Source organism: Thiomonas islandica, assembly GCF_055383445.1.
In genome coordinates, this window is record NZ_AP042391.1 from 1079717 (window position 1) to 1134544 (window position 54828).

Consider the following 54828-nt stretch of genomic DNA (forward strand, 5'->3'; position numbering starts at 1 on the left):
ATGGCCATCACGACCAGCACCACCGCGGCGATAAGCGATTTGGACAGGGATTTCATGGGCGTGTCTTGATTGCACTATCCAGCCAATGACATCGCGATTTTAGGTCGCTCGCCCGCGCCACGGCGCTCACCCTGCGCACGATGCGGCGATTCGAGGCTGCCGCGCGGCGTTCAGGCAAGGCGGAATCAGTTCTTGTGATACGACGCGCGGGGACTTGTTCAGTATTGCCTTCAGTACGGCAGCTGCACCGGCCGGCCCAGCGCCCAGTTGTGCTCGAAGTCCGCCAGGTAGCGCGCGGCCAGTGCGGGCGCGTTCCACACCACCAGCACGTTTTCCGCGTTGCGATACGCAGCAGAGTAGGTGTAGTTGAAACTGCCGGTCTGCACGGTTTGGCGGTCGATGACCAGATATTTGTCGTGGAAGATGGGGTAGGCATCGACCGTGCGCACCGCGATGCCCGCATTGCACAGGATGCCGATGGCATGCCGGGCGACGCGCGCGTCCTCGCCGAGGTTGGCTTTCCAGTCCAGCAGCACCTGCACCGTGACCCCGCGTTTTTTCGCCCGCACCAGAGCCCGCGCCACGTCGGCGGAGGTCAGCACGTAGGCCGCCATATGGATGCTGCGATGCGCCTGGTCGATTGCCGCGATCACTAGCGCCAGTGCATCGCCCGACGGGGCAAACGCGCTCGATACCGCTGCGCCCTGCGGCAGCGCGGTGGGTTGTGGCGGCCGCGCCTGCGCGGGCAGGGTGCAGGCCGCGGTCAGCAGCACGCCAGCCAGCACGCCAGCCAGCAGACGGGTGCGAGAGATGTCGATCGACATGGGCAGGGGGCACGAAAAAGCCCGGCGGATGCCGGGCCGGGGCCGCGGGCCTGCAGTCGTATCAGGCTGCGCGCCGGGTCACTTCAGATGTTGGCTGACCAGTTTGGTCATCTCGAACATGCTGACCTGATCCTTGCCGAAAACCGGCTTGAGCTTGGCGTCGGCGTTGATCATGCGCTTGTTCGCCGCGTCCTGCAACTTGTGCTGCTTGATGTAGTCCCAGAGCTTTTTCACCACTTCGGTGCGCGGCAGCGGGGTAGAGCCGACCACGGCGGCGAGTTGTGCCGACGGGGTCAGCGGTTTCATGAACGCCGCGCTGGGTTGACGGGTGGTTTTGGCGGCTGTGGCTTTTTTTGCCGCGGGTTTTGCAGTGGCCATATCGAGTGCACTCCGAGAAGTTGAGCGTTTGGTCTGCGCGGCGCGCCGCGCAGGTTCACGGTGGTCATGAAGCGGGCTTGGGCGTGCCGTGCCCGCTGAGCGATTGGGCCGACCCGAGCGGCACAGATCAGAAGCGCCGCGCCCCGATCGGCGCGGCATCGCCGCAGGATCGAACCCAAACGCGCGCATCTTAAGCCGTACGCGCCACAGACAAACGGATTTGCGGCATTTTTTTGCATTCGGCCGGCCGGTTTGTGGGCGTGTCTATCGCAATGCGGCGCGGGCTGGGCTTGTCGTGCGCTCGTGCGCCAATGCACATTTCTCCTTACACTGGGCCGGGCACGTGACCCGTGTGTGTTCCATTCCAACCCGCAAGGAGTCTGTCGATGAATCCATCCACGCTTGACCCGAAGAAGCTCATTGCCGCCGCGCTCGCCTGCGGCCTGCTGGCCGCATGGCCTGCGCATGCGCAGTTCGCCAAGCCCGAAAAGGCAGTCCAATACCGCCAGTCCGCCTTCGTCATCATGGGCACCAGCTTTGCGCGCATCGGCGCGATGGTGCAGGGCAAGGCGCCGTTCGATCCCAAGGCTGCGCTGGAAAACGCCGAGATCGTCGCCATGATGTCGCATCTGCCTTGGCAAGCCTTCGGGCCGGGCACCGACCTGCCGGATTCGCACGCCAAGCCGACGATCTGGAAAGAGATGGACAAGTTCAAGGCCGACGCCAACAAGCTGCAGGAGATGACGCCCAAGCTGGTCGCCGCGGCCAAGACCGGCAAGCTCGACGAGATCAAGGTGGCCTTTGGCGAAACCGCCAAGACCTGCAAGTCCTGCCACGACAGCTTCCGCGAAGAGCTTTGACCGCCAGAGCCCCGTTGACGACAAACCCGCCGCTGGCGGGTTTGTCGTTTCAGCGGGCCGCAGCCGGGGCGCTGCGCACGCTTGCGTCCTGCTCAGCGGCAAACAGTTCACCCAGCCGCGCAATGGCGGTATCGATTTGTTGCGGCATGGAGGTGGCGTACGACAACCGCAAGGTGTTGCGCGGCGCGGGCTTTGCAGCGCCCGTAGCCCGTTCGGTGCGCACTTTTTCAACGGCCTGTTAGAGCGCCAGACGCTGGGTCAGGCTGGGGTGGGGGACTGCAGGTCGGCGGCCTGGCGCGCCAGGGTCATTCTGGTGATGACGTGCCGCGGCGCGTGCGCATAACTCAGTCCTGGCGACAGCACCTTGGAAAAGGTGCACAGCAGGATGCGCCTGCCCGGCAGTTGCGCGGTCAAGTGGTGCGGCTCAAGCCGCTGCGGCGCGCCGCTTGCGCACCGCCTCGGCCAGCCCGCGCAGCAGCGGCACGGTGTCGTCCCAGCCCAGGCAGGCATCGGTGATCGACACGCCAGGCGTCAGCGGCTTGCCTGGTTGGAGGTCCTGTCGGCCTTCGCACAGATGGCTCTCCACCATCACGCCGACGATACGCCGCTCGCCGGCGGCGATGCGCGCGGCGATGTCGGCGGCCACATCGATCTGCCGCCGCGGCTGTTTGGCCGAATTGGCATGCGAGCAGTCGATCATCACCTGCGCGCGCAGCCCGGCCTTGGCGAGCACGGCGCAGGCGGCGTCGACCGAGGCAGCGTCGAAGTTTGGTGCCTTGCCGCCGCGCAGGATGACGTGACAATCGCGGTTGCCGCGGGTTTCGAAAATCGCGGCAACTCCCATCTTGGTCATGCCCATGAACGCATGCGGATGCGCGGCGGCGACGATGGCGTCGGCAGCGATCTGCACGCCGCCGTCGGTCCCGTTCTTGAACCCGACCGGGCACGACAGCCCCGAAGCAAGCTGACGGTGGCTTTGGCTCTCGGTCGTGCGCGCGCCGATCGCGCCCCAGGCGATCAGGTCGCTGAAATATTGCGGCGACAGCAGGTCGAGAAACTCGGTGCCCGCAGGTAGCCCGAGCGCGTTGATCTCGAGCAGCAACTGCCGCGCGCGGCGTAGCCCTTCGTTGATGCGAAAGCTGCCATCGAGCCGCGGGTCGTTGATGTAGCCTTTCCAGCCAACGGTGGTGCGCGGCTTTTCGAAATACACGCGCATGACGACGACCAGCGCGTCACCCAGCTCGGCGGCGAGCGCGCGCAGCCGCCGCGCGTAGTCGATCGCCTGCGCATGGTCGTGAATCGAGCAGGGGCCGACGACCGCGACCAGCCGCTCGTCCTCGCCGCGCAGCGCCGCGGCGATCGCGGCTCGGCTGCGCGCGACCAGCGCCTCGACCTCGGCGTCGATCGGCAACTCCTCGAGCAGCAGCGCAGGTGAGACCAGCGCGCGCACGGCGCGGATCCGCGTGTCGTCGATGCGCGTGGTGTCGAGCGTGGCGTCGACCGAGCCGGCTTCGTGGTCGTGGGTGGGGTCGTCGATGCGGATCATGCGCAGCGGGTCGGCTGATGATGAGGACACCCGGGCATACCCTAGCCCTCAAGCCGCAGGCTGTGGATTGCGCAGGCGAATGTGCAGCTCGCGCAGCTGCCGTTCGTCGACCGGGCTTGGCGCGTTGGTCAGCAGGCATTGCGCACGCTGCGTCTTGGGGAAGGCGATGACGTCGCGGATGCTCGGCGCGCCGGCCATCATGGTGACGATGCGGTCCAGACCGAAGGCGATGCCACCGTGCGGTGGTGCGCCGTACTGCAGCGCATCGAGCAGGAAGCCGAACTTGGCGCGAGCTTCGTCCGGGCCGATCTTCAGCGCGGCGAAAACTTTGCTTTGCACCTCGGCGCGGTGGATGCGCACCGAGCCGCCGCCGATCTCCCAGCCGTTGAGCACCATGTCGTATGCCTTGGCCAGGCATCGCTCGGGCGTGCTGTCCATCAACTCTTCGTGGCCGTCTTTGGGCGCGGTGAACGGGTGATGCACCGCGACCCAGCGCTGCTCGTCCTCGTCGAACTCGAACATCGGGAAGTCGACCACCCACAGCGGCTTCCAGCCATCCTCGAACAGGCCGTGGGCCTTGCCGAAGGCGCTGTGGCCGATCTTGACGCGCAGCGCGCCGATCGCATCGTTGACGATCTTCGCCTTGTCGGCGCCGAAGAACAGCAGATCGCCGCTTTGCGCGCCGCTGCGCTGCAAAATCGCAGCGATCGCCGCATCGTGCAGGTTCTTGACGATCGGTGACTGCAATCCCTCGCGTCCCTTGCTCGCGTCGTTGACCTTGATCCAGGCCAGGCCTTTGGCGCCGTAGATCTTGACGAACTCGGTGTAGGCGTCGATCTCGCTGCGGCTCATCTCGCCGCCGCCGGGCACGCGCAGCGCCACCACGCGGCCACCGGGGGTAGTGGCCGGGCCGGAGAATACCTTGAAGTCCACGTCGCACATCACGTCGGTGAGCTCGGTGAACTCCATCTTCACCCGCAGGTCTGGCTTGTCGGAGCCGAAGCGGGTCATGGCCTCGGCGTAGCTCATGACCGGATAGGGGTTGGCCAGTTCCACGCCGAGCACGTCCTTGAACACCCCGCGGATCATGGTCTCGAACAGATCGCGGATGTCCTGCTCGTCGAGAAACGAGGTCTCGCAGTCGATCTGGGTAAACTCGGGCTGCCGATCGGCGCGCAGGTCTTCGTCGCGGAAGCACTTGGTGATCTGGTAATAGCGGTCGAAGCCCGAGACCATCAGCATCTGCTTGAACAGCTGCGGCGACTGCGGCAGGGCGTAGAACTCGCCTGAGTGTACGCGGCTAGGCACCAGGTAGTCGCGCGCGCCTTCGGGGGTGCTGCGCGTGAGCATCGGAGTTTCGATGTCGATGAAGCCCTGCGCGTCGAGAAAGCGGCGCACCGCCATCGCCACGCGGTAGCGCAGCATCAGGTTGTGCTGCATCTGCGGCCGGCGCAGGTCGAGCACGCGGTGCGTCAACCGCGTGGTCTCGGACAGATTGTCGTCGTCGAGCTGGAAGGGCGGCGTGACCGAAGGATTGAGCACGGCGATGTCATGGCACAGCACTTCGATCTTGCCCGAGGCCATATCTGGGTTTTCGGTGCCTGCCGGGCGTGGCCGCACCAGACCCTGCACTTGGATGCAGAACTCGTTGCGCAGCCCTTCGGCGGTGGCAAAGGTCGCGGCGCGGTCCGGGTCGCACACCACCTGCACCAGCCCTTCGCGGTCACGCAGGTCGATGAAAATCACCCCGCCGTGGTCGCGGCGGCGATGCACCCAGCCGCACAGCGAAACGGTTTGGCCGAGTTGGGCTTCGGTCACCTGACCGCAATAATGGCTACGCAGACTCATGTTGGAGGGGTACTTTCAAGGAGGGAGCCCGCGGCACGGGCGCGCGGGGCGAGACGGAGGAAAAGGGCCGGGGATTCAGTGCACATGCGGGTTGTGCGGCCCGCCCGGCACGACCACGCCCATGGAAATGATGTACTTGAGCGCAGTGTCCACGCTCATCTGCAGCTCGATCACCTCGCTGCGCGGCAGCATGAGGAAAAAGCCGGAGGTAGGGTTGGGCGTGGTCGGCACATAGACGCTGACATGATCGCTTTGCAGATGTGCGGCCACTTCGCCGCCGGGCAGCCCGGTCATGAAGGCGATGGTCCAGGCGCCTTGCCGCGGATATTGCACCAGCAGCGCCTTGCGAAACGCGTTGCCGCTGCTGGAAAACAACGTGTCCGAGACCTGCTTGACACTGCTGTAGATGGTCTTGACCAGCGGAATGCGGGTCATCAGCGCATCCCAGCGCGCCAGCCACCACTGCCCGACCATGTTCGCCACCGCCAGCCCGGTGAGAAAAATGGCCGACAGCACCAGCAGCACCCCCACGCCGGGAATGTTGACCAGCCTGTCCAGCGCCGGTGCCAGACCGGGCGCCACCGTGCTCAGCGCAGCGGCCAGCGCTCGGAAAATGCCGTCGAACACGGCCAGCAGCTGCCACAGCACCCAGATGGTGATGGTCAGCGGCAGCCACACCAGCATGCCGGCGATGAAAATGCTTTTCACGCTCATGAGCAGAGGTCGCCGCGCGCAGCGCGCGTGGCGTGGAGGTCAGGGAAGGGGTGTGGACGGGGTGGTGTCCCACCCCGCCGAGAAGGAGCGCGGCTCACTGGCAGGCGCACGACGCACCGCAGGCCGCCGGCGCAGACTCTTGCGTCGGCGCGGCTGCTGCGGCCGAACTGCCGGCTGCGCCGCCGCCCTTGAAGTCGGTGACATACCAGCCCGAACCCTTGAGCTGGAATCCGGCTGCGGTCACTTGCTTGCGCAGCGCGGGCTTGCCGCAGTGCGGGCAGTTGGTCAGCGGGGCGTCGGAGAGTTTTTGCAGCGCGTCCAGCGTGTGGCCGCAGGCATCGCATTTGTAGGCGTAGATCGGCATGATGAAATCCTTGTTGAAAGACAGAGATCGCCGAGCAGTGGCGCATTTGCAGGCAAATGCGGGCGAATTGGCGCAAAACAATGGTCGAATTATAAAAACGCGCCTGTGCGGCGCATGCCAAGCCAGATTTTGGCGGGAATCTGACCCCTAACAGACCGTTGAAAAACTACTGCGGTGGGCCATCTGCGACGTTGCGCGGTGCGCGCTGCCTCGCCTATCTATTTGATATGTCTCGGCCGCTGCGCGCCGTGCGCCTTGCATCTGGCCATCCTCGCGACGTTTTTCAACGGGCTGCTAACCTTCCCCTGCGGGCTGTGGGGAGGCGATGCCGGGCGGCGCGAGCTGCGGCGGGTTGAACTGCGGCAACCGTGGGGTGAAAGCAGGCGGGCTGCCGTCCGGCTGTGCGGGTGGCGGGTCCATCTTGAGTTCCAGCCGGGCGCCGTCGCGTTCGAGCCAGACCTTCCGGTACCCCGTGGTGCGCAGGATGACCCCGGGCGCGACCGCTTCGCCCACCGCCACCGCACGCGGGGGCTTGCCATCGACGCCGATCAGCGCCGATCCGGCATCGCCTCCGGCGATCACGCCGTACAGCCGAAACCGGCCAGGCGCGCGCGCGGCGCTGGCTGCGGCAACCGGCTCGGCGCCGAACAGGCGGGCAGCCTGCTGCGCCGCCTGCTCGGGAGGTAGCGCGCCGATGATCTGTGCATCGACCGGCACCGGCCTGGGCGCCGACAGCAGCTGCAGCGTCCAACCCACCGCCAGAGCCGACGCCGCAAACGCCAGTGCCACCGCCAGGCCGAAGGCCAGCCAGCGGCCGTTGCGCGAAGAAACGCCGTGCAGCGCAGGGGATTGGGGGAGGGCGCGCAACATCATCCTCTTATTATCCGCGCAGAAAGGTGGTGTCGATGAAATCTGCTTCCTGTGTTGTAAACCCCGCGGCGGCGCCGGGTTCCGGCAGCCGCTGCGCGCGCGGCTTCACCCTGATCGAGCTGATGGTGGTGCTGGTCATCATGGGTGTGCTCGCCGCGCTGATCGTGCCGAGCATCATGGGCCGTACCGACGAGGCGCGGCAAACCGCGGCCCGAACCGACATCGCCACCATCATGCAGGCGCTCAAGCTTTACAAACTGGACAACGGCATGTACCCCACACAGCAGCAGGGCTTGCAGGCGCTGGTGACCAAGCCGACCACGCCGCCCATTCCGAGCAACTGGAAACCCTACCTCGAAAAGCTGCCGACCGATCCCTGGGGTCATCCGTACCAGTACCTCAATCCGGGCGTCAAGGGCCCGGTGGACGTGTTCAGTTATGGCGCAGACGGCAAACCGGGCGGCGAAGGCGCCAATGCCGACATCGGCAGCTGGCAGTAAGCCCGACCAGGTCGTCCACGACCCGGGCTGGCACAGTGCGCGGGTGGTGCGCGCGGCCCCGTGGGGCTTTACTCTGCTGGAAATGTTGGTGGCGCTGGTCATCGTCGGCATGGTGACCGCGATGGCAGCTTTCGCCCTGCCGCCGTCGCAGAATGCGCAGATGCAGCGCGAGGCGCAGCGCCTGGCCGCCCTGTTCGATGCCGCCAGACAGCACGCGGCCGAAACCGGGGTGCCGCTGGCCTGGGCCGGCGGGCCGGGCGGCTACGCCTTCTTGCAGATCGGACCGCAAGGCTGGGAGCCGGTGGACTCCGATCTGCTGCGCCCGCGCGCCTGGCCCTGGTTGGGCCGGCGGGGCGAGATTGCGCCGCGCAACTGGCGCAGCGTCCTGGGCGAGCAGCCGCGCGCGGCGAGCTACTCTGCCGGCCCGGTCACGGTCAGCCTGCGTGCGGGCGGCTTGCGTGGCCTGGGCACGCCGCCGAGTTGGCTGTTGTTCGGCACCGAGCCGGTGGGCGGCGCGGTGCTGGTCGAACTGAGCGACGGCGACGCGCGCGACAGCATTGCATCGGACGGTTTTGCGCCGTTCGCCGTCAGCGGCAGCAGGTCGTGACCAGGCAAACCCAACGCGCTTTGGTGCGTTCGAGCCGGCAGGTGGGCATGCCCTCCTCCCAATTTCTCTCGCGGCGGGGGAGGGGCGGGATGGGGTGGGCTCGTGCCGCAACCGTGCAGGCGCTGTCGCGTGGGTTCACCCTGCTCGAAGTGTTGGTCGCGCTGGCCGTCGTGGCGATCGCGCTGCTGGCGGCAATGCGCGCCGCTGGCAATGTCAGCGACGACGCACATCGCTACCGGCTCGCGGTGCTGGCCGAGCAGTGCGCGCAGAATGTCTTGGTCGATCAGCGCCTGAGCAAGACCTTTTTGCCGATCGGGCAGAGCACCAGCAGCTGCACGCAGGCGAACGAGCGGTTCACGGTCGCGGTCGATGTGATGCCCACGCCGAACCCCAACTTTCGCCGCATGCAGGTCAATGTGCGCGATGCCAGCGGCTGGAGCGCCTGGCAGGTGGTCACCATCATCGGAAATCTCTGAATGGCGCGTCGTGCGGTTGCGGTTGGTTTCACCCTGATCGAGCTGCTGGTGGCGGTCACCATCCTGGCGGTGGTCGCGGTGCTGGGCTGGCGCGGGCTGGACGCCGTGGCGCGCAGCCGCGACGACGCCAGCAGCGCCTTTGCCGCCAGCTCACGCCTGGCCGATGGCATGCAGCAACTCGGCGACGACCTGCGCCATGCCACCGCAGCGGGCGCTGGCTTACCCGCGGTGAGCGTGATCGGCGGCAATCTGTTCATCGTGCGCCGGCCGGCGCAGCCGCTGGGCGGCGACGTCCGCGCCGACGCCAGCGCCGATGTCGGGCTGCCGCCGCAGGCCGGCGCGCTGCAGGTGGTGCGCTGGACCGTGCGCGACGGCGCGCTGCAGCGTAGTGCCAGCACGCCCTCCGATAGCCGCGCCGTGCTGCAGACCGCGCTGCAGAATCCGGCCGCGCCGCTGCTGACCATCCTGCCCGGCGTAGTGCGCATGCAGATCCAGTTCTACCGCTACGCCGGCATCGGGCTGCTGCAGCAGTCGGGCGCCTGGGTCAATCCGGGCACTGCGGCCAATGCCCCGGCCACGCCCGCGGCCTCTGCGTCGGCCCTCGCCCTGGCGGCCAATGCGGTCACCCCGGCGGCGGTGCGGGTGCAGTTGCAGTTTGCCGGCAAGCCGCTGGCGGGCGAACTGCAGCGCGATTTCCTGCTGGACGACCACGAATGAGGCGCAACCCAAGCCTGCAGCGCGGCGCGGCGCTGATCACCGCGATGCTCATCGCCGCGCTGGCTGCGGTGATGGTCTCGGGTATGTTCTGGAACCAGTGGAGCGCCATCGCGCGGGAGCAGACCGCACGCGAGCAGACGCAGGCGCGTTGGATCCTGCGCGGCGCGATCGACTGGGCGCGACTGATCCTGCGCGAGGATGCGCGCAATTCCAGCGCGGACTATCTGGGCGAGCCGTGGTCGGTGCCGCTGGCCGAATCCCGACTGTCGACTTTCCTGGCTGCGCGCGGCCAGGACAGCGCCAGTCTGCCCGACGCCTGGCTCGAAGGCCGCATCACCGATGCGCAAAGCCGCTTCAACCTGCGCGATCTGGCGCCGGCCGGTACGGTCGATCCGCAGGCGCTGCTGGTGCTCGAGCGGCTGTGTGAGGCGCTGCGGCTGCCCCCGACCGTGGCCACGGACATTGCCGACGGTATGGCGGCGAGCAGCCCGTTTCGCACCGCGACGCAGGGCAGCGGCGCAAGCGCGCCGCTGCCGCTGCAACAGTTGCAGGATCTGGCACGGTTGGGGCCGGGCGTGGCGCAGGCGCTGCCGCGGCTTGCCGCCGAGGTCACGCTGCTGCCGCAGGCCACCCCGGTCAATGCTAACACTGCCGGCCCGCTGGTGCTGGCCGCGGTGCTCGGGGTCGATCGCGCCACCGCACAACGTCTGGTCGAGGCGCGCAAGCGAGCGTATTTCCGCAATCTCGCAGACATCTCCCTGCTGCTGCCGCCGGGCACGACAGTCAACCCGCAGCTGGTGAGTGTGGCCACCGGCTATTTCGACGCCATCGCCCGCGTGCGCATTGACCGGCTGGAGTATGCAGAACGCGCACTCATCCAGCGCGCCGGCCTGTTTTCACAGGTGGTGCGCATCGAGCGCGTGCCGCCCTGGTTGGCGGCCGCCCCGCAGGGCGCAGACTGAACCGCCCCCTGCACAGCCGCGTTCGACATGGCGTGGCCGTCCCGCGGAGTGTTGGGCTGTTGACCGCAACACAGCCTGCCTACAATCGGCGCCGTCATGCAAACCTTGGTTCTCCGCCTGCCGCCGCTGGCTGCCGCGCATCCGCTGCCGCCGCTGGATCATGTGCTGCTGGGCGCGGACGGCCAGCTGCAGTCCGCCGGGCGCGAGCAGGCGGCGCTGCTGCCGCGCGGACGCCGGGTGGTGGCCGTGGTCGACGCAATGGACGCCTCGGTCTTGTCGGTGGCGCTGCCGCCCATGCCGCCGGGCCGTCTGCAGGCCGCGCTGGGTGGGGCGCTGGAAGACCGCTTGCTGCTCGACCCAGGGCAGCTGCATCTGGCCGCCGGGCCGCAGGCCGAGGACGGCAGCATCTCGCTGGCCTGCGCGGTGCAAAAAGGTGCGCTGCAGCAGGCACTTGCCGACCTTGCCCAGGCCGGACAGGAGCCGCAGCAGATCGTGCCCGAAGCCGCCTTGCTGGCGCCGGGCGACGCGCTGCTGCAGGTCGGCGCGCAGGGGCCGCGTCTGCTGTGGCGGGATCTGCACGGCGAGGCGGCCTGGTTGCCGCTGACCCTCGCGACCGACGCCGCATCGCCGCAGACCCTGCCGCTGCCGGAGATGCCCGCGCATCTGTGGGTGCAGGATCTGGCGCAGCCGCTGCTGGATCGGCTCGACCTGCCGCCGTCACTCTCCCCCACGACCCTCACCGATGCCCACTGGCTGGCGCGCGCCGCGCAATCGCCGTGGAATCTGCGGCAGTTCGACCTGGCACCCAGGCACGCGCTGTCGCGCGGTGTCAGCGGGCTGATCGAGCAACTGGTCACGCCGGCCTGGCGGCGTGTGGGCAAGCTGCTGGCGCTGGTGGCGGTGGTGCAGCTGGTCGGCATGAATGTCGCGGCCGTGCAGCTCAAGCGCCAGGAAAGCCGCCTGCAGCAGCAGATCGATGCCGCCGCGGCGCAGGCGCTGCCCGGCGTGCCCGCGATTGTCGATGCCCGGCTGCAGGTGCAGCGCGCGCTGGACCAGGCGCGGCTGCGGGCCGGGCGACCGGGCGATGGCGATCTCGACGTGCTGATGGGCCGCGCCAGCCTGGTGGTGCCCGCGGGTGTGGTGCCGACGGCGCTGAAATTCAGCACCGGGCAATTGCAGCTCACCCTGCCGGGCGACGGCGCGGTGCAGGCCGCGGCACGCTGCGCGCCTGCCGGGCTGTCGTGCGAGACACAGGGCGATGTGCTGCGCATCGCTGCGGGGTCGCCATGAGGACGTCCCGATGAGCGCCAGCGGACGGGCCGTGTCGCTTTCCGCGCTGTGGTATCGGGGCCTGCCGCAGGCCGTGGCCGTAGGCCGGCGCCGCTGGGCTGCGCTGTCGCGGCGCGAGCAGTGGCTCACGAGCACGGCTGCGGCGGTGGTGGCTGCGGCGTTGCTGTGGGCGGTGGCGTTTCGTCCGGCCTGGCACACCCTGCAGACCACGCCGCAGCACATCAACGGCCTGCAGCAGCAGTTACAGGTCCTGCAGCAACAAGGGCAGCAGCTCGCCGCACTGCGCAACGCACCTGCCGTTCCCGCGTTCGACGGTGATCTACAGACGGCGGTGCTCGCCTGGTTTCAGCGGGTGGATCCCAACGCAAAGATTCAGGTGCAAGTGCTACCCGGCGAGGCCACGCTGCAGTTTGCCGGGCTGCGTCCGGCCACTCTGGTGGCGCTGGCGCAGGCCGCGCGGCGCGACTGGTCGGCGCAGGTCGATGGTGCCGATCTGACCCGGGACGCGGACGGGCTGCTCAGCGGCACGGTGCACCTGTCGCGCCAGAGTTCGGGTGGCGGATGAATGGGCAGCGCACCAGCTCCAGCCCCGCCCAGGGACGGCGCGCACGCCAGACGGCCCGCGGCCCGGGCCGCGGGCAGACCGCCTGCACAGCCCCGGCGCTGGCTGTGGCTGGCCGCGCTGGCCGGCGCGATGTGGGCCTTGCTGTGGCAGGCGCCGGCCAGTTGGCTGAGCGATGCGGTGTGGACCGCAAGCGGCCGGCATGTGCTGCTGGCGCAGGCGCAGGGCACCTGGCGCGACGGTTCGGCGCTGCTGGTGCTCGAAGGCGGCGCGGGCAGCCGCGGCGCCACTTTGCTGCCGGGTACGCTGCGCTGGAAGGTCAATCTGGGCGAACTTTGGCGCGGACGGCTGCGTGCACGCATCGACTGGCCTGCCGTGTCGGCACAGCCTCTGCAGATTCTGGCGCAGCTCGGTCTGTCGCAGCTGCGCCTGGCGATGCAGCCCGCGGGCGAAGCGCCCGACGCCCCCTGGCAGGGCAGTGTGCCGCTGGCCGTGCTCGATGGCCTGGGCACGCCGTGGAACACCATCGCGCTGCAGGGGAACGCACGGCTTACCTTGCGCGGCCTGCACCTAGAATCGGTCGCCGGTCGCATGCGCATCGGCGGGCAGGTGCAGATCGTCTTGCCGGACGCGGCGTCGAGGTTGAGTGTGGTCGCGCCGATCGGCAGCTACACCGTCACCATCACCGGGCAGGGCGCAGATGCGCAGATCGATCTGCGCAGCGACAAGGGGCCGCTGTTGCTGCAGGGCAAGGGGGTCTGGAACGGGCAGGCGCTGCAGTTTGCCGGCACCGGTCGAGCCGCGCCGGGCAGCGAGGCGGCGATGGCCAATCTGCTGTCGCTGCTCGGCCGCCCCGAGGGCGACCATGTCCGTCTGTCGTTCTGAAGCTGGCTCGGATCGTGGAACAGCCACCTTTCCCACACCAAGGAATGCCGCGATGCATCGTCACATGAAACCCCGTCAGCGCACAGCGGCACAGGCCGGGCGGTGCGCCGCGCCGTACCGCGTGCGCGGCCTGTTGTCCCGGCTGCTGGCACTGCCGCTGGCTGCGCTGCTGGTCGTGCAGCCGGTGCTGGCGCAGGCGCCGTCGCGCGCGGGCAGCGCAGGCGCGGCGACGCGCAATGCCAATGGCGATCTCACCATCAACCTGGTCAACGCCGACATCGCCAGCGCGGTGCAAGCCGTGGCGGCGGCGACTGGGCGCAATTTCATCGTCGATCCGCGGGTCAAGGGGCAGATCACCCTCCAGTTCGAAAAGCCGGTCAGCCCGCAAAAGGTGTTCCAGGCCCTGCTCACCCAGCTGCGGCTGGCCGGCTTTGCCGTGGTCGAGCACGACGGCGTGTATCAGGTCGTGCCCGAGGCCGATGCCAAGCTGCAGAGCGGCCCGGTCGGCGTGGGACTTGAGCCGTCGCGTGTTCCTGGGCGAGGCGATCAGGTGGTGACGCAGATCTTCCAGTTGCGTAATGCCTCGGCGAGCAGCCTGCTGCCGGTACTGCGGCCGTTGATTTCGCCGAACAACACCATCAATGTCAGTCCTTCCGGCAATGCGCTGGTGGTCACCGACTATGCCGACAACCTCAAGCGCATCGCCCGCATCATCGCTGCGCTCGATGTGTCTACCGGCACCGAGGTCACCGTGGTGCCGCTGACCTACGCGGTAGCCAGCGATCTGGCGCCCACATTGCAGAAGCTCATCGACATGCAAAGCGGCAACGCTGCCACACCGGGCACACTGGCGGCGCAGCAGGCTGCGGTTACTGGCGGCGGCGCGATGCGCGCAGTCATCCTGCCCGAGAACGCGAGCAACTCGCTGATCGTGCGCGCCACCAACGGCGCGCAGCTGGCCGAGATCGAGCAGATGATCCGTCGTCTGGACCGTCCGCAAAGCGATCAGGACAACATCCACGTGGTCTATTTGCGCAATGCCAACGCCGCGGATCTGGCACGCACCCTGCGCGGCGTGTTGGCGGCGCCGGGCGGCGCAGGCAGCGCCGGCGCCGCGCCGCAGACCAACCGGCTGCCGGCCGGCGTGCAGGCAATGAGCGGTGGCAACAATCCGTCGGCGGCGATCGGCGGCGGCGCCTCCGGCGCGGCTAGCCCGGGGCTGGGGCAGGCGCCCGAGTTCGCCACCCGCGGCGGCGACACCGCGGTGGACCTGCCGCAGGGCGGCACGGTCTATGCCGACACTGCGCTCAACGCCCTGATCATCAACGCGCCGCAACCGGTGTACACGCAGTTGCGCCGCGTGATCGAGCGGCTCGACGTGCGTCGCGCACAGGTCTATGTCGAGGCGCTGATCGCCGAGGTCGACGCCAACAAGGCCGCACAACTGGGCATCCAGTGGCAGGCCATTGCCGGCAGCGCCGGCAACAACAACGCCATCTACGGCGGCAGCAACTTCGGCACCGGCGGCTCCAACATCATCAACTTGCAGGCGGCCATTTCCGCTGGTGGCACGGCAACAGGCACCGCAATCGCCAACGGCAGCCTGGCCATCCCCAATGGCCTGAACATCGGCATTCTGCACAACGTCGCGGGTCTGGCCACGCTGGGTCTGCTGGCCAACTTCCTGCAGACGCAGGATGGCGCCAATATCCTCTCGGCTCCCAATCTGATGACTCTCGACAACGAGGAGGCCAAGATTGTGGTCGGGCAGAATGTGCCGTTCATCACCGGCCAGTATGCGCAGACCGGATCGAGCGCCACGGTCACGCCGTTCCAGACCATCGAGCGCAAGGACGTGGGCCTGACCCTCAAGGTGCGGCCGCAGATCACCTCGGGCGGGGCGATCAAGATGGATGTCTATCAGGAAGTCTCAAGCATCTCCAGCGCCAGCAACGCTGCGGGCATCATCACCAACAAACGCTCGATCCAGACCACGGTACTGGTCAACGACGGCCAGACTATCGTACTGGGCGGACTGATGCAGGACAACGTCAGCTCCAACGACAGCAAGATTCCGGGCCTGGGCGACATTCCCGGGCTGGGCGCGCTGTTCCGTTCTAACTCGCGCACTGCAACCAAGACCGATCTGATGGTGTTCTTGCGACCCCTCGTGGTGCGCACGCAGGAGCAGGGCACCGCGCTGAGTCAGCAGCGCTACGACGCCATGCGTGGTCTACAGGACGAGGCGCAGCTGCCGTCGCGCTGGGGCATGCCGATGATGCCGGGGCCGGTGCTGCCGGATATCGGTGCGGCGCCGCAGCTGCCGGTCGTGCCGGCCTCTGCAGCGCGCTAGCCCGGCGGCGAGGGACCATGATGGGCGCGCGTTATCCGCTCCCCTACACCTTCTGCCGCGACCAGGCGGTGCTCGCCGAGGACGGCGGCGACGGCGTCGAGCTGTGGATCTGCGAAGCCACGCGCCCGGCGGCGCTGGTCGAGGTGCAGCGCCAATACCTGCTGCGCGCGGTGCACCGCACCAGCGCGGACGATCTGCAGACGCGCATCGGCGCGGCCTATGCAGCGCGCGACGGCAGCGCTGCGGCGGTGATCAGCGAGGTCGAGGGCGATGTCGACCTCGGTCGGCTGATGCAGGATATCCCGGCGGTCGAAGACCTGCTCGAAGCCGCCGACGACGCGCCGATCATCCGCATGCTCAACGCGCTGTTCACACAGGCGGCGCGCGAAGGCGCATCCGACATCCACATCGAGCCGTACGAGACGATCTCGGTCGTGCGCTTTCGCGTCGATGGCACCCTGCGCGAGGTGGTGCGGCCGAACAAGGCGCTGCACGGCGCGCTGATCTCGCGTATCAAAATCCTCTCGCAGCTCGACATTGCCGAAAAGCGTCTGCCGCAGGACGGACGCATCGCGCTGCGCATCGGCGGGCGCACCATCGACGTGCGTGTGTCCACGCTGCCGTGCGCGCACGGCGAGCGTGCGGTGCTGCGTTTGCTCGACAAATCCTCGGCCAAGCTCAACCTGCGCGCCGTCGGAATGGCGCCCGACACGCTCGCGCGCTTTGACGCGCTGATCCGCGCCCCGCACGGCATCCTGCTCGTCACCGGCCCGACCGGCAGCGGCAAGACGACGACGTTGTACTCGGCGCTGACCCGGCTCGACGCCAGCACGACCAGCATCATGACGGTCGAAGACCCGATCGAGTACGACCTGCCTGGCATCGGCCAGACGCAGGTCAACCCGCGCATCGACCTCACCTTCGCCCGCGCGCTGCGCGCTATCCTGCGGCAAGACCCGGACGTGGTGATGATTGGCGAGATTCGCGACTTCGAGACCGCGCAGATCGCGATCCAGGCCTCGCTCACCGGCCACCTCGTGCTCGCCACCCTGCACACCAACGACTCGATTTCCGCAGTCACCCGCCTGACCGACATGGGTGTCGAGCCGTTTCTGCTCGCCTCCTCGCTGCTTGGCGTGCTGGCGCAGCGGCTGGTGCGCCAGCTCTGCCCAGCGTGCAAGGCCGCCGCACCGGACGGCCAGGGCTTCGTGCCGGTGGGCTGCCCGGCCTGCAACCACACCGGCTACACCGGCCGCACCGGCGTGTTCGAACTGTTCGAAGTGGACGATACCCTGCGCGCGGCGATCCACGAGCGCGCCGCCGAGGCCGAACTGCGGCGGCTGGCGCAGGCCGCGGGCATGCGCACCATGCGCCAGGACGGCCAGCGCTACCTTGACCGCGGTATCACCAGTCTGGCCGAGCTGCTGCGCGTGACCCGCGACTGAACCCGTCCTGCGACATCCCATGCCCGCCTACCGCTTCACCGCCCTGGACAACGCCGGCACCGAGCAGTCCGGCGTGCTCGAAGCCGACAGCGCCCGCGGCGCGCGCACCCTGCTGCGCAGCCGCGGCCTGATCCCGCTGCAGGTCGATGGCATATTCGAGGAGGCGACGCAGACCGGGCCGCGGCGGTTCGCACGTCGGGTGTTCAACAGCCAGGAGCTCACCCTGTTCACCCGCCAAATGGCCGGGCTGCTCGTGTCCGGCCTGCCGGTGGAAAAGGCGCTGGCCGCGCTGGCCGACGATGCCGACCGTGCCGAAGTCGGCAACCTGCTGTCCAACCTCAAGAGCGAGGTCTGCGCCGGACACGGCTTCGGCGCCGCGCTGGGGCAGTATCCGCGCGAGTTCTCCGCGATCTACCGTGCGCTGGTCAACGCCGGCGAGGACAGCGGCGATCTCGGCCTGGTGATGGAACGGCTGGCCGATTACCTCGAAGACCGCCAGGCGCTGCGCGGCAAACTGGTGCAGGCTTTTGCCTATCCGGCCATCGTGGTGCTGGTGGCCATCACCGTGGTCATCATGCTGCTGACCTATGTAGTGCCGCAGGTGGTCGGGGTGTTCCAGGGGGCGCATCAGACCCTGCCGCTGCTGACCGTCGGGCTGATCAAGGTGTCCGACTTCGTGCGCGCCTGGGGCTGGCTGCTGCTGGCGCTGACGGTGATCGGCGCGATCGGCTTTGCGCAGGCGATGAAACTGCCCGGGCCCCGGCTGGCGTTCGACGGCGCTCTATTGCGCAGCCCGTTGTTCGGGCGGCTGGTGCGCGGGCTGAACACCGCGCGCTTTGCCAGCACGCTGGCCATCCTCGGCGCCGCAGGCGTGCCCATCCTGCGCGCGCTGCAGGCCGCAACCGACACCCTGAGCAACGGCGTGCTCAAGGCCGACGCCCAGGAGGCCATCGCACTGGTGCGCGAGGGCGCCTCGCTGGCGCAGGCCCTGGCGTTGCACAAGCGCTTTCCGCCTGTGCTCATCACCTTCATCCGCCTGGGCGAGCAGACCGGCACCTTGCCACAGATGCTCGAGCGCGCCGCCGCCCAGCACGCGCAGGAAGTGCAGCGCCGCGCCGTGACGCTGACCACCATCCTCGAGCCGCTGCTCATTCTGGTGATGGGCGGCATGGTGTTGCTGATCGTGCTGGCGGTGATGATGCCCATCATTCAGATGAACAACCTGGTCAAATAGCCCCGCGTCATGCCTGCAGACCTCAGCGACCGTCTCATCGTGGCGATTTCCTCGCGCGCGTTGTTCGATTTTGAGGAAGAAAACCGCGTGTTCGAGCAGGCCGATGACGCGGCCTATATGCGTCTGCAGCTCGAGCGTCTGGAGCAGCCCGCGGCCCCCGGTGTAGCCTTCCAGCTGGTGCGCAAGCTGCTGGCGTTCAACACCAGCGATGCACAGCGCGACCGGGTAGAGGTGGTGCTGCTGTCGCGCAACGACCCGGTGTCCGGTCTGCGCGTGTTTCATTCCGCCAAGCATCACGGCACGCCCATCGAGCGCGGGGTGTTCACCCGCGGCCGAGCGCCGTTTCACTACCTGCCGCCGCTGCGGGCCAATCTATTTTTGTCGGCCAATCCGGACGATGTGCGCGCCGCGCTGCACGCCGGCTACTCGGCAGCGCAGGTCTATCCCGACTCGGCCCGGGCGTCCGAGGCACATCCCGACGAAGTACGCATCGCCTTCGACGGCGACGCCGTGTTGTTTTCCGACGAGGCCGAGCGCGTGTTCCAGGCCGAAGGACTGCCCGCGTTTCAGCAACACGAAGCCAGCAAGGCCGCGCTGCCGCTGCCGCCTGGGCCGTTCAAGCCGCTGCTCGAGGCGCTGCACCGCCTGCAGCGGGCCAGCGCCGACGGCTCCACCCGTATGCGGCTGCGCACCGCACTGGTCACCGCGCGCAGCGCCCCGGCGCACGAACGCGCCATCCGCACGTTGATGCACTGGAACATCACGGTCGACGAGGCCATGTTCCTCGGTGGTCTGGACAAGGGCCCGTTCCTGCGTGCTTTCCAGCCCGACTTCTTCTTCGACGATCAGGCCGGCCATGTGCAGTCCGCTGCGCGTCACGTGCCCGCAGGGCAGGTCCATGCCGAGGTTACGCACAAGCGCTGAGCGCGGCTGGGCAGACCACCCAAGCGCCTGAAAAAAAGCGGCACCGCGTCTACCATGACTTTACGCATTCGTTGACCCCTAACCAAGGAGACTCGCATGGCCACCACCCACCTGCACGGCAACCCGGTACCCACTAGCGGCGAACTGCCCGCCAAGGGCAGCAAAGCGCCCGATTTCCGTCTGACCGACAAGGACCTCGTCGACCGCACCCTGGCCGACTATGCTGGCAAGCGCAAGGTACTCAACATCTTCCCGTCGATCGACACCCCCACCTGCGCGCAATCGGTACGCACCTTCAATGCCCGCGCCTCTGAAAAGCCCGATACCGTGGTGCTGTGCATCTCCGCCGACCTACCGTTCGCGCAGGCGCGCTTCTGCGGCGCCGAGGGTCTGGACAAGGTGATCAACCTCTCCGAAATGCGCGACCGCAGCTTCGCCCGCGATTATGGTGTGGGCATTGCCGCCGGGCCGCTGGCTGGGCTGTGCGCCCGCGCCGTGGTGGTGCTCGATCGCGACAACACCGTGCTGCACACCGAGCTGGTGAACGAAATCGCGCACGAGCCCAACTACGACGCCGCACTTGCCGTCCTGTGAGCGGCGGCTCGCGCGGCGGGGCGCCGCCGCGGAGTTCCTAAAATGACGCCTTTACCTCCCGGAGACAACCCATCATGGTCATGCCCACTTCCATGTCCGATCGCGACGGCAAAATCTGGATGGACGGCCAGCTCGTCGAGTGGCGCGATGCCAAGGTCCACGTGCTGACCCACACCCTGCATTACGGCTGCGGCGCGTTCGAGGGCGTGCGCGCCTACAAGACCGAGCAGGGCACGGCCATCTTCCGTCTGCGCGAGCACACCGAGCGGCTGTTCAACAGCGCCAAAATCCTGCGCATGCAGATTCCTTTCACCCTTGAGCAGGCGATGCAGGCGCAGATCGACGTGGTCAAGGCCAACGGCTTCGACTCCTGCTACATCCGGCCGCTGACCTGGATCGGCGACAAAAAGCTGGGAGTTTCGCCGCGCGGCAACACCATCCATCTGATGGTCGCCGCCTGGCCTTGGGGTGCGTATCTCGGCGAAGAGGGCATGAAGCGCGGCATCCGCGTCAAGACCAGCAGCTACACCCGGCACCACGTGAACATCACCATGGTCAACGCCAAGGCGGTGAGCAACTACACCAACTCCATCCTCGCCAACCTCGAGGTCACCGCCGATGGCTACGACGAGGCGCTGCTGCTCGACCCGCAGGGCTTTGTCAGTGAAGGCGCCGGCGAGAACATCTTCATCGTCCGCGACGGCGTGCTCCATACCCCCGACCTGTCTTCCGGCGCGCTCAACGGCATCACCCGCAAGACGGTGTTTGCCGTCTGCGAGGATCTGGGTCTGACCATCAAGGAAAAGCGCATCACTCGCGACGAGGTCTACATCGCCGACGAGGCGTTTTTCACCGGCACCGCCGCCGAGGTCACGCCGATCCGCGAGCTCGACGGCGTTAGCATCGGCGCCGGGCAGCGCGGGCCGATCACCGAGCGCATCCAGAAGGCCTTTTTCGACATCGTCGGCGGGCGCAATCCCAAGTATGCCGACTGGCTGACCGTGGTCTGAACCGGCCGCTATCCTGACCGCACCCTCTGCACATGAGCGCCATTCTCAAACCTGACATGCCCGTGGTCGAACTCAAGGCCAAGGATCTGCCCGCCTATTGCCCCAACCCGAACATGCCGATCTGGAGCAGCCACCCGCGCGTGTTCCTCGACGTCACGCACGGCGAGGTGGCTTGTCCCTACTGCGGCACGCGCTACCGCCTGGCGCCGGGCGAAGTGGTGCGCGGCCACTGAAGGCGCTCGCCTGCTCGCAGCCGCCGCGCATGCCCCGCGTCTTGCTGATCGCGCCGCAGTGGGTCGGCGACGCGGTCATGGCGCAACCCCTGGTCGCCCTGCTCGCCGCGCGGGGCGAGCAGATCACCGCACTGGGCATGCCGTCCGTGGCGCCGGTGCTGCGGGCCATGCCCGGCGTAATCGAGGCGATCGAAGCCCCCTTCACGCACGGCAAGCTCGACCTCGCACTGCGCTGGCGTCTTGCCACGCAGCTGCGCCAACGGCGGTTCGAACGGGCCTATGTCCTGGGCAACAATCTCAAGGCGCGGCTGGTGCCGTGGCTGGCGGGCATCGCGCGGCGCATCGGCCACGCGGGCGAGGCCCGCGGCCTGCTGCTGACCGATGTCATCCGCACAGATGCCTTGGGCAGCACACTGCGGCAGGCCGAGCCGATGGCGCTGTCGCCGCTGTCCTGCCGCATCCCGTCAGCGCCGTTGGCTGCGCGCCCCGACATGCGGCTGCACTACGCCGCGCTGGCAACTGCCGACTTTGGCGGCCTCGTGGGAGCGGTGCCCGAGCCGACTCTGACGATCGCGGACGACGCAGCGCACGCAACGCGCCAGCGCTTGGGCCTGCCAAGGCGCTGGATCGCGCTGTGCCCCGGCGCCGAGTATGGCCCTGCCAAGCAGTGGCCGGTCGGTCACTATGCCGCGTTGGCTGCGCTCGCACAGCGCGCCGGATATGCGGTTGCCGTGCTCGGCACCGCGCGTGATGCCGCCGCGGGGCAGGCCATTGCCGCGCAGGCCGCCGGAGCGATCGACCTATGCGGCGCCACCACGCTGGACGAGGCCATCGCCCTGCTCGCCAGTAGCAGCGGTGTGGTCAGCAACGACTCCGGGCTGATGCATGTCGCGGCCGCGCTCGGCCGCCCGACCCTAGGCATTTACGGCTCGACCGACCCGCGCCACACCCCGCCTGCAGTCCACCGCAGCACCACGCTGTGGCTGCAGCTGGACTGCAGCCCCTGTTTCGCCCGCACCTGCCCACTGGGGCATCTGAATTGCCTGCAGCAGATCACGCCTGAGGCCGCGTGGGATACGTTGGCGCCGTTGCTCAGTGCAGAAACACCACCGCCGCAATCGCGATCCAGCCCAGGGTGAAATTCAGCACCACCAGCGGATGGATGCTGTCGAGCGCGCTGCCCACCGCAGGCCAGTCCTGCGCCGCAGCCGCGCGCCGGGCGCGCCGGAACGGAGCGAAAAAAAGATGCGCAAACACCGCCATCATCAGCAGCCCGATACCGAACATGACATGCCAGCCGATGGGCGCGCGGGCCAGGCCGACCTGCAGCAGCAGGATCAGCCCGGTGATCAGGATGGTGGCGATACTGGCCCACACCAGCACGAAGAACCGCTGCAGACTCAGCAGCACCAGCTGTGGCCGCGCCGGCGCTTGCAGCGTCGCCCGCGCGGCAGGGCGCATGGCGAGCAGGACGAACCCCATGCCGCCCATCCAGAGCATGGCTGCGACTAGATGTAGAAACACCAGTAAAGCATTCATCGATCGTTCCCGAAAGTCGTGCACTGCGTCCGCCAGATGGATGCAAACCCTGGCAAGCAACTTGACCCGGCACAATCTTAAGCGTGCGCGCAACAAAAACGCTGGCGCCGCATCGACTTTCCCTTATACTTTTGCCGTTTGACCTGCGGGTGAATTGTTACCCAGCGCAACAAGCCCTGCGGCTTGCGCGGTATAGCCCTCCGCGGGCCTGCAAGCCGACTTCCTTTTTTCTTCAGGCCCAGCCTGGCCAACCAGACGACCTGCCTTGAGCTCCGCCGTGTCATCCACCGATCCCTGGGAAGACCAGCAAGACACCCCGGCTGCGCCGCCGCTGACCCGCGCCGAGGTGCAAAGCCTGCTGCTGCGCAAACCACAGATTTCGGTGTGGCGCGTGGTGGGGCTGCAACTGATCGTGGGCCTGATCGTTGCGCTGGTCAGTGGGCTCTTTGCCGCTGGCCAGTGGTCGGTGGTGTTTTCCGCGCTGTACGGTTCTGGTGCCATCGCCCTGCCGTCGGCGCTGTTCGCGCTGTCGATCCAGCGCTGGCTGTCCAGATTGAAGCCCGGCGTGGCCGTGTACGGCTTTGCGTTGGGTGAGTTGCTCAAGATCGGTTTGACCATCGTGCTGCTGTTCTTTGCGCCGCGCATCGTGCAGCCGCTGAACTGGGCGGTGATGCTGATCGCGATCGTTGCGACCCTGCAGGTGTACTGGGTCGCGCTGATCTTGCGGGGCAAAAAGGCCAGTTGCGCAACCTGATCCGTTCGTCTCGTGTCGCGCAGGCGGCACTCCAAATTCATCGTCGACCATGTCCGTAGAACAACACACTGTCACTGCAGGCGAGTACATCGTCCACCACCTGACCCACTGGACTAGCGGTCCACGTGCCGGTGTGGTCGATTTCGGCATCATCGATATCGACTCGATGATCTTTTCCGTGCTGCTGGGTGTGATTGCATGCTATGTGCTGTGGCGTGTGGCCAAGAACATGACCAGCGGTAAGCCGGGGCGCATGCAGGCCGCGGTCGAATTCCTGGTCGAATTCGTCGACGAACAGGCCCGCGGCATCGTGCGCAATGCCAAATCGCGCGAATTCGTTGCGCCGCTGGCCTTCATCTCGTTCGTCTGGATCGTGCTGATGAACGCGATGGACCTGCTGCCGGTCGATCTGCTACCGCGCCTGTGGCAGATGATGCACGGCGGCGAGAATCCGGAGCATGTCTATCTGCGTGTGGTGCCCACTGCCGATCTGTCGATCGCGCTGGGCATGTCCATCACCATTCTGCTGCTCAGCCTGTATTACGGCATCAAGATCAAAGGCATCGGCGGCTGGGTGCATGAGCTGTTTACCGCGCCGTTCGGCAATCACTTTCTGTTGTGGCCGCTGAACTTCGCGATGCAGATTCTGGAGTATCTGGCCAAGACGCTCTCGCACGGCATGCGGCTGTTCGGTAACCTGTATGCCGAAGAGATCCTGTTCATGATCATCGCGCTGATGGGTGCGGCCGGGCTAAGCAGTCTCACCGGCTGGGCGCTGTTCTTCGGCAACATCGCCGCAGGGCTGGCCTGGTCGATCTTCAGCATGCTGGTCATTGTGCTGCAGGGGTTCATCTTCATGATGCTGACCCTGGTGTATATCGGCCAGGCGCATGACCATCACTGAGTTTCAGCACCCCCTTTCTTTTTCCTTTCATCCCTTTAACTCACTAGGAGCAAGCATGGAACACGTTCTCGGATATGTCGCACTGGCCGCTGGTCTGATCATTGGTCTGGGCGCCAATGGTGCCTGTATCGGCATTGGCATCATGGGCAGCAAGTACCTCGAATCCGCGGCGCGTCAGCCCGAGCTGATGAACGAACTGCAGACCAAGATGTTCCTGCTGGCCGGCCTGATCGATGCTGCGTTCCTGATCGGTGTGGGTCTAGCCATGATGTTCACCTTCGCCAACCCGTTCGTGTTGAAGTAAGCATCACCTGATGTTTTCGACGAACCGTTCATTCATCTGAAGCAAAGGTTAGCGCCATGCATCTGGACGCAACACTCATTGCGCAGATCATCGTGTTCTTGTTGCTGGCGTGGTTCACGAAAAAATTCGTGTGGCCACCCATCACCAAGGCGCTCGATGAGCGCGCAACAAAAATCGCCGACGGCCTGGCCGCCGCCGATCGTGCCAAGGCCGAGCTCGCCTCGGCCAACCGCAAGGTCGAGGAAGAGCTGGCCCGTTCGCACCAGGAAAGCGCATCGCGTCTGGCGGATGCCGAGCGTCGCGCGCAGGCCCTGATCGAAGAGGCGCGCAAGAAGGCCGAGGAAATCGGCGCCAACATCGTGGCGCAGGCCAAGACCGAGGCCGAACAACAGGCGGCCAAGGCACGCGATCAACTGCGTGACCAGGTTGCGGCGCTGGCGGTCAAGGGGGCCGAGGCCATCCTGCGCCGGGAGATCAACCCGCAGGTGCATGCCGATCTGCTCAACCGGCTCAAGGCCGAGCTGTGATCGGAGCGTCCCATGGCTGAACTCGCCACCATCGCCCGTCCGTATGCCGAAGCCGCCTTTGCCGCTGTGCGCGACACCGGCGTGTCCACCGGGCAGGCGGCCGATCTGCTCGATCAGATTGCCCAGATCGCCACATCCCCTGCGCTGCGCGAGGTGATCGGCAGCCCCAAGGTCAGCGCGCACCAACTGGCTGAGCTGATTCTGGCTACCTTGCCCGGCACCGTCCCGTCGGTGCTGAGCAACCTGGTTCACACGCTGGCCGAGAACCATCGCCTTGCCGCCGTGCCGCAAATCGCCGGCCAGTTCCGCGCGCTGAAGGATGAGGCCGAAGGCAAGGTCGAGGCCGTGGTGTCGAGCGCGTTTCCCCTTGAGGGCGAGGCGCTTGCCGATCTGATGCAGGCACTCGAGCGCAAGTACGGCCGCAAGCTGCATGCCACCGTGCAGGTCGATCCCTCGCTGATCGGGGGGGTGCGCGTCGCCGTTGGCGACGAAGTGCTCGACACCTCGGTTCGCGCCCGGCTGGAGCAGATGAAAGTCGCTCTCACCGCTTAAGTCTTTAGAGGCTCCCATGCAACTCAATCCCGCAGAAATTTCCGAACTCATCAAGAGCCGCATCGAAGGTCTGGGCGCCAGCGCCAACATTCGCAACGAAGGCACGGTGGTGTCGCTGACCGACGGCATCGCCCGTGTACACGGGTTGTCCGACGTGATGCAGGGCGAAATGCTCGAATTCCCCAACAACACCTATGGCTTGGCGCTCAACCTAGAGCGCGATTCGGTCGGTGTGGTGATTCTGGGGGCTTACGAGCACATTTCCGAAGGCGATACCGTCAAGTGCACCGGTGAAATCCTGTCGGTGCCAGTCGGGCCCGAGCTGATCGGGCGTGTGGTCAACACCCTGGGTGTACCGATCGACGGTAAAGGACCGGTAAACACCAAGCAGCACGATCCGATCGAAAAGATCGCCCCGGGCGTGATCTGGCGCCAATCGGTGTCGCAGCCGGTGCAAACCGGGATCAAGGCCATCGACGCGATGGTGCCGGTCGGCCGCGGCCAGCGCGAACTGATCATCGGCGACCGCCAGACCGGTAAGACCGCCGTAGCAGTCGACACCATCATCAGCCAGAAGGGCAAGGACCTGATCTGCATCTATGTCGCCATCGGGCAGAAGGCATCGACCATTGCGAACGTGGTGCGCAAGCTGCAGGAGTTTGGCGCGATGGAATACACCATCGTCGTCGCCGCCTCGGCGTCCGATTCTGCGGCCATGCAGTATCTGGCTCCATATGCCGGCTGCACCATGGGCGAATACTTCCGTGATCGCGGCCAGGATGCCCTTGTCATCTACGACGACCTGACCAAGCAGGCCTGGGCATATCGTCAGATCTCGCTGCTGCTGCGCCGTCCGCCGGGCCGTGAAGCCTATCCCGGCGATGTGTTCTACCTGCATAGCCGCCTGCTCGAGCGCGCCGCCAGGGTCAGCGCCGACTATGTCGAGAAATTCACCAATGGGCAGGTCAAGGGCAAGACCGGTTCGCTGACCGCACTGCCGATCATCGAAACGCAGGCCGGCGACGTTTCCGCGTTCGTGCCGACCAACGTCATTTCGATCACCGACGGTCAGATCTTCCTCGAGACCGACCTGTTCAACGCCGGCGTGCGTCCTGCGATCAACGCAGGCGTCTCGGTGTCCCGCGTCGGTGGCGCGGCACAGACCAAGATCATCAAAAAGCTCTCCGGCGGTATCCGTACCGACCTGGCGCAGTACCGCGAGCTTGCGGCCTTTGCGCAGTTCGCCTCCGACCTCGACGAAGCAACCCGCAAGCAGCTCGAGCGTGGCCGCCGCGTGGTCGAGCTGCTCAAGCAGCCGCAATACCACCCGTTCCAGGTCTGGCAGATGGCTGCGTCGCTGTATGCGGTGAACAACGGCTATCTGGACGATCTGGATGTCAAGCAGGTGCTGCCGTTTGAGAGGGGTCTGCACGATCACCTGCAGACCAAGCACGCCGACCTGGTGCAAAGCATCGAGTCGACCAAGGATCTGTCCAAGGACGACGAGGCCAAGCTCAAGGAAGCGATCGCCGAGTTCAAGAAGACCGGTGCGTACTGATTCATTCCATGACGGGCAGGACAGCAAGTCCCGCGGACTGCTGGCCTGACCGAGGAGCAAACCAATGGCTGGAATGAAAGAAATTCGCGTCAAGATCAAGAGCGTGCAGAACACGCGCAAGATCACCAAGGCGATGGAAATGGTGGCCGCGTCCAAGATGCGCAAGGCGCAGGAACGCATGCGCGCAGCGCGCCCCTACGGCGATACCGTGCGGATCATCGCCGGGCATCTGCGGCAGGCCAACCCCGAGTACTCCCATCCCTTTCTGGTCGCCCGCGCGCCGATCAAGCGCGTTGGCCTCATCCTTGTGACCACAGACAAAGGTCTGTGCGGCGGGCTCAACACCAACATCACCCGCCTGGCCCTGGGCAAGATCAAGGAATGGCAGGCCGCCGGTGTTGAGGTCGACTGCTGCGCCATCGGCAACAAGGGCCTGCAGTTCCTGCAACGATTGGGCATGCACATCGTGTCCCACGCGGTCCAGCTTGGCGACAAGCCGCACCTCGACAAGCTGATCGGGCCGGTCAAGGTCATGCTTGACGCGTATCAGGACGGCAAGATCGACGCGGTATACCTGGCGTTCAGCCGCTTCATCAACACCATGAAGCAGGCGCCGGAAGTCGAACTGCTGGTGCCGCTACCGGCGCACGCACTGGAGGCTAGGGCCGGCGAGGAAAAGTCCCATAGCTGGGATTACATCTATGAGCCGGAGGCCAAGCCGGTGATCGACGCGCTGCTGGTGCGCTACATCGAGGCGCTGATCTACCAGGCCGTGGCCGAGAACATGGCGTGCGAACAATCGGCGCGGATGGTGGCGATGAAATCGGCCTCGGACAACGCCAAGAGCGTGATCGGCGAGTTGCAGCTCATCTACAACAAGAGCCGGCAGGCCGCCATCACCAAGGAACTTTCGGAAATCGTGAGCGGAGCCGCCGCGGTTTGATGAGGTCGATCCCCGACCTGCAACCCGGCCAACCGAATACAAATCATTGGAGAGCAATATGACGACGGCTCAAGCGCAAGGCAAGATCGTGCAGTGCATCGGCGCTGTGATCGACATCGAATTTCCCCGCGACGCCATTCCCAAGGTGTATGACGCCCTGGTTCTGGCAGACGACAACGAGCACAGCCTGGCGGAAAAAGGGCTGACCTTCGAAGTGCAGCAGCAGATCGGCGACGGCGTGGTGCGCACGATCGCCATGGGTGCCAGCGACGGCCTGCGTCGCGGCATGCGGGTCAACAACACGGGTCGCCCGATCGAGGTGCCGGTGGGGCCCGCGGTACTCGGCCGCATCATGGACGTACTGGGTCGCCCGATCGATGAGGCAGGCCCGATCGCCACCGACGAGCGCCGCTCGATCCACCAGACCGCGCCCAAGTTCGACGACCTGTCGCCCTCTGTCGATCTGCTCGAAACCGGCATCAAGGTGATCGACCTGGTCTGCCCATTTGCAAAGGGGGGCAAGGTTGGCTTGTTCGGCGGTGCTGGCGTGGGGAAGACCGTCAACATGATGGAGCTGATCAACAACATCGCCAAGCAGCACTCGGGTTTGTCGGTGTTCGCCGGCGTGGGCGAGCGCACCCGCGAGGGCAACGACTTCTATCACGAAATGAAGGAGTCGAACGTGCTCGACAAGGTCGGCATGGTGTTCGGCCAAATGAACGAGCCGCCGGGCAACCGCCTGCGCGTGGCGCTGACCGGCCTGACCATGGCCGAGCGTTTCCGCGACGAGGGGCGTGACATCCTATTTTTCGTCGACAACATCTACCGCTACACCCTGGCCGGGACCGAAGTCTCGGCGCTGCTCGGCCGCATGCCTTCCGCGGTGGGCTACCAGCCCACGCTGGCCGAGGAAATGGGCAAGCTCCAGGAACGCATCACCTCGACCAAGACCGGCTCGATCACTTCGATCCAGGCGGTGTACGTGCCTGCGGACGATCTGACCGACCCGTCGCCTGCGACCACGTTCAACCACCTCGACGCCACCGTGGTGCTCAGCCGCGACATCGCCTCGCTGGGCATTTATCCCGCGGTTGACCCGCTGGACTCGACCAGCCGGCAGATCGACCCCAACATCATCGGCGAGGAGCACTACAACACCACTCGCGCGGTGCAGGGCATCCTGCAGCGGTACAAGGAACTGCGCGACATCATCGCGATTCTCGGCATGGACGAGCTCTCGCCAGAGGACAAGCTGGCCGTGGCCCGTGCACGCAAGATCCAACGCTTCCTGTCGCAGCCCTTCCACGTCGCCGAGGTGTTCACCGGTTCGCCTGGCAAGTATGTACCGCTGAAGGAGACCATTCGCGGCTTCAAGATGATCGTCAACGGCGAGTGCGACGCACTGCCCGAGCAGGCGTTTTACATGGTCGGCACCATCGACGAAGCGTTCGAGAAGGCCAAGAAACTCAACTGAGACCGGAAACCTGAGAAGTTGTGAAGATTTCGTCGCGCGCGGCCTGCTGCCCATGCGCATGGCGCGCAGGGCTGAGACAGATCCATCGGATCGGCCAGACCCGAGCACCGCGCTTTACGGCTAGCGGACCGCGCAGCAGAAAAATTCACAACTTCTGAGGTGAGCCCGCGCGGCGGCTGCACCACCTGGCAGCAGCCGCTTACAGCAACCGCATCACGTTCCGGATAGAAGCCATGAATACCATCCACGTCGACGTCGTCAGTGCAGAAGAGTCCATCTTTTCCGGTGAGGCCCGCTTCGTCGCCTTGCCTGGCGAGTCGGGAGAACTGGGTATTCTTCCCGGTCATACGCCGCTGATCACGCGCATCAAGCCTGGCTCGGTGCGCATCGAACTGGCCGACGTCAACGCGTCTGGCGGCAAGGAAGAATTCATTTTCGTCGCCGGTGGCATTCTCGAAGTCCAGCCCAAGCGTGTGACCGTGCTGGCTGACACCGCAATCCGCGGCAAGGATCTCGACGAGGCCAAGGCCAGTGAAGCACTCAAGGCTGCGCAAGAGGCACGCGCGCATGCCAAGGAAAAGCAGGACATTGCGGTGGTCGAAGGCGAACTGGCCATGCTCGCCGCCCAGCTTGCCGCGATTCGCCGCCTGCGCGGTCGCGGACATTGATTCGGCGTCGTAACGCACGCCAGCCGTCATTCACCGAAAGGCGCGTGGCAGCGTCTGCACAGCCGAGCCGGACGGCTGTGCAGGAATCCGTTCCTCCTCTTGTTCAACGGTGCGCCGGGCATGTGTTTCGCCACCCGGTGCGACCTGCGACAGTCATCGCGCAGTGCCGACAACTCGCTACGATCTATTCGGCAAGAGGAACGGGTAGGGACTTGCGATGCACGAGATGTCCGCTGCGCAACAGATCGGTGGCCGACCACCGAATCTGCGCGCCAGCCTGCTTTGCGCCGGCGCTGCACTGAGCCTGGCGCTGGCCGGTTGCGCCAGTGCGCCGCCGCGCTCCGTCGACAGCGCTTCGGTGATCAATGCGCAATCGGGCTGCCACGCGCCGCCACCCAATCCACGCGCGGCGTACAACCGTAGCTACACCGTCAACGGCCGCACCTACACGCCGCTGCGCAGCGCGCAGGGCTATGACGAAGTCGGTATCGCTTCCTGGTATGGATGGGAGTCCGGATCGACCACATCGATGGGCACACGGTTCAACCCGCGCGATTTTTCTGCTGCCAGCCGCGTGCTGCCCCTGCCGACCTGTGTGCAGGTGACCAATCTGGACAATGGCCTGAGCGCCCTGGTCCTGGTCAACGACCGCGGCCCGTTCGTCAGCGGCCGCCTGCTCGACCTGTCGATGGGGGCGGCGGCTGCACTGGGCATCACCCGCACAGGCACCGCGCGGGTTCGCGTAGTCGCCTTGCCGGACGGCGCCAACGCGCCGTTGCAGCTGGCTGCGCTGGATGCGCCGCAAATGGCAAACCGCGTGCGCGCCTCCCAGCAGGACCAGATCGCACTGGCAGCAGAGCAGGATTCGGCTGCTGCAACGCAGCAGTTCGCTGCCCAGCCCGTGGCGCAGGCAAGCGTACCGAGTGCGCCTGCGCAGCCGCCGATCGAGGTCGCGGTGTTGCCGCCATTACCGTCCACGCCGCCAGCTGCCGCGACCGCACCTGACCCTTCTGCACGACAGTCCAGCCTGGCGCTGGCCACATGGCCCCAACTTGCGCCCGGCCTGCCCGGCAACACGGCTCCAGTGCCAGCTGCGATGCCGGCAGAATCCGACCTGTCCGCCGCGCCCCAGACCTTTGTACAGACCGGCGCGTTCACGCTAGAGGCCAATGCCCAGGCGGAGCGGGCACGCTTGCAGGCTGCGGGCATTGCCAATGTGCTGGTCGTGCCGGGCTACATCCGCGGTCAGATGTTTTACCGGGTGCAGATCGGACCGTTGACGGGCGGTCCCGACAGGGCGCTGCTACAAAAGCTCCAGACCTTGGGCCTGACGCAGTATTCGGTGGTGCAGCAGTAGTACGCCGTTGCCGGCGGTCGAGCAAAAAAAGCGCACCCCAAGGGGTGCGCTTGCGGGCATGGCCTGGCGCGTGGAGACGCACTGGGCGGTGCGCAGGATCACTTCTTGCGCAGACACTCGCTCATGAACTTCTTGCGCTCTTCGCCTTTCAGGCCCTTGGCTTTGGCGTCCTTGCTGCAGAACGACATCTTTTCCTGTTGCGGGGTGAGTTGCTTGCCGGTGGCAGCAGACTTGGCCGGTTCCTTGGCCGCGGGCTTGGTCGGTTCCTTGGCAGCTGCGGGTTTGGCGGCTTCGGCCGCTGGCTTGGCGGCCAGGCATTCCTTCATGAATGCCTTGCGCGCCTCACCGGTCTTACCGGTGGCTTCCTTGTTGCACTGGGCCATGCGACTTTGCTGCGCGGTAGCCTGTGCCTGCGCCAGCAGCGGCATGGTGAGGACGGCGACAGCCAGACCGAGGGTTGCGATCAGTTTTTTCATCTTCACTCCAAGTGTTGTGGTGGTTGAACAACGATTGAGTTCATGCTTCATCGGCAAGACCGACAAGTCATTACACCATACAGTCGTGTGTGCAGGATGTCTGGGTTTGGGCCCATAAAATGCGCTGTTTGCACAATCACGACACCACCATAATGATCGAATTCACCGCGCGGTTGACCGCCGCGCTGCAAAAAATTGCCGCCGCGCTGCAGCCGCACTTCAGCGGCACTACCGAGCTCAGCCGGCCGCGCAGTGCGGCGCATGGCGATCTAGCGAGCAATCTGGCCATGCAGCTGGCCAAGCCGCTCGGGCGCCCCCCGCGCGAACTGGCGCAGCAGATCGTTGAAACCTTGCTGTCTGATTCCACCCTGGCCGCCGGGATTGTTCGAACCGACATCGCCGGGCCGGGGTTCATCAATATCCACCTCCAACCCCAGGTGCTGCAGCAGGTGGTGACTGAAATCGAACGCGCCGGCGCGGACTTCGGGCGATCCGCCGCGGGTGCGGGCCAGCGCATTCTGGTCGAGTTTGTCTCGGCCAATCCGACCGGACCGCTGCATGTCGGCCACGGACGTCAGGGCGCGCTGGGCGATGCGATCGCCGCAGTGCTGGCCACGCAGGGCTGGGCGGTGCAGCGCGAGTTTTATTACAACGACGCCGGGGCGCAGATCCAGAATCTGGCGCTGTCGGTGCAGGCTCGGGCGCGCGGGCTGCAGCCCGGCGATGCGCTTTGGCCCGAATCGGCCTACAACGGCGACTACATCGCCGACATCGCCCGGGATTTTTTGGCGCGCAAGGCGGTGCCCGATGATCAGGGCCGGGAAGTGGTTGCCAGCGGCAATGCCGACGATCTGGACAATGTGCGGCGCTTCGCCGTGGCCTATCTGCGCCGCGAGCAGGATCTCGACCTCAAGACTTTCGGAATCCGCTTCGACTGCTATTACCTCGAATCCAGCCTGTATACCGAGGGCCGGGTCGAGGCCACGGTGCAGCGTCTGTGCGAGTCTGGCCATACCTACGAGCAGGACGGCGCGCTGTGGCTGCGCACCACCGACTTCGGCGACGACAAGGACCGTGTGATGCGCAAGTCCGACGGCACCTACACCTACTTCGTGCCGGACGTGGCCTATCACCTGACCAAGTGGGAGCGCGGTTTCCGCCGCGCGGTGAACATCCAGGGCTCCGACCATCACGGCACCATCGCGCGGGTGCGTGCCGGCCTGCAGGCCGTGGGGCTGGGTATCCCCAAGGACTATCCCGACTATGTGCTGCACAAGATGGTCACCGTGATGCGCGGCGGGCAGGAGGTCAAGATTTCCAAGCGCGCCGGCAGCTATGTCACGGTGCGCGATCTGATCGAATGGTCGGGCGGTGTCGTCGATGACATGACCGAAGAAGCGCGCGCTGCTGCGCTGCAGCGGGGCCGTGATGCGGTGCGGTTTTTTCTGGTGTCGCGCAAGGCCGATACCGAATTCGTGTTCGATGTCGATCTGGCGCTGGCGCAGACCGACGAAAACCCGGTGTACTACGTGCAGTATGCGCATGCGCGGGTGAACTCCGTGTTCGAGCAATGGGCCGCGCGCGCCCCGCACGATGCGGCGCAGCCCGCGCTGCTGGACACCGCCGACCTAAGCCTGCTCAGCGCGCCGCGCGAGCGTGCGCTGCTGTTGAATCTGGCGCAGTACCCGCAGGTGCTCGCTGCGGCGGCGAAGGAACTCGCGCCGCACCATGTGGCGTTCTACCTGCGCGACCTCGCGGCCGATTTCCATGCGTTCTACAACGCGGAGCGCGTGCTGGTCGAAGATTTGCCGCTGCGCCACGCGCGGCTGCGGCTGCTGCGCGCGGTGCGGCAGGTGATGCACAATGCGCTGACCGTCCTGGGGGTAAGCGCGCCGCTGCGCATGTGATCGCCGCATCCTCACCCAGTTCACCGACCTGCTCCTGTCGCACGCCATGTCCACACCGCGTTTTCTGCGCCGCCAGTCCGGCGGTACTCTCATCGGCCTGATTGCCGGATTGGTGATCGGCCTGGCCATCGCCCTGGGCGTGGCGCTCTACATCAGCAAGGCGCCGCTGCCGTTCATGAACCGCTTTCAAGAACGCCCATCGGGTGCCGCCTCCGGCGCGGCCAACTGGAATCCGAACCAAGGCCTGAGCGGCGTCACAGCCACACCGCCCGCCGGCAGTGGTTCTATGCCGCTGACCGCAGCCAGCCGGCCGCTGTCGCCTTCTGCCCTAGCCGAACTGCGGCAGCCCAGCCCGGCCGCCGCGTCGCAGGACGCGGCCACGACCGCGACCCAGGCGCCCGCCACGACGTCGCCCGAGCCCACTGCGGCGACCCCCGCCGTGGTGAGCTATGTGTTGCAGGTGGGGGCATACAGCACACAGGAGGATGCCGAGCGCCAGCGCGCCAAGGTAGCGCTGACCGGGCAGGAAGCACACATCGACCAGCGCGTTGTCAACGGCCGCACGCTCTACCGCGTTCGGGTGGGGCCCTTCTCGTCGGCGCAGCAGGCCGAGAAGACGCAGAAACTTCTGAGCGACAACGGCATTCAAACGGCGCTGGTGCGCGTCACCAAGTAAAACCGACCCCTGATCTTCCAACCAAAGGACCACTCATGTTTCGACGCTGGCTTTCCGTGGTGTGCATGGTGTTTTCGCTGGGCTTTGTCGCGGCTGCCGCGCAGGCGCAGACACCTGCCAAACCCAATCCCTTCAACGAAGGCTTTGCCTACAACCGGCTTGCAGTGCCACAGCCGGTGAGCCCGTCGGACAAGATCGTGGTGATGGAGTTTTTCTGGTACGACTGCCCGCACTGTGCTCAGTTCGAGCCGCTGCTGGACGCCTGGGCCAAGAAACTGCCGCCCGATGTGGTGCTCGAACGTGTGCCGGTGGCATTTTCCCCGCAATTTGTGCCGCAGCAGCATCTGTATTACGCGCTCAAGGCGCTGGGCAAGCTCACCGATACGATGCAGGCCAAGATTTTCAACGCCATCCACGTGCAACACATTCCGCTGGGCACCCCTGAGCAGATGGCCAACTGGCTGGCGCAGCAGGGCATTCCGAAAAAGACTTTCCTGGACGCCTACAACTCGTTTGCTGTGAACGCGCAGGTCAAGCAGGCCACGCAAATGGTGACCGACTACCAGATCCAGGGGGTGCCGACCATGGCGGTGCAAGGCATGTACACCACGTCGGCCGCCTTGCCCGAGGCCAACAGCAACCAGAAGGTGCTCGAGGTCGTGGATTATCTGATCAAAAAGGTCCGCGCCTCGAAAAAGTGAGCGGCGTGACCTTGCCCTGACCGGACTGCCCGCCTCGATGCGGGCAGTCCGCTTTTGTACACGCCGCAAGCCCGCGCATATCGTCCAGTGGCGCGCTCGGCATAGGTTGGCACTATGTCGGCAGCTGATGACATGGGCCTAGAATGCATCGACCAAAGCAAAACCCATGCCGATGAAACCACTGGCCCGACTTTTGCCGATGACTGCCCTGTGTGCGCTCGCCCTGGTGCCGCCTGCATGGGCTGCGCAGGCCGATCGCAATCAGCCGATCCACATCGAGGCCGATGCCATGCGCTATGACGATGTGCGCCAGACCAGTGTGTTCACCGGCAACGTGGTGGTCACCAAGGGTACGCTCGTGCTGCGGGCGGGGACGGTGACCGTGCGTCAAGCGCCAGACGGCTATCAATACGCCACTGCGGCGGCCGCGCCAGGACAGCTGGCGACTTTCCGGCAGCAGCTCGACAGCGCGCCGGGACAGCCAACACAGACGCTGGAGGGCGCGGCGCAGCGCATCGAATACGACGGCAAGACCGATGTGGTCACCCTGCGTGGGCAGGCCGATCTTAGCCGGCTGATCGACGGCAAGCTGGTCGATCGCAGCCAAGGCAGTGTGATCGCCTACAACCAGATCACCGATGTATTCACGGTCGAGGGCGGCGCAGCCGGTGCCAGCGCGACCAATCCCAGCGGGCGGGTGCGCATGATGCTTAGCCCGCAGCCCGCGCCCGCTGCCGCAGCGTCGGCGCCGGACGCGCCACCGGCGCTCCAGGTCTCCCCCCGACTGGGAGCCAAGCCGTGAGCGCACAGCCCGAGGCCACGCGGCAGACCGTGGTGCGTGGCGGGCTGGAGCCGGTGGCAGCGCAGGGCAGTGCAGGCGAGGGCGCGCCCCGCTCCGCGGCCTGCCCGCAACTTGATGTGCAGCATCTGCAAAAGCGCTACGCCGGCCGTCAGGTGGTGCGTGACGTGAGCTTCGCTGTGCGCTGCGGCGAGGTGGTCGGTCTGCTCGGACCGAACGGCGCGGGCAAGACCACATCGTTCTACATGATCGTCGGCCTGGTGCGGCCCGATGCCGGGCGCATCCATATCGACGGCCAGGACGTCACCGACCTGCCAATGCACCGCCGCGCCCGCATGGGGCTGTCGTACCTGCCGCAGGAGGCGTCGATCTTCCGCCGCATGACCGTGGCCGAAAATGTGCGTGCCGTGCTCGAACTGCAGCGTGATGCACAGGGGCGGCGCCTGTCCAGGGACGAGATTCGCGCGCGCGAGGAGCATCTGCTGCGCGAGCTGCATGTCGAGCACCTGCGTGACACGCCGGCGCCCGCGCTGTCCGGCGGAGAGCGGCGGCGGGTGGAAATCGCCCGCGCGTTGGCTACGCAGCCGCGCTTCATCCTGCTCGACGAGCCGTTTGCCGGCATCGACCCAATTGCGGTGATCGAAATCCAGCGCATCGTCCAGTTCCTCAAGGAGCAGGGCATCGGTGTGCTGATCACCGACCACAATGTGCGCGAAACCCTGGGTATCTGCGACTCGGCCTGCATCATCAGCGAAGGCCAGGTGCTGGCGCGGGGCGATCCGCAGTCCATCATCGACAATCCCGCGGTGCGCAAGGTCTATCTCGGTGAAAACTTCCGCATGTAGTTCGCGATGAAACCCTCGCTGAATCTGCGCCTGTCCCAGCATCTGGCGCTCACCCCGCAGCTGCAGCAATCGATCCGCCTGCTGCAGCTCTCCACACTCGAACTCACGCAGGAAATCGAGGGCCTGCTCGAGTCCAATCCCTTTCTCGAGGTCGACGAGGCCGAGGACGCAGCGCTCGCCGCCGAACCCTCTCCCCCACTGCCTGAACCGCCAGCAGCTGCCGACACCCCCGATGCCGCAGGCGAGCCGACGGCCGAACTGCAGCTCGACGCGCAGGACTGGACCGCCAGCAGCGCCGAAGTCGACCCCGGCGCCGACCTCGATGCCGATGCCGACTCCTGGGCCGGCGCTGGGGCGTCCGCCGCGGGCGACGAGGACGATGGATTCAGCGCCCTGGACCGCGCCGCCGGGCAGACCGACCTGCGCGGCCACCTGCGCAGCCAGCTCGCAGGACTGGCGCTCAGCCCCATCGATCGCGCTGCCGCCGAGGCCGTCATCGACTCGCTCGACGACGACGGCTTTCTGCCCGAAACCCTCTCTGAACTGGCGCTGGCGCTGGCGCCCGATGCCGCGCACGAGCAGCACGAGGAGTTGGTCGAAGTGCTGGGCACCGCGCTGCGTCTGATCCAAAGCTTCGACCCGGCCGGCGTGGCGGCGCGCGACCTGCCGCAGTGCCTTTGCCTACAGCTGCAGCGCCAGCCCGCCTGTGCGGTGCGCGACACCGCGCTGCAGATCTGCCGCGGCGGCCACCTCGACCTGCTGGCGCGGCGCGACTGGCGTAGGCTCGAACGCCTGCTCGGGGTCGATGAGGCTGTATTGCGGCTTGCGCAGCAACGCATCGCCCAGCTCGACCCGCGCCCGGGCGGCGCCTTTCGCAGCGACGCGGCGCAGGCGGTCACGCCCGATGTCATCGCGCGCAAACTTGCGCAAGGCTGGACGGCGCAGCTCAACCCCGAGGTGTTACCGCGGCTGCGGGTCAACCAGATCTACGCCGACGCGCTGCGCCGCGCGCGCGACGGCGGCACTGCGATGCACGGCCAGCTACAGGAGGCGCGCTGGTTTGTCAAGAACGTGCAGCAGCGCTTTGACACCATCGAGCGCGTGGCGCAGGCCATCGTTGCACGGCAGCAGCGGTTTTTCGACTTCGGCCCGGTGGCCATGCGCCCGATGGTGCTGCGCGAGATTGCCGACGAACTCGGCCTGCACGAATCCACCATCTCGCGTGTGACCACGCAGAAATTCATGCTTACGCCGTTCGGCACGGTCGAGCTGAAATACTTCTTTGGCTCCGGGCTGAGCACCGAGGCCGGGGGTAACACCTCGTCGACCGCAGTACGCGAACTCATCCGCCGCCTGATCGCCGAGGAGGACAGCGCCCGACCGCTGTCCGACAGCGAACTCGCCGAGCGCCTGACGCGACAGGGCGTGCAGGTGGCGCGGCGCACCGTGGCGAAATACCGCGAAGCGCTGCGCATCGCCCCGGCCAATCTGCGCAAGAGCGGATGAGCCGCGCGGCGCTGTCTGCTGGTCGTTTTGCAGCGGCAAGCGCTCACCCTGCGCTAAGTCTGCTTTCCCAGAATGCCGTGGTCGCGCTACACGCGACCACACAACAACACCACATGGCATTCAGGGAGTTTCTCATGCAAGACACAGCACTGCCAGCGCAGCCCGACTGGGCGCAGGCGATCAAGGTTCCGGTCGTCATCACTCTTTACTTCTGGCTGATCAAGATCATGGCCACCACCGTGGGCGAAACCGCCGCGGACTACCTCTCGGTCGATCTGCACTTCGGCCTGATGGGCACGACCGTGGTCATGACCGTGCTGTTCATCGGCGTGCTCGCGGCGCAGATGCGCGCGAAGCGCTACATCCCGTGGCTGTACTGGCTGACCGTCACCCTCATCAGCGTGGTGGGCACGCTGATCACCGATAACCTCACCGACCATCTCGGCGTGCCGCTCCCGTTCAGCACCCTACTGTTCGCGCTGGCGCTGGTGGCTACCTTCATCGGCTGGTGGGCGTCCGAGCGCACGCTGTCGATCCACAGCATCGACACGCCGCGGCGCGAGGCGTATTACTGGGCCGCCATCTTGTTCACCTTCGCGCTGGGTACGGCAGGCGGGGATCTGGCCGCTGAGCGGCTGCAGCTCGGCTACGCGCTGTCGGCGTTGTTGTTCGGCGCTGCGATCGTGCTGACCGCAGCGGCCCGCTTTCTGTTCAAGGCCAGCGCGGTGACCACGTTCTGGATCGCCTATATCCTCACCCGTCCGCTGGGAGCGACCTGTGGTGACTGGCTGTCCAAGCCCGGCAGCGAAGGTGGCCTCGGTCTGGGCGCCATGGGCACCAGTGCACTGTTCCTGCTGGTCATCATGCTGCTGGTCAGTTATCTCACCCTGACCCGGCGCGATGCTCAGCCGGCGGCGTGAACCTGCCTTCAGCGTCCGTGGCGCGCAGTCTGCAGCGCGCGCCGCAGACTGCTGCGCACCTGGTCGAAGGCCTGCTGCACGTCTGTGCTGGAAAGCGTGGCGGCATCCGGCGCAGCGGCCAATCCCGTTTCGCTCATCCAGCGGGCCAGTCGCAGGGTGTCGAGTGCTTCGCCCAGATCGGTCTGCAGGCCGGTGGCGAGAAATAGCCAGGTTCGGCCCCGTTTGCCTAGCACCTGCTCGGCCCACGGGGCGAGCCACTCCAGGGTGTAACGCAGCCGCTTGGCCCTGAGCCGCAGAGTGTGCAGTGCATCCCACGGGGCGTCCAGCGGGGTTGCGGATTGTCCGTCCCAGATGGCCAGCAGCTCGGCCCAGCGTCTGGGCTGCAGCTGCAGATCGTGGCGCTCGAACCGCAGCAGACGAGCGGCCAGCCGCTCGGCGGGCAGATCCGGCGCGATCACCTGCCCGCTGCTCCAGCATTCGGCCCAGCGGGCCTGCGCCAGCAGCGCCCGACCGAAGCGGGCGCTGCGCAGGTACCCCAGCAGGGCGTCGAGATGCGCATCGCGCTTGTGCTGCAGGTCGCGGGCGATCGGCGCGCAGGCAGCGGGATCGGATCTGAGCACCGTGGCGTGTTCGAGGCAGACATCGACATCGCGCACCCTACCCAGCAGCTGTCCTGCCCAGCGCCATTCACTGCGCAGCCAGCGGCAGGCGCTGTGCTGCGATGTCGGGCCGGTGGTCTGCAGCAGGCGCAGCAACACGCGCAGACGACGCAGTTGCACCCGCATCTGATGCACGGTGTCGGGCTGTGGGTCAGTCTGCAGCAACTGCGCGCCCACGGCCATCAGCGCGGCAGACTGCTGCAAGGCCGCAGCCACCGCCTGCCCGCCGCTGTCCAGCGGGGCGAGCTCGCGCACCAGCGGTGGCAGCTGCAGTGTGCTCAACCCGGCGGCCTGCGCGGCCAGCTGCATTTTGTTGACCGGTGAGAGCAGCAGCGGCAAATCTTGCGCCAATGCCCAGGCCAGGTCGAAGGTATGCGGCCAGTGGCCGTCGATCAGTTCGATCTCCAGTTCGCTGATTGGCAGGCTGGGGGCATCGGGCTCGGTGCCGCCCAGCGCCTGCCCGGCATCCAGGCAGACCTCGAGCTGCGTGCCCTGCCAATCCACCTGCCAGACGGTGCGCTGCATCCGCGTGCCCAGCACCGCGCGTAGACCAGGCGCGAGCGCACCGGCGTCGGTCAGCGCAGCCAGCGGCGTGTCGCGCAGGCGCTGCAGCGCGGCGGCATCAGGCGCGTCGGTGTCGATGTCGAACTCCCATTCACCGCGGCTGAGCTGCAGGCCCTGTGCCGGGCTGCTCTTGAGGGTGAGGATGCGCCGCCCGCCGGCGGTGTGCCTCACCCGCAGCGCCATGCCGGCCTGGCGCAGTGCGTGCGTCGGTGTATCGAAATACCAGCTCTGCAGCGTCTGCTGCTGCGGGGCCGGTGCCAGTGTGAGCAGGATGGGGTGGGCGCGCACCACGTTGTGCAGTGCGAGGTCGATGCGGAATTTGAGTTCGCGTTCCTGACTCATGGTGGGCAATCGTGAAGTGGCTCGGTCAAGCGACTTCTGATTGTCCAATGTGCGGCAGCCGCCGTCCATGCCTGCGGCGGGGGCGATGATGGTCACGTTCCTGACACATTGGCGCGATGCAATGCGCGGCATGGTTTCGCAAACACTGTCCCGTTTGATGCGCAGCACCGCCGACTTTGCGCCGGACCAACGCGCCGCGGATGGGCCGTGCGCCAGCGCACCGGCGGGCGCGGCAGCGGCCGCCGATGGCGAGCCGCAGGTGCATTGGCGCACCTTGTGGCTGTCCGACATCCATCTGGGCACACGTGACTGCAAGGCATCGCAGCTGCTCGAATTTCTGCGCCACTGCAGCGCCGACACCATCTATCTGGTCGGCGACATCATCGACGGCTGGCAACTCAAGAAAAAGGGCATCTACTGGCCACAGACGCACAACGACGTGGTGCAGAAGCTGCTGCGCAAGGCGCGCAAGGGCACGCGGGTGGTGTTCGTGCCGGGCAACCATGACGAATTCGCCCGGCCATACGACGGCCTGCATTTCGGCGGCATCGAGGTGGTCAACCAGGTATGGCATGTCACCGCCGACGGCCGCACCCTGTTGATCGTCCACGGCGATCTGTTCGACAGTGTGGTGCTGTATGCCAAGTGGCTCGCGCATCTGGGCGACGCCGCCTACATGTTCAGCCTCAAGCTCAACCGCTGGTTCAATCATGCGCGCCTGAAGCTCGGTCTGCCGTACTGGTCGCTGTCGCAATACCTCAAGCACAAGGTCAAGGCCGCGGTGAACACGATTTCCAATTTCGAGACCCTGCTCAGCGACGAGGCGCGCCGCCAGCAGTGCGACGGCGTGGTCTGTGGGCATATCCACCGTGCCGAGTTGCGCAGCGAGGACGGGCAGATCTACGCCAACTGCGGCGACTGGGTGGAAAGCCTCACTGCCCTGGCCGAAGACGCGGATGGTCGACTCAAGCTGCTGCACTGGAATGACGGCCTGCGCGTGCTGGCCGAGCTGGCGCCCCGCCCTGCGGTGCGCAGCCACACGCGGTCGGGGCATGCGCCAGTGATCGCCGCATGATCGCCTCGCCCATGAGCCTCGGCATGGCTGCCACCGCGGAAAAACCCTGGCCCGCTGCAGCCGGCACGCCGCCGCTGCGCATCCTCATCGTGACCGATGCCTGGGAGCCGCAGGTCAACGGCGTGGTGCGCACCCTCAAGACCACCATCGGTCTGCTGCGCGACCTGGGGCAGGAGGTCGATGTGATCGAGCCAAGCAGCTTTCGCACCGTGCCCTGCCCGACCTACCCGGAAATCCGTCTGAGCCTGTGGCCGCGGGCGCAGATCATGCAGCGGATCAACAGCTTCATGCCTGACGTGGTGCATGTGGCCACCGAAGGCCCGCTGGGACAGGCGGCGCGGCGTCTGGCCAGGCGTCTAGACATCACGCTGACTACCGCTTATCACACCCGCTTTCCCGAATATGTGCAGGCCCGGTTTCGCATACCCCTAGCCTGGACCTATGCCTATCTGCGGCGTTTCCACAACGCCGGGCGCGCGGTGCTCGTGCCCACGCAAGTGGTACAGCGCGATCTGCAGGAGCGCGGCTTTCGCAATGTGCGGCTGTGGTCGCGCGGGGTCGATCACCGGGTGTTCTACCCGCGTGAAGGCGAGCGTCTGGACGGCAAGCCGCCGATCTTTCTGTACGTGGGCCGGGTGGCGGTGGAGAAGAACATCGATGCCTTTCTGCAGCTTGATCTACCCGGCACCAAGTGGGTGGTGGGCGAGGGGCCGGAGCTCGAACGCATCCGCAAGCAGTATCCCGACACGCGTTTTCTCGGCGTGCTCACCCAGGATGAGCTGGCCAGGGTCTATTCCGGCGCCGATGTGTTCGTGTTCCCGAGCAAGACCGATACCTTCGGCCTGGTGCTGATCGAGGCGTTGGCCTGCGGCTGCCCGGTGGCCGCCTATCCCGTGACCGGCCCGCTGGATGTGATCGGCGACAGCCCGGCCGGCGTACTCGACCACGATCTGAAAGCGGCCTGTCTGCGCGCACTACAGATTCCGCGCAGTGTGGCGCTGGCGCATGCGCGCAAGTTCACCTGGGAAGCCGCGTCGAAACAGTTTCTCGACCACCTGCGCAAAGCGGTGCGCGAAGGTGCTGCCGCGCAGACGGGACGCTGAGCGCATGGCCCAGCAGCGTGAGCGCGCCTGCGCCGCCAAGCCGGATGCGGCTCCCAATCCCTACAAGACGCGTACCGGACTGTCGCGCATTCAACACGCGGTGATCAATTCGCTCTGCGGCCTGCGCGCGGCCTGGCAGACCGAGTCGGCATTCCGCCAGGAACTCAGTCTGGCGATCCTTCTGCTCCCGCTGGCGCTGTGGCTGGGCCAGACCTGGACCGAGCGCGCGCTGCTTGCGGGCAGCGTATTGCTGGTGCTCATCGTCGAGCTGCTCAATACCGCGATCGAATACACGGTCGACCGCGTGTCGCTAGAGCGGCACGACCTGAGCAAGACTGCCAAGGACCTGGGCAGCGCCGCCGTGCTGCTCACCCTGCTGCTGTGCGCCCTGGTCTGGGCCGCGGTGCTGCTGCCGCGCTGGATTTGACCCGCGGGCAGCGCGCCGTGTGCCGCCCGCCTACCATGCAGGCATCGCCTCATCCGCGCCGCATCCCATGGAAGTCGCCGCCGCCTCGCTGCAACGCATCGCCCAGCTGTTCGAGCAACTCGGCGCCGACCGGCTGGACGTGCTCGCGCAAATCTACGCGCCGCAGGCCACGTTCCAGGACCCTTTCAACCGCGTGCAGGGTCTGCAGGCGATCACCAAGCAGTTTGCGCACATGTATGCCAAGCTGCACGTCCCCCGCTTCGTGGTGCGCGAGGTCACCGCGCAGGCCGAAGTGGGCTGGATGACCTGGGATTTCCATTTCGCACTGCGCGCCGGGGCACCGGCGCACTGCATCCCCGGCGCAACACGGTTCGTGCTCGATGCGCAGGGGCTGGTGATCGACCATCGCGACTATTGGGACGCCTGCGATTTTTACGCCACTGTGCCCGTGCTCGGCGCCGTGGTGCGGCGACTGAAAAAGGCCGCAGCGGCCTGAGTCAGTTCAACCAGCCCTTCTTGCGGAAATACCAGAACGGCGCAATGACGGTGAGCACCATCAGCCCCAGTGCAAACGGATAGCCCCAGGCCCAGTCGAGTTCGGGCATGGCCTTGAAATTCATGCCGTAGATGCTTGCGATCAGCGTGGGAGGCAGCATTGCCACCGAGGCTACCGAAAAAATCTTGATCACCTTGTTCTGGTTGATGTTGATGAAGCCCACGGTGGCGTCCATCAGGAAGTTGATCTTGTCGAACAGAAACGCGGTGTGACCGTCGAGCGAGTCGAGGTCGCGCAGGATTTGCCGCGCTTCCTGCGACTGCTCGGCGCTGAGGTGGCGGCTGCGCAGCAAAAAGCTCAGCGCCCGGCGCGTGTCCATCACATTGCGGCGGATGCGGCCGTTGAGGTCTTCCTGCAGTGCGATGCCGGTCAGCGCCTCGGAGGCGTCCTGGTCGCTGGGCCGTGGCTTGAGAATGTGCGCGCCAATGGCTTCTAGCGCGTCGTAGATGCCTTCGAGCGTGTCGGCGGAATACTCGGCGTCGGTCAGATAAAGCGCCAGCAGCACATCGGTGGCGTTTTCAATCAGTCCGGGCATGCGCCGCGCGCGCAGCCGCAGCAGGCGGAACACGGTGAGGTCGTGGGTGTGGATGGAAAACAGCACACTGCCGTGGATGATGAAGGCCACGCGCTCGTTGCGTGGGCGTTCCTGGTCGCTGATCAGAAAATCCGAGCGCAGATGCAGCTGGTTCTCGTCCTCCTCTTCGTAGAACCGGGCCGATTCCTCCAGGTCCTGATCGAGCACGTCGGCCGGAATGGTCAGGCCAAAGTGCGCCTTGACCCAGCCCAACTCGCGCGGCGTGGCCGATTCCAGATCGACCCACACTGGCTGCAGCCCGGCGAGCGCCTGCGAGTCGATCACCTCCTGCTGCACCAGGCGGCCATTCTTGAGGGTGAACACATTGAGCATGGCCTGCATTATGCGCAACGTCGGTTCCCGCACCGGCCCGCGGCAAAAGCTCGGGCTGCGCTCAGCGCACGAAGCGGTAAACCCCGTCCTGCTCCAGGCGGCGCAGCTGACCGTCGAACCACAGCTTGTGCAGATGCGCGATGGACTCGCCCATCGCAAAAGTCATCTGGTGCGCATCGAGCAGCCGCTTGAACAGCACCGGCAGCAGGTCTGCTGCGGTCTGCGGTGTGGCGCAGGCCTGCAGCACCTCGGTCAGCCGCTCACGGTGATGCTGCTGCAATTGCGCGATGCGCGCGTGCGCGCCGCGAAAAGGCAGGCCGTGCGACGGGAACACCACGGCCTGTGCCGGCAGCAGCGCGGCAAAGCGCTCCAGGCTGTCCAGAAACTGCTGCAGCGGATTGGCCAGCGGTTCGTTGTCGTTCACGCTGATGTTGGTGGAGATGCGCGGCAGCAGCATGTCGCCTGCGATGAACAGCGCATCGCGCTCGCACAGCAGGCTGATGTGCTCGGGCGCATGGCCGTAGCCTGCAATACAGCGCCAGTCGCGCCCGCCGATGTGCAGCACCTCGCCGTGCCGCAGGCGCCTGAACCGCGGCGGCATGGCCGGCACCAAGCCGGTGTAGTAGTCGGTGCGCCTGCGGATCGCCGCCAGAATGCCGGCATCCTGCAGGCCGTGCGCGGCAAAGTGCGCTGCCATCGGCTCGCCGCCGATGGTCATGCAGCCGCGCGCGGCCATGCACGACACCGCATAGTCGGTGGCGCTCATCCACAGCAGGCAGTTCCAGCGCGCGGTCAGCCAGTGCGCCAGCCCGACATGGTCGGGGTGCATGTGCGTGACCACGACGCGCAGTACAGGTAGCCCGTCCAACTGTGTGGCGAACACCTGTTCCCACGCGGCGCGGGTGGGCGCGGCGTCGATGCCGCAGTCGATGATGGTCCAGCCGTGCACGCCGTCGAGCGTGTCTTTCAGCAGCCAGAGGTTGATGTGGTTCAGCGCAAACGGCAGGCCCATGCGCAGCCAGCGCACGCCGGGGACGAGTTCGATGCTGACCCCGGGCGTCGGCACCTCGCTGCCGAATGGATAGTGGATGGCATCGGCCGGGGAGGTGTCGGACATGGGCAGTGCAGTCGGCTTGGGAGGGCTAGAAATTACACTTGACGTCAACGTCAATTGATGCCGAGTATAGGCACGCATGAAAAACGCTGCTGCTGTTCCCGCCGCCCGCACCTACACCATCGGCGAACTCGCCCGCGAGTTCGACCTGACCACCCGCGCGATTCGCTTCTACGAGGAAGCCGGGCTGCTGTGCCCGCAGCGCAAGGGACGGCGACGCATCTATACCCAGGGCGACCGCACCCGGCTCAAGCTCACGCAGCGCGGCAAGCGGCTGGGGCTGAGCCTGGCCGAGATCAAGGAACTGGTGATGATGTACGAGTCACCGCGCGACACCGTGCCGCAGCTGCGCCGCTATCTGGAGGTGCTGGCCGCGCACCGCGCCGACATCGAGAGCCGCATGGCCGACCTGCAGGCGACGCTGGAGGATATCCGGGCGTATGAAACCGAGGCGCGCGGCTTGCTCAAGAAGCTCGGGGCGAGCGGCGGTTGAGGCAACCCCTGCGCTTTGCCCGATCTGCGCATAGGAACAGACGCCTGGAACGCCAACACGGCCAACCATCCCGACAGGCACGGCTTGGGCGGGCTTGAAGCAGGTCGCACCCCATGTGGTCTGCGGTATTTCACGTTGACGTAAACGGAAGGTAAGATTCAACACCATGCGCTGCCATCAGAGCAGCCCCAACGGAGACGCGCCCCATGCAACTGCCCGGACTGGATTTTCAACTCGGCGAGGACATCGCCGCGCTGCGCGAGGCGGTGCGCAGCTTTGCCGCCAAGGAGATCGCGCCGCGCGCCGCCGAGATCGACCGTAGCGACCAGTTTCCGATGGATCTGTGGCGTCAGTTCGGCGATCTGGGCCTGCTGGGCATCACTGTGCCCGAGGCCGACGGCGGCGCGGGCATGGGCTATCTGGCGCACATGGTGGCGATGGAGGAAATCTCCCGTGCCAGCGCGTCGGTCGGGTTGTCGTATGGCGCGCACAGCAATCTGTGCGTCAACCAGATCCGGCGCAACGGCAACCCGGCGCAAAAGGCGAAATACCTGCCCAAGCTGATTTCGGGCGAGCATGTCGGCGCGCTGGCGATGAGCGAGCCGGGCGCGGGCAGCGACGTGGTCAGCATGCGTCTGCGCGCCGAGCGGCGCGGCAACAGTTATGTGCTGAACGGCAGCAAGATGTGGATCACCAACGGGCCGGACGCCGACGTGCTGGTGGTCTACGCCAAGACCGACCCGGCCGCCGGTGCCAAGGGCATCACTGCGTTTCTCGTCGAAAAAGGCTTTCCTGGTTTTTCGGTGGCACAAAAGCTCGACAAGCTGGGCATGCGCGGCAGCCACACCGGCGAGTTGGTGTTCCAGAACTGCGCGGTGCCGGCCGAGAACGTGCTGGGCGAGGTGGGCGGTGGCGTGCGCGTACTGATGAGCGGGCTGGACTACGAGCGTGCGGTGCTCGCTGCCGGCCCGGTGGGCATCATGCAGGCGGTGATGGACAACGTGGTGCCGTATGTGCACGAGCGGCAGCAGTTCGGCCAGCCCATCGGCGAGTTCCAGCTCATCCAAGCCAAGCTCGCCGACATGTACACCACCCTGCAGGCCGCGCGCAGCCTGCTCTACACCGTGGGCAAGAACCTCGACGCGCTGGGCGACGGCCATGCGCGTAGCGTGCGCAAGGATTGCGCCGCGGTCATTCTGTGGTGCGCCGAAAAGGCCACGTGGATGGCGGGCGAGGGCATCCAGATCTTCGGCGGCAATGGCTACATCAACGATTACCCGCTGGGCCGGCTGTGGCGCGACGCCAAGCTCTACGAGATCGGCGCGGGCACCAGCGAAATCCGCCGCATGCTGATCGGCCGCGAACTGTTCGCGCACACGGCTTGAGGAATGCGGCCGGCAACTGTGCGGCGCAGCGCGCGCCGCGACGACTCAACGATGCACCGCTTCCTTGGCGCGCAGGCCCACGGCGTCGAGAACCTGGTCCAGCCGCTGCACCGTGCCGTCCACGTCCTTCCACTTGTCCAGCCCGAACAGACCGAGGCGAAAGCTCATGTAATCGGCCGGCTCGTCACAGGCCAGCGGCACGCCTGCGGCAATCTGCATGCCGTGCGCGGCAAACGCGCGACCGCTCTGCACTTGTGGATCGCGGGTGTAGCTCACCACCACCCCGGGCGCCTGGAACCCCGGCGCGGCCACGCTGTTGACGCCGCGGCGATCCAGCGAGGCACGTACCCGGCGGCCGAGTTCCATCTGTGCGGACCTGAGCCAGGGCAGGCCGAGGTCGAATGCCTCGCGCATCTGGTCGCGCACTTCGGCCAGGGTGTCGGTCGGCATGGTGGCGTGATAGGCATGCGTGCCCTTTTCATACGCCTGCATGATCTGGTGCCATTTTTTCAGGTCGCAGGCAAAGCTGTTGCTCTGCGTTTGCTCAAGCCGCGCCAGCGCGCGCTCGCCCAGCAGAGCAAAGCCGCAGCAGGGCTGGCCGCTCCAGCCCTTTTGTGGGGCCGAGATCAGCACGTCCACGCCGGTGGCCTGCATGTCCACCCACATTGCACCGGAGGCGATGCAGTCGAGCACGAACAGGCCGCCTGCGGCATGCACGGCGTCGGCCACGGCGCGCAGATAGTCGTCGGGCAGCATCAGCCCGGCGGAGGTTTCCACATGCGGGGCGAACACCACGGCGGGCGCATCACGGGAGATGGTGGCCACCACCTGGTCGATCGGCGGCGGGGCGAAGGGCGATTCAGGCGCCTCGGCGACGCGTCGCGCCTTGAGCACCGTCACCTTGTCGGTCAGGCGCCCGGCCTCGATGATCTGGCTCCAGCGGTAGCTGAACCAGCCGTTGCGCACGATCAGCACCTGCGCATCCTGCGCGAACTGGCGTGCTACTGCCTCCATCGCAAACGTCCCGCTGCCGGGCACGATGACCGCGGCCTGCGCGCCGTAAGCGTTTTTCAGCATGGCCGACAGATCGCGCATGACCTGCTGGAACTTCGCCGACATGTGATTGAGCGAGCGGTCGGTGTAGACCACCGAATACTCGAGCAGTCCATCGGGATCGACGTTGGGCAGCAGTGCGGGCATGACAGGTCTCCGGCTCAGGTTGGATGGCACGGCCTGCGCACAGGGCAGGCCAAACGGTCGAAAAGCCTAGCACGCGCTGCGCGCATGCGCCGGGCGCTTTGCCTTGTTGCTGGTGCGGGCTTACAGTTGCCCGGATCGATCAAGCGTGCAGGTGCCCGATGAATCAGTTTCCCCCACGTCTGGATTCCCCGGTTGCCTTTGCCATGGCGCGCACCATGCTCGAGGGCTTCAATCGCCATTACCGGCTGTTCCGGCAGGTGAGCGCTGCGGCGAAGGAGCGGTTCGAGCGCGCCGACTGGGCGGCGCAGCAGGCGGCGCAGCGCGAGCGCATCGCGTTTTACGACCAGCGCGTGGACGAGGCCGCCGAGCGGCTGCAAAAGGAGCTCGATGCCGGCAACCAGCCGATGGAAATCTGGCAGCAGGCCAAGCTGCACTACATCGGGTTGCTGACCAATCATCATCAGCCCGAACTGGCCGAGACCTTTTTCAATTCGGTCACCACCAAGATCCTGCGGCGCGAGCATTTCAACAACGAGTTTTTGTTCGTGCGCCCGGCAATCTCCACCGAATACATCGAGAACGACGAGCCGGCGGCCAAGCCGACCTTCCGCGTCTACTACCCGCACAGCCTGGACGGGCTGCACCGCTGCCTGCTGCGCGCGATCGACAACTTCCAGTTGGGCGTGCCGTTCGACGATCTCGAGCACGATGTGGGCCGTGTCGTTGCCGCAGTGATGCAGCGCATGGGGCCGGAGGTGCGCCTGCGGCCGAATTTCCAGATCCAGATGCTCGACTCGCTGTTCTTCCGCAACAAAGGCGCGTATGCGGTGGGCAAGGTGATCAATGGGTATGTCGAGTTTCCGCTGGTTCTGCCCATTTTGCATGATGCACGCGGCAGGCTGTGCATCGACACCGTGCTGCTCCACGAGGACGACATGCTGCTGCTGTTCTCGTTTGCCCGCGCGTACTTCATGGTCGAGATGGAAATTCCCTCGGCCTATGTGCAGTTCCTGCGCAGTCTCATGCCGCGCAAGCCGCGCGCCGAGCTGTACAGCGCGCTCGGCCTGGCCAAGCAGGGCAAGACGCTGTTTTACCGCGATTTTCTGTACCACCTGCGGCATTCGAGCGACCGGTTCATCGTCGCGCCGGGCATCAAGGGCATGGTGATGGTGGTGTTCACCCTGCCGTCGTTTCCGTTCGTGTTCAAGGTCATCAAGGACTTCTACCCGCCGCAGAAGGACACCAGCCGCGAAAAAATCAAAGGCAAGTACCTGCTGGTCAAGCAGCACGACCGCGTGGGCCGCATGGCCGAGACACTGGAATATTCGAACGTCGCGTTTGACCGCGCCCGCTTCTCGCCCGAGTTGATCGAGGAGCTGCAGACCTACTGCCCGTCGCAGCTCGAATTCGACGGCGACAAACTCATCATCCGCCACTGCTACATCGAGCGGCGCATGGTGCCGCTCAACATCTTCCTGCAGGAAGCCGACGATGCCCAGCTCGAGGCGGCGGTAATCGAATACGGCAATGCGATCAAGGATCTGGTTGCGGCCAACATCTTCCCTGGCGACATGCTGTGGAAAAACTTCGGCATGACGCGGCACGGCAAGGTGGTGTTTTACGACTACGACGAGATCGAGTACATCACCGATTGCAACTTCCGCCGCGTGCCGCCGCCGCGCAACGAGGAAGACGAGATGGCCGCCGAGCCCTGGTATGCGGTCGGTCCGCACGACGTGTTTCCCGAGACCTTCGGCCAGTTCCTGCTCGGCAACCCCAAGGTGCGCGCGGTGTTCCTCAAGCATCACGCCGACCTGCTCGACCCGGCGTTCTGGCAGGAGCATCAGCGTCGCATCCGCGAGGGTCATCTGTACGACGTGTTCACCTATGACGCGGCGCGCCGCTTTCCCCGGCCGCAGGCGGCGTCCGCCCCTTCCGACTCAACCGATCTGGAGACCGCACCATGACCGATCCCATCGTGATCGTATCCGCCGCCCGCACCCCCATCGGCGCGCTGCTCGGTGATTTCGCCGCAGTGCCTGCCTGGGAACTGGGCGCCACAGCGATCGCCGCCGCGGTGCAGCGTGCGGGCATCGCCGGCGACCAGGTGGACGAAGTGCTGATGGGCAACTGCCTGATGGCTGGTCAGGGCCAGGCTCCGGCGCGGCAGGCCGCGCTCAAGGCCGGGCTGCCGCAGAGCGCCGGCGCCGTGACCCTGTCCAAAATGTGCGGCTCGGGCATGCGGGCGATGATGCTCGCGCACGACATGCTCGCGGTCGGCTCGGCCTCGGTGATGGTTGCCGGTGGCATGGAGAGCATGACCAACGCGCCGCATCTGGCCTTCGTGCGCAAGGGCGTGAAGTACGGCGCCACCCAGTTCTACGACCACATGGCGCTCGACGGGCTGGAAGACGCCTACGACCGCGGCAAAGCCATGGGCGTGTTCGCCGAGAGTTGCGCGGCGAAATACGGCTTCAACCGCGAACAGATGGACCAGTTTGCGCTCACCTCCACCGAGCGCAGCAAAAAGGCCAACGAGGACGGCAGCTTCGACTGGGAAATCGCGCCGGTCACCGTGCCTGGCCGCGGCGGCGCGGTGCAGATCGGCCGCGACGAGCAGCCGTTCAAGGCCAGAATCGACAAGATCCCCAGCCTCAAACCCGCGTTCAAGAAAGACGGCACGATCACCGCGGCCACCTCGTCGAGCATTTCCGACGGCGCCGCCGCGCTGGTGCTGATGCGCGCGTCCACCGCCGACAAGCTCGGCTGCACCCCGCGGGCGCGCATCCATGCGCATGCGGTACACGCGCAGGCGCCCGAGTGGTTCACCACCGCGCCGGTCGGGGCGATCCAGAAGGTGCTCGCCAAGGCCGGCTGGGCGGCGAAGGACGTGGATCTGTGGGAAGTCAACGAAGCCTTCGCCGCGGTGACCATGGCGGCGATGCGTGAGTTCGACCTGCCGCACGACATCGTCAACGTGCACGGCGGCGCGGTGGCGCTGGGCCATCCCATTGGCGCGTCGGGCGCGCGCATCGTCGTCACGCTGCTCGGTGCGCTGCGGCAGCGCCGGCTCAAGCGCGGCGTGGCGGCGCTGTGCATCGGCGGCGGCGAGGCCACGGCCATGGCGGTCGAACTGCTGTGAACGCGCTGTCCTGCCGATCCTTCGCATTGCACACACCTCCCCCACGCAGTGGGGGCTGGGAGGGGGCGAGCTCGCACCCGGGAGAATGAACCGTGCTCCTTTCTGACGACCATCGCCTGATCCGCGACGCGGTGCGCGATTTCGCCCAGGCCGAGATTGCGCCGCACGCCGCAAGCTGGGCGCGCGAGGCCCGCTTTCCGCGCGACGCTTTGCACGGGCTGGCGACGCTGGGCTGCCTGGGCATTGCCGTGCCCACGCAGTGGAACGGCGCGGGGTTGGACTATCTGTCTCTGGCGCTGGCGATCGAGGAGATCGCCGCAGCCGACGGCGCGACCAGCACCATCGTCAGTGTGAACAACTGCCCGGTCTGCTCCATCCTGCTGGCCTGGGGAGACGGTGCGCAGAAGGACCGCTGGCTGCGGCCGCTGGCGCGCGGCGACATGATCGGCGCGTTCGCGCTGACAGAGCCGCAGGCCGGGTCCGACGCCTCGAACCTGCGCACCACCGCGCGCCGCGTTGGTGGCGACTACGTGCTCGACGGCGTCAAGCAGTTCATCACCAGTGGCAAGAACGGGCAGGTGGCCATCGTGCTGGCGTCCACCGACCGCGCCGCCGGCAAGAAGGGCATCAGCGCCTTTCTCGTGCCGACCGACACGCCGGGCTACATCGTCGAACGCCTGGAGGACAAGGCCGGGCAGGCGGCAAGCGACACCGCGCAGATCCGCTTTGACGGCTGCCGCATTCCCGCCTCCCACCGCCTCGGCGCCGAAGGGCAGGGCTACCGGATTGCGCTGTCGGGTCTGGAGGGCGGGCGCATCGGTATCGCAGCGCAGGCGGTGGGCATGGCGCGTGCGGCGTTCGAGGCCGCGCTGCGCTATGCACGCGAGCGCATCGCGTTCGGTAGACCGCTGTTCGAACATCAGGCTGTGCAGTTCCGCCTGGCCGACATGGCCATGCAGATCGAGGCGGCGCGGCAACTGCTGTGGCATGCTGCCAGCCTGAAGGATGCGGGACAGCCCTGCCTGAAGGAAGCGGCGATGGCCAAGCGCCTGGCCAGTGAAATGGCCGAGCAGGTGTGCAGTGCGGCGATGCAGATCCACGGCGGCTATGGCTATGTTGCCGACTTTCCGGTCGAGCGCATCTGGCGCGATGTGCGGGTTTGCCAGATTTACGAAGGCACCTCGGATGTGCAAAACATGTTGATTGCCCGTGCGCTGTAAAGCGCCAATGCCCAGGAGAGCCTCATGCCCGTCAGCCCGATCACCTTTTTCTTCGACTTTTCCTCGCCGTATGCCTATCTGGCGAGCACGCAGATCGAGGCGATCGCGGCGCGCCATTTGCGCGATGTCGAGTGGGTGCCGATGCTGCTCGGCCCGGTGTTCCAGGTCACCGGGTCCAGACCGCTGGTCGATCAGCCGCTCAAGAGCGACTATGCCCGCATCGACATTGCGCGCTCGGCGCGGTACCTAGGTGTGCCGTACGCCCACCCAGAGCCTTTCCCGATCGCCACCTACCAGGCAGCGCGGGTGCTCATCGGCCTGCAGCGCGAGCAGCCGACGCAGGCAGTGCCGTGGCTGCACCGCTGCTTTGTGGCGTATTTCACGCAGAACCGCAATATCGCCGAACTGTCGGTGCTCGGCGCACTGGCCACCGAGCAGGGGCTGCCGTCCGACACCGTGGCGCGCTACACCGCGGACCCGACCATCAAGGCCCAGCTCAAGGCCAACTGCGATCGCGCGCTCGAAGAAGGCATGTGCGGCGCACCGTTTATGGTGGTGGATGAGCAGCCCTTCTGGGGCGTGGACCGCCTGCCGCAGCTCGAGCGCTGGCTGCAGACCGGCGGCTTCTGATCACTGCGCTGCACACCACCCCGACAACCCAAAAACACAGAGGAGGCCCAGATGACCAACGACACCCCGCTGATCCAGGCCTACGCCTGCGGCAGCACTGACCAGCCCTTGCTCACCCAGACCATCGGCGACTTTTTCGATGCCATGGCGCAGCGCCAGGGACTGCACGAGGCCCTGGTGGTGCGGCATCAGGATGTGCGTCTGAGCTACGCCGAGCTCAAGCGCGAAGTCGACCGGCTCGCCAGCAGCTTGCTGCACAGCGGCTTGCGCAAGGGCGACCGCGTGGGCATCTGGGCGCACAACAGTGTGGAGTGGGTGCTGATACAGCTGGCCACGGCCAAGGTCGGCATCATCCTGGTCAACATCAACCCGGCGTATCGCACCGCCGAGGTGGAGTACGCGCTG

60 protein-coding genes (2 of these 60 only partly in view) are annotated in these 54828 nt (G+C 66.3%); 45 read left to right on the plus strand and 15 right to left on the minus strand.

What is annotated here, in order from left to right; genetic code table 11:
* The 3 genes from ACZ47F_RS05150 to ACZ47F_RS05160 form a co-directional block, all read right to left on the minus strand.
* Window positions 1-56, minus strand: partial view of a peroxiredoxin family protein gene (locus ACZ47F_RS05150; protein WP_464926215.1) — the start only. The gene continues 460 nt to the left of window position 1, outside the view; 56 of the gene's 516 nt are visible here — the first part of the coding sequence; the start codon lies at window positions 54-56; the stop codon falls past the left edge of the window.
* Between the two features lie 174 nt (window positions 57-230).
* Entirely contained in the window at window positions 231-824 is a 594-nt protein-coding gene (locus ACZ47F_RS05155) for a phospholipase D family nuclease (protein ID WP_464926216.1), read from the minus strand.
* Window positions 825-902: 78 nt separating this feature from the next.
* Window positions 903-1361 carry an SWIB/MDM2 domain-containing protein gene (locus tag ACZ47F_RS05160; RefSeq protein WP_464926217.1) on the minus strand — a complete coding sequence of 153 codons (459 nt, stop codon included), beginning with the start codon at window positions 1359-1361 and terminating at the stop codon, window positions 903-905.
* A gap of 227 nt (window positions 1362-1588) precedes the next feature.
* On the opposite strand from ACZ47F_RS05160, the gene ACZ47F_RS05165 reads away from it, so the two are divergent.
* Window positions 1589-2062, plus strand: a complete 474-nt coding sequence (locus ACZ47F_RS05165; RefSeq protein WP_464926218.1) for a c-type cytochrome — start codon at window positions 1589-1591, stop codon at window positions 2060-2062.
* A gap of 258 nt (window positions 2063-2320) precedes the next feature.
* Here the strand turns inward: ACZ47F_RS05165 and ACZ47F_RS05170 are convergent, their stop codons facing one another.
* The 6 genes from ACZ47F_RS05170 to ACZ47F_RS05195 all read right to left on the minus strand — a co-directional run bounded on the left by ACZ47F_RS05170 (window position 2321) and on the right by ACZ47F_RS05195 (window position 7404).
* Window positions 2321-2476 carry a hypothetical protein gene (locus ACZ47F_RS05170; RefSeq protein ID WP_464926219.1) on the minus strand — a complete coding sequence of 52 codons (156 nt, stop codon included), beginning with the start codon at window positions 2474-2476 and terminating at the stop codon, window positions 2321-2323.
* 10 nt (window positions 2477-2486) lie between these two features.
* Entirely contained in the window at window positions 2487-3608 is a 1122-nt protein-coding gene (locus ACZ47F_RS05175; protein ID WP_464926220.1) for a 3-deoxy-7-phosphoheptulonate synthase, read from the minus strand.
* A gap of 48 nt (window positions 3609-3656) precedes the next feature.
* Window positions 3657-5456, minus strand: a complete 1800-nt coding sequence (gene aspS / locus ACZ47F_RS05180; protein ID WP_464926221.1) for an aspartate--tRNA ligase — start codon at window positions 5454-5456, stop codon at window positions 3657-3659.
* A gap of 75 nt (window positions 5457-5531) precedes the next feature.
* Window positions 5532-6170 carry a DUF502 domain-containing protein gene (locus ACZ47F_RS05185; RefSeq protein WP_464926222.1) on the minus strand — a complete coding sequence of 213 codons (639 nt, stop codon included), beginning with the start codon at window positions 6168-6170 and terminating at the stop codon, window positions 5532-5534.
* Between the two features lie 94 nt (window positions 6171-6264).
* Complete coding sequence (locus ACZ47F_RS05190; protein ID WP_464926223.1) at window positions 6265-6534, minus strand: FmdB family zinc ribbon protein; 270 nt, start codon at window positions 6532-6534, stop codon at window positions 6265-6267.
* 294 nt (window positions 6535-6828) lie between these two features.
* Window positions 6829-7404 (minus strand): type II secretion system protein N, encoded by a 576-nt coding sequence (locus tag ACZ47F_RS05195; protein WP_464926224.1) that lies wholly within the window; start codon window positions 7402-7404, stop codon window positions 6829-6831.
* Window positions 7405-7439: 35 nt separating this feature from the next.
* Between ACZ47F_RS05195 and gspG the strand changes: the two genes are divergently transcribed.
* The 16 genes from gspG to waaF all read left to right on the plus strand — a co-directional run bounded on the left by gspG (window position 7440) and on the right by waaF (window position 22335).
* Window positions 7440-7904: a type II secretion system major pseudopilin GspG gene (gene gspG / locus ACZ47F_RS05200; protein WP_464926225.1), complete on the plus strand. Its 465-nt coding sequence runs from the start codon at window positions 7440-7442 to the stop codon at window positions 7902-7904.
* Complete coding sequence (locus ACZ47F_RS05205) at window positions 7879-8511, plus strand: pilus assembly FimT family protein (RefSeq protein WP_464926226.1); 633 nt, start codon at window positions 7879-7881, stop codon at window positions 8509-8511. Before gspG ends, ACZ47F_RS05205 begins: the two co-directional genes overlap by 26 nt.
* 47 nt (window positions 8512-8558) lie before the next feature.
* Entirely contained in the window at window positions 8559-8987 is a 429-nt protein-coding gene (gene gspI, locus ACZ47F_RS05210) for a type II secretion system minor pseudopilin GspI (protein WP_464926227.1), read from the plus strand.
* Window positions 8988-9704 carry a PulJ/GspJ family protein gene (locus ACZ47F_RS05215; protein WP_464926228.1) on the plus strand — a complete coding sequence of 239 codons (717 nt, stop codon included), beginning with the start codon at window positions 8988-8990 and terminating at the stop codon, window positions 9702-9704.
* Window positions 9701-10666, plus strand: a complete 966-nt coding sequence (gene gspK / locus ACZ47F_RS05220) for a type II secretion system minor pseudopilin GspK (protein ID WP_464926229.1) — start codon at window positions 9701-9703, stop codon at window positions 10664-10666. The genes ACZ47F_RS05215 and gspK overlap by 4 nt, the downstream gene beginning before the upstream one ends.
* A gap of 96 nt (window positions 10667-10762) precedes the next feature.
* Window positions 10763-11956 carry a type II secretion system protein GspL gene (gspL, locus tag ACZ47F_RS05225; protein ID WP_464926230.1) on the plus strand — a complete coding sequence of 398 codons (1194 nt, stop codon included), beginning with the start codon at window positions 10763-10765 and terminating at the stop codon, window positions 11954-11956.
* A 10-nt stretch (window positions 11957-11966) separates the two neighbouring features.
* Window positions 11967-12521, plus strand: a complete 555-nt coding sequence (gene gspM, locus ACZ47F_RS05230) for a type II secretion system protein GspM (protein WP_464926231.1) — start codon at window positions 11967-11969, stop codon at window positions 12519-12521.
* On the plus strand, window positions 12522-13403 hold the full coding sequence (gene gspN, locus ACZ47F_RS05235; RefSeq protein ID WP_464926232.1) for a type II secretion system protein N: 882 nt from the start codon (window positions 12522-12524) through the stop codon (window positions 13401-13403).
* A 52-nt stretch (window positions 13404-13455) separates the two neighbouring features.
* Complete coding sequence (gspD, locus tag ACZ47F_RS05240) at window positions 13456-15756, plus strand: type II secretion system secretin GspD (RefSeq protein WP_464926233.1); 2301 nt, start codon at window positions 13456-13458, stop codon at window positions 15754-15756.
* A gap of 20 nt (window positions 15757-15776) precedes the next feature.
* Entirely contained in the window at window positions 15777-17201 is a 1425-nt protein-coding gene (gspE, locus tag ACZ47F_RS05245) for a type II secretion system ATPase GspE (RefSeq protein WP_464926579.1), read from the plus strand.
* Window positions 17202-17220: 19 nt separating this feature from the next.
* Window positions 17221-18435, plus strand: coding sequence for a type II secretion system inner membrane protein GspF (gspF, locus tag ACZ47F_RS05250; RefSeq protein ID WP_464926234.1), 1215 nt, complete (start codon window positions 17221-17223; stop codon window positions 18433-18435).
* A 9-nt stretch (window positions 18436-18444) separates the two neighbouring features.
* Entirely contained in the window at window positions 18445-19359 is a 915-nt protein-coding gene (locus tag ACZ47F_RS05255) for a 5'-nucleotidase (protein WP_464926235.1), read from the plus strand.
* A gap of 96 nt (window positions 19360-19455) precedes the next feature.
* Entirely contained in the window at window positions 19456-19953 is a 498-nt protein-coding gene (gene tpx / locus ACZ47F_RS05260) for a thiol peroxidase (protein ID WP_464926236.1), read from the plus strand.
* Window positions 19954-20027: 74 nt separating this feature from the next.
* Window positions 20028-20963, plus strand: coding sequence for a branched-chain amino acid transaminase (locus tag ACZ47F_RS05265; RefSeq protein WP_464926237.1), 936 nt, complete (start codon window positions 20028-20030; stop codon window positions 20961-20963).
* A gap of 32 nt (window positions 20964-20995) precedes the next feature.
* Complete coding sequence (locus ACZ47F_RS05270; RefSeq protein ID WP_464926238.1) at window positions 20996-21196, plus strand: zinc-finger domain-containing protein; 201 nt, start codon at window positions 20996-20998, stop codon at window positions 21194-21196.
* Window positions 21197-21225: 29 nt separating this feature from the next.
* The gene (waaF, locus tag ACZ47F_RS05275; protein ID WP_464926239.1) at window positions 21226-22335 is read left to right on the plus strand and encodes a lipopolysaccharide heptosyltransferase II; all 1110 of its coding nucleotides are present in this window, start codon (window positions 21226-21228) and stop codon (window positions 22333-22335) included.
* Here waaF and ACZ47F_RS05280 read toward each other — a convergent pair.
* Entirely contained in the window at window positions 22289-22735 is a 447-nt protein-coding gene (locus ACZ47F_RS05280; RefSeq protein WP_464926240.1) for a CopD family protein, read from the minus strand. The genes waaF and ACZ47F_RS05280 overlap by 47 nt on opposite strands.
* 277 nt (window positions 22736-23012) lie before the next feature.
* Between ACZ47F_RS05280 and ACZ47F_RS05285 the strand changes: the two genes are divergently transcribed.
* The 10 genes from ACZ47F_RS05285 (at window position 23013) to ACZ47F_RS05330 (ending at window position 31776) form a co-directional block, all read left to right on the plus strand.
* Window positions 23013-23489 (plus strand): ATP synthase subunit I, encoded by a 477-nt coding sequence (locus ACZ47F_RS05285; RefSeq protein ID WP_464926241.1) that lies wholly within the window; start codon window positions 23013-23015, stop codon window positions 23487-23489.
* Between the two features lie 49 nt (window positions 23490-23538).
* Window positions 23539-24393 carry a F0F1 ATP synthase subunit A gene (atpB, locus tag ACZ47F_RS05290; protein WP_464926242.1) on the plus strand — a complete coding sequence of 285 codons (855 nt, stop codon included), beginning with the start codon at window positions 23539-23541 and terminating at the stop codon, window positions 24391-24393.
* Between the two features lie 55 nt (window positions 24394-24448).
* Window positions 24449-24697, plus strand: coding sequence for a F0F1 ATP synthase subunit C (gene atpE, locus ACZ47F_RS05295; protein ID WP_013107156.1), 249 nt, complete (start codon window positions 24449-24451; stop codon window positions 24695-24697).
* Window positions 24698-24753: 56 nt separating this feature from the next.
* Window positions 24754-25224 carry a F0F1 ATP synthase subunit B gene (locus tag ACZ47F_RS05300; protein WP_464926243.1) on the plus strand — a complete coding sequence of 157 codons (471 nt, stop codon included), beginning with the start codon at window positions 24754-24756 and terminating at the stop codon, window positions 25222-25224.
* A gap of 12 nt (window positions 25225-25236) precedes the next feature.
* Window positions 25237-25776, plus strand: coding sequence for a F0F1 ATP synthase subunit delta (locus tag ACZ47F_RS05305; RefSeq protein WP_464926244.1), 540 nt, complete (start codon window positions 25237-25239; stop codon window positions 25774-25776).
* 16 nt (window positions 25777-25792) lie between these two features.
* The gene (atpA, locus tag ACZ47F_RS05310) at window positions 25793-27334 is read left to right on the plus strand and encodes a F0F1 ATP synthase subunit alpha (protein ID WP_464926245.1); all 1542 of its coding nucleotides are present in this window, start codon (window positions 25793-25795) and stop codon (window positions 27332-27334) included.
* Between the two features lie 64 nt (window positions 27335-27398).
* The gene (gene atpG, locus ACZ47F_RS05315) at window positions 27399-28277 is read left to right on the plus strand and encodes a F0F1 ATP synthase subunit gamma (RefSeq protein WP_464926246.1); all 879 of its coding nucleotides are present in this window, start codon (window positions 27399-27401) and stop codon (window positions 28275-28277) included.
* Between the two features lie 58 nt (window positions 28278-28335).
* Window positions 28336-29751, plus strand: a complete 1416-nt coding sequence (gene atpD, locus ACZ47F_RS05320; protein WP_464926247.1) for a F0F1 ATP synthase subunit beta — start codon at window positions 28336-28338, stop codon at window positions 29749-29751.
* 233 nt (window positions 29752-29984) lie between these two features.
* Entirely contained in the window at window positions 29985-30419 is a 435-nt protein-coding gene (locus ACZ47F_RS05325; protein ID WP_464926248.1) for a F0F1 ATP synthase subunit epsilon, read from the plus strand.
* Between the two features lie 217 nt (window positions 30420-30636).
* The gene (locus ACZ47F_RS05330) at window positions 30637-31776 is read left to right on the plus strand and encodes a septal ring lytic transglycosylase RlpA family protein (protein ID WP_464926249.1); all 1140 of its coding nucleotides are present in this window, start codon (window positions 30637-30639) and stop codon (window positions 31774-31776) included.
* Between the two features lie 98 nt (window positions 31777-31874).
* Here the strand turns inward: ACZ47F_RS05330 and ACZ47F_RS05335 are convergent, their stop codons facing one another.
* Window positions 31875-32252, minus strand: a complete 378-nt coding sequence (locus ACZ47F_RS05335; protein WP_464926250.1) for a PsiF family protein — start codon at window positions 32250-32252, stop codon at window positions 31875-31877.
* 152 nt (window positions 32253-32404) lie between these two features.
* Between ACZ47F_RS05335 and argS the strand changes: the two genes are divergently transcribed.
* From argS to ACZ47F_RS05370, 7 genes are all read left to right on the plus strand, one after another.
* Window positions 32405-34159 (plus strand): arginine--tRNA ligase, encoded by a 1755-nt coding sequence (gene argS / locus ACZ47F_RS05340; protein WP_464926251.1) that lies wholly within the window; start codon window positions 32405-32407, stop codon window positions 34157-34159.
* 46 nt (window positions 34160-34205) lie between these two features.
* A complete protein-coding gene (locus tag ACZ47F_RS05345) occupies window positions 34206-34835 on the plus strand; it encodes an SPOR domain-containing protein (protein WP_464926252.1) in 630 nt (209 codons plus the stop codon).
* Between the two features lie 35 nt (window positions 34836-34870).
* Window positions 34871-35536, plus strand: coding sequence for a thiol:disulfide interchange protein DsbA/DsbL (locus tag ACZ47F_RS05350; RefSeq protein ID WP_464926253.1), 666 nt, complete (start codon window positions 34871-34873; stop codon window positions 35534-35536).
* A 166-nt stretch (window positions 35537-35702) separates the two neighbouring features.
* Entirely contained in the window at window positions 35703-36338 is a 636-nt protein-coding gene (gene lptA, locus ACZ47F_RS05355) for a lipopolysaccharide transport periplasmic protein LptA (protein ID WP_464926254.1), read from the plus strand.
* 53 nt (window positions 36339-36391) lie between these two features.
* Window positions 36392-37180: an LPS export ABC transporter ATP-binding protein gene (lptB, locus tag ACZ47F_RS05360; RefSeq protein WP_464926580.1), complete on the plus strand. Its 789-nt coding sequence runs from the start codon at window positions 36392-36394 to the stop codon at window positions 37178-37180.
* A gap of 6 nt (window positions 37181-37186) precedes the next feature.
* Window positions 37187-38686: an RNA polymerase factor sigma-54 gene (locus tag ACZ47F_RS05365; protein WP_464926255.1), complete on the plus strand. Its 1500-nt coding sequence runs from the start codon at window positions 37187-37189 to the stop codon at window positions 38684-38686.
* 134 nt (window positions 38687-38820) lie between these two features.
* Window positions 38821-39606 (plus strand): COG4705 family protein, encoded by a 786-nt coding sequence (locus tag ACZ47F_RS05370; RefSeq protein ID WP_464926256.1) that lies wholly within the window; start codon window positions 38821-38823, stop codon window positions 39604-39606.
* 8 nt (window positions 39607-39614) lie between these two features.
* Here ACZ47F_RS05370 and ACZ47F_RS05375 read toward each other — a convergent pair whose 3' ends face one another.
* Window positions 39615-41171 carry a CYTH and CHAD domain-containing protein gene (locus ACZ47F_RS05375; RefSeq protein ID WP_464926257.1) on the minus strand — a complete coding sequence of 519 codons (1557 nt, stop codon included), beginning with the start codon at window positions 41169-41171 and terminating at the stop codon, window positions 39615-39617.
* Window positions 41172-41328: 157 nt separating this feature from the next.
* On the opposite strand from ACZ47F_RS05375, the gene ACZ47F_RS05380 reads away from it, so the two are divergent.
* The 4 genes from ACZ47F_RS05380 (at window position 41329) to ACZ47F_RS05395 (ending at window position 44272) form a co-directional block, all read left to right on the plus strand.
* Window positions 41329-42246, plus strand: a complete 918-nt coding sequence (locus ACZ47F_RS05380; protein ID WP_464926258.1) for a UDP-2,3-diacylglucosamine diphosphatase — start codon at window positions 41329-41331, stop codon at window positions 42244-42246.
* Between the two features lie 74 nt (window positions 42247-42320).
* Complete coding sequence (locus tag ACZ47F_RS05385; protein ID WP_464926581.1) at window positions 42321-43349, plus strand: glycosyltransferase family 4 protein; 1029 nt, start codon at window positions 42321-42323, stop codon at window positions 43347-43349.
* Window positions 43350-43353: 4 nt separating this feature from the next.
* A complete protein-coding gene (locus ACZ47F_RS05390) occupies window positions 43354-43776 on the plus strand; it encodes a diacylglycerol kinase (RefSeq protein ID WP_464926259.1) in 423 nt (140 codons plus the stop codon).
* Window positions 43777-43843: 67 nt separating this feature from the next.
* The gene (locus ACZ47F_RS05395; protein ID WP_464926260.1) at window positions 43844-44272 is read left to right on the plus strand and encodes a nuclear transport factor 2 family protein; all 429 of its coding nucleotides are present in this window, start codon (window positions 43844-43846) and stop codon (window positions 44270-44272) included.
* 1 nt (window position 44273) lies between these two features.
* Here ACZ47F_RS05395 and corA read toward each other — a convergent pair whose 3' ends face one another.
* Complete coding sequence (gene corA / locus ACZ47F_RS05400; protein WP_464926582.1) at window positions 44274-45239, minus strand: magnesium/cobalt transporter CorA; 966 nt, start codon at window positions 45237-45239, stop codon at window positions 44274-44276.
* 61 nt (window positions 45240-45300) lie between these two features.
* On the minus strand, window positions 45301-46356 hold the full coding sequence (locus ACZ47F_RS05405; protein ID WP_464926261.1) for an MBL fold metallo-hydrolase: 1056 nt from the start codon (window positions 46354-46356) through the stop codon (window positions 45301-45303).
* Between the two features lie 76 nt (window positions 46357-46432).
* On the opposite strand from ACZ47F_RS05405, the gene ACZ47F_RS05410 reads away from it, so the two are divergent.
* Window positions 46433-46846 (plus strand): MerR family transcriptional regulator, encoded by a 414-nt coding sequence (locus ACZ47F_RS05410; RefSeq protein ID WP_464926262.1) that lies wholly within the window; start codon window positions 46433-46435, stop codon window positions 46844-46846.
* 206 nt (window positions 46847-47052) lie between these two features.
* On the plus strand, window positions 47053-48231 hold the full coding sequence (locus ACZ47F_RS05415; RefSeq protein WP_464926263.1) for an isovaleryl-CoA dehydrogenase: 1179 nt from the start codon (window positions 47053-47055) through the stop codon (window positions 48229-48231).
* Window positions 48232-48276: 45 nt separating this feature from the next.
* On the opposite strand, the gene ACZ47F_RS05420 is transcribed toward ACZ47F_RS05415, so the two are convergent.
* Window positions 48277-49431 carry an aminotransferase class V-fold PLP-dependent enzyme gene (locus ACZ47F_RS05420; RefSeq protein ID WP_464926264.1) on the minus strand — a complete coding sequence of 385 codons (1155 nt, stop codon included), beginning with the start codon at window positions 49429-49431 and terminating at the stop codon, window positions 48277-48279.
* Between the two features lie 158 nt (window positions 49432-49589).
* Between ACZ47F_RS05420 and aceK the strand changes: the two genes are divergently transcribed.
* From aceK to ACZ47F_RS05445, 5 genes are all read left to right on the plus strand, one after another.
* Entirely contained in the window at window positions 49590-51398 is a 1809-nt protein-coding gene (gene aceK / locus ACZ47F_RS05425) for a bifunctional isocitrate dehydrogenase kinase/phosphatase (RefSeq protein WP_464926265.1), read from the plus strand.
* Window positions 51395-52573, plus strand: a complete 1179-nt coding sequence (locus ACZ47F_RS05430; RefSeq protein ID WP_464926266.1) for an acetyl-CoA C-acyltransferase — start codon at window positions 51395-51397, stop codon at window positions 52571-52573. The genes aceK and ACZ47F_RS05430 overlap by 4 nt, the downstream gene beginning before the upstream one ends.
* A gap of 92 nt (window positions 52574-52665) precedes the next feature.
* Entirely contained in the window at window positions 52666-53793 is a 1128-nt protein-coding gene (locus ACZ47F_RS05435) for an acyl-CoA dehydrogenase family protein (protein ID WP_464926267.1), read from the plus strand.
* 24 nt (window positions 53794-53817) lie between these two features.
* Window positions 53818-54423, plus strand: a complete 606-nt coding sequence (locus ACZ47F_RS05440) for a DsbA family protein (protein WP_464926268.1) — start codon at window positions 53818-53820, stop codon at window positions 54421-54423.
* 51 nt (window positions 54424-54474) lie between these two features.
* Window positions 54475-54828, plus strand: the beginning of a protein-coding gene (locus ACZ47F_RS05445; RefSeq protein ID WP_464926269.1) for an AMP-binding protein. The gene runs 1350 nt beyond the window's last position; 354 of the gene's 1704 nt are visible here — the first part of the coding sequence; the start codon lies at window positions 54475-54477; its stop codon lies off the right edge, out of view.

Excerpts from the sequence above, each read along its gene's own strand:
- ACZ47F_RS05300 (WP_464926243.1), top strand. The coding sequence starts at position 24,754 with ATGCATCTGGACGCAACACTCATTGCGCAGATCATCGTGTTCTTGTTG.
- ACZ47F_RS05160 (WP_464926217.1), bottom strand. The coding sequence starts at position 1,361 with ATGCCGCGCCGATCGGGGCGCGGCGCTTCTGATCTGTGCCGCTCGGGT.
- atpA (WP_464926245.1), top strand. The coding sequence starts at position 25,793 with ATGCAACTCAATCCCGCAGAAATTTCCGAACTCATCAAGAGCCGCATC.
- ACZ47F_RS05440 (WP_464926268.1), top strand. The coding sequence starts at position 53,818 with ATGCCCGTCAGCCCGATCACCTTTTTCTTCGACTTTTCCTCGCCGTAT.
- ACZ47F_RS05395 (WP_464926260.1), top strand. The coding sequence starts at position 43,844 with ATGGAAGTCGCCGCCGCCTCGCTGCAACGCATCGCCCAGCTGTTCGAG.
- ACZ47F_RS05195 (WP_464926224.1), bottom strand. The coding sequence starts at position 7,404 with ATGTTGCGCGCCCTCCCCCAATCCCCTGCGCTGCACGGCGTTTCTTCG.
- atpD (WP_464926247.1), top strand. The coding sequence starts at position 28,336 with ATGACGACGGCTCAAGCGCAAGGCAAGATCGTGCAGTGCATCGGCGCT.
- ACZ47F_RS05415 (WP_464926263.1), top strand. The coding sequence starts at position 47,053 with ATGCAACTGCCCGGACTGGATTTTCAACTCGGCGAGGACATCGCCGCG.
- ACZ47F_RS05305 (WP_464926244.1), top strand. The coding sequence starts at position 25,237 with ATGGCTGAACTCGCCACCATCGCCCGTCCGTATGCCGAAGCCGCCTTT.
- ACZ47F_RS05215 (WP_464926228.1), top strand. The coding sequence starts at position 8,988 with ATGGCGCGTCGTGCGGTTGCGGTTGGTTTCACCCTGATCGAGCTGCTG.
- ACZ47F_RS05405 (WP_464926261.1), bottom strand. The coding sequence starts at position 46,356 with ATGTCCGACACCTCCCCGGCCGATGCCATCCACTATCCATTCGGCAGC.
- ACZ47F_RS05325 (WP_464926248.1), top strand. The coding sequence starts at position 29,985 with ATGAATACCATCCACGTCGACGTCGTCAGTGCAGAAGAGTCCATCTTT.
- argS (WP_464926251.1), top strand. The coding sequence starts at position 32,405 with ATGATCGAATTCACCGCGCGGTTGACCGCCGCGCTGCAAAAAATTGCC.
- aceK (WP_464926265.1), top strand. The coding sequence starts at position 49,590 with ATGAATCAGTTTCCCCCACGTCTGGATTCCCCGGTTGCCTTTGCCATG.
- ACZ47F_RS05350 (WP_464926253.1), top strand. The coding sequence starts at position 34,871 with ATGTTTCGACGCTGGCTTTCCGTGGTGTGCATGGTGTTTTCGCTGGGC.
- gspF (WP_464926234.1), top strand. The coding sequence starts at position 17,221 with ATGCCCGCCTACCGCTTCACCGCCCTGGACAACGCCGGCACCGAGCAG.
- gspD (WP_464926233.1), top strand. The coding sequence starts at position 13,456 with ATGCATCGTCACATGAAACCCCGTCAGCGCACAGCGGCACAGGCCGGG.
- corA (WP_464926582.1), bottom strand. The coding sequence starts at position 45,239 with ATGCTCAATGTGTTCACCCTCAAGAATGGCCGCCTGGTGCAGCAGGAG.
- ACZ47F_RS05175 (WP_464926220.1), bottom strand. The coding sequence starts at position 3,608 with ATGATCCGCATCGACGACCCCACCCACGACCACGAAGCCGGCTCGGTC.
- gspM (WP_464926231.1), top strand. The coding sequence starts at position 11,967 with ATGAGCGCCAGCGGACGGGCCGTGTCGCTTTCCGCGCTGTGGTATCGG.
- ACZ47F_RS05380 (WP_464926258.1), top strand. The coding sequence starts at position 41,329 with ATGCGCAGCACCGCCGACTTTGCGCCGGACCAACGCGCCGCGGATGGG.
- ACZ47F_RS05155 (WP_464926216.1), bottom strand. The coding sequence starts at position 824 with ATGTCGATCGACATCTCTCGCACCCGTCTGCTGGCTGGCGTGCTGGCT.
- ACZ47F_RS05190 (WP_464926223.1), bottom strand. The coding sequence starts at position 6,534 with ATGCCGATCTACGCCTACAAATGCGATGCCTGCGGCCACACGCTGGAC.
- ACZ47F_RS05280 (WP_464926240.1), bottom strand. The coding sequence starts at position 22,735 with ATGAATGCTTTACTGGTGTTTCTACATCTAGTCGCAGCCATGCTCTGG.
- gspI (WP_464926227.1), top strand. The coding sequence starts at position 8,559 with ATGCCCTCCTCCCAATTTCTCTCGCGGCGGGGGAGGGGCGGGATGGGG.
- ACZ47F_RS05365 (WP_464926255.1), top strand. The coding sequence starts at position 37,187 with ATGAAACCCTCGCTGAATCTGCGCCTGTCCCAGCATCTGGCGCTCACC.
- ACZ47F_RS05370 (WP_464926256.1), top strand. The coding sequence starts at position 38,821 with ATGCAAGACACAGCACTGCCAGCGCAGCCCGACTGGGCGCAGGCGATC.
- ACZ47F_RS05165 (WP_464926218.1), top strand. The coding sequence starts at position 1,589 with ATGAATCCATCCACGCTTGACCCGAAGAAGCTCATTGCCGCCGCGCTC.
- ACZ47F_RS05375 (WP_464926257.1), bottom strand. The coding sequence starts at position 41,171 with ATGAGTCAGGAACGCGAACTCAAATTCCGCATCGACCTCGCACTGCAC.
- ACZ47F_RS05345 (WP_464926252.1), top strand. The coding sequence starts at position 34,206 with ATGTCCACACCGCGTTTTCTGCGCCGCCAGTCCGGCGGTACTCTCATC.
- aspS (WP_464926221.1), bottom strand. The coding sequence starts at position 5,456 with ATGAGTCTGCGTAGCCATTATTGCGGTCAGGTGACCGAAGCCCAACTC.
- ACZ47F_RS05185 (WP_464926222.1), bottom strand. The coding sequence starts at position 6,170 with ATGAGCGTGAAAAGCATTTTCATCGCCGGCATGCTGGTGTGGCTGCCG.
- ACZ47F_RS05265 (WP_464926237.1), top strand. The coding sequence starts at position 20,028 with ATGGTCATGCCCACTTCCATGTCCGATCGCGACGGCAAAATCTGGATG.
- gspK (WP_464926229.1), top strand. The coding sequence starts at position 9,701 with ATGAGGCGCAACCCAAGCCTGCAGCGCGGCGCGGCGCTGATCACCGCG.
- gspE (WP_464926579.1), top strand. The coding sequence starts at position 15,777 with ATGGGCGCGCGTTATCCGCTCCCCTACACCTTCTGCCGCGACCAGGCG.
- atpE (WP_013107156.1), top strand. The coding sequence starts at position 24,449 with ATGGAACACGTTCTCGGATATGTCGCACTGGCCGCTGGTCTGATCATT.
- gspG (WP_464926225.1), top strand. The coding sequence starts at position 7,440 with ATGAAATCTGCTTCCTGTGTTGTAAACCCCGCGGCGGCGCCGGGTTCC.
- tpx (WP_464926236.1), top strand. The coding sequence starts at position 19,456 with ATGGCCACCACCCACCTGCACGGCAACCCGGTACCCACTAGCGGCGAA.
- ACZ47F_RS05330 (WP_464926249.1), top strand. The coding sequence starts at position 30,637 with ATGCACGAGATGTCCGCTGCGCAACAGATCGGTGGCCGACCACCGAAT.
- ACZ47F_RS05390 (WP_464926259.1), top strand. The coding sequence starts at position 43,354 with ATGGCCCAGCAGCGTGAGCGCGCCTGCGCCGCCAAGCCGGATGCGGCT.
- ACZ47F_RS05335 (WP_464926250.1), bottom strand. The coding sequence starts at position 32,252 with ATGAAAAAACTGATCGCAACCCTCGGTCTGGCTGTCGCCGTCCTCACC.
- lptA (WP_464926254.1), top strand. The coding sequence starts at position 35,703 with ATGCCGATGAAACCACTGGCCCGACTTTTGCCGATGACTGCCCTGTGT.
- waaF (WP_464926239.1), top strand. The coding sequence starts at position 21,226 with ATGCCCCGCGTCTTGCTGATCGCGCCGCAGTGGGTCGGCGACGCGGTC.
- ACZ47F_RS05420 (WP_464926264.1), bottom strand. The coding sequence starts at position 49,431 with ATGCCCGCACTGCTGCCCAACGTCGATCCCGATGGACTGCTCGAGTAT.
- ACZ47F_RS05410 (WP_464926262.1), top strand. The coding sequence starts at position 46,433 with ATGAAAAACGCTGCTGCTGTTCCCGCCGCCCGCACCTACACCATCGGC.
- ACZ47F_RS05255 (WP_464926235.1), top strand. The coding sequence starts at position 18,445 with ATGCCTGCAGACCTCAGCGACCGTCTCATCGTGGCGATTTCCTCGCGC.
- ACZ47F_RS05430 (WP_464926266.1), top strand. The coding sequence starts at position 51,395 with ATGACCGATCCCATCGTGATCGTATCCGCCGCCCGCACCCCCATCGGC.
- gspN (WP_464926232.1), top strand. The coding sequence starts at position 12,522 with ATGGGCAGCGCACCAGCTCCAGCCCCGCCCAGGGACGGCGCGCACGCC.
- atpG (WP_464926246.1), top strand. The coding sequence starts at position 27,399 with ATGGCTGGAATGAAAGAAATTCGCGTCAAGATCAAGAGCGTGCAGAAC.
- gspL (WP_464926230.1), top strand. The coding sequence starts at position 10,763 with ATGCAAACCTTGGTTCTCCGCCTGCCGCCGCTGGCTGCCGCGCATCCG.
- ACZ47F_RS05205 (WP_464926226.1), top strand. The coding sequence starts at position 7,879 with ATGCCGACATCGGCAGCTGGCAGTAAGCCCGACCAGGTCGTCCACGAC.
- atpB (WP_464926242.1), top strand. The coding sequence starts at position 23,539 with ATGTCCGTAGAACAACACACTGTCACTGCAGGCGAGTACATCGTCCAC.
- ACZ47F_RS05270 (WP_464926238.1), top strand. The coding sequence starts at position 20,996 with ATGAGCGCCATTCTCAAACCTGACATGCCCGTGGTCGAACTCAAGGCC.